The sequence below is a fragment of the Roseovarius sp. D22-M7 genome, from assembly GCF_037083785.1.
Classification (GTDB): Bacteria; Pseudomonadota; Alphaproteobacteria; order Rhodobacterales; family Rhodobacteraceae; genus Roseovarius.
On sequence record NZ_JBAPKY010000027.1, the window covers coordinates 1 to 50,024 of the forward strand.

Here is a 50,024-nt window from a genome sequence, read left to right on the forward strand (position 1 = left end):
CGCTGAAGACCCCGACGAACCAGTAAAGCGCACGGCTCTCCCGACGCGCCTCGCGCAGTTCCTCGTAGCCACGCTCGAGCCGCTGTCGTTTCATGGAGTTATTCATTCATGCATCCGAACACCTGTGAATCAGGTGTGCTTGAAAAAACCGAAGACCCGTGACGGGTATCACGGGCCTTGGGAGTTTGTGAAGCGATCGCTTATCCGCGGCGGCGCAGCAGAACCAATCCGCCGAGACCGGCCAGCAGCAACGGCAGCGCCGCGGGAAGCGGAACCGGGGCAGAGATAGTGGCGGCGACATCGTAGGCCGTCCCGTCGGTCAGGTTCGACAGCGGATCATTGCCGGGGAATGGGTCGATGAAGACGATCTCGACAAGCGCCTCGGGGCCGAAGGCGGAGGCGGCGCTGCCGCTCAGCTCGCCGAAGAGCAGTTGCAGGATGTCCGCGTCGAACCCGGCCCGAACGAGCGTGCCGTCGAGGAAGGCGCCGTTGTCGTCGCTCGAAAGGAGCGTACCCGCGATGTCGGTCCGGTCCGTGACGGTGAAATCCACAAGGATGTTCAGGAACAGATTACCTGCTTGCGGTGTGCCGGTGGAGACGCCCTCGGCAAAGAAGATCGACAGATCGCCCACGCCACCGAATTCGAGGTAATCCGCGGTCGCGAAGGGGACATCGATCACCGGGCTGTTCGCGGGCGCGAAGTCGATGGGGGCGGCTGCGGCCCGGTCCGTCGCGACAAGCGCGAAGAGACCGAGGGCGAGAGCGGAGAGAAGCGTTTTCATGATGGTCGGTCCTGTTACAGGGTCACGCGAAGGCGAGCGTGTCGAAGGTTTCGAAGGTGAGGTTCTCGGCGGTGACGCCGTCGCCGCGGACATAGACGGCATCCTGCGCCCCGCTGGGGTCGTCGAAATAGACCACCACCGACGAGGATGTGCCCCGGATATCCGCGACCGTGGTGCCCTCGGCGAGGCCGATCACGTCGATGCCGACCTCGTAATCGGTGATGATGTCACGCTCGCGCACGCCGTTCTGGGTCTCTGCGCCGAAGACGAAAACATCCGCCCCGAGGCCGCCCGTCTGGGTGTCGTACCGGCCTTCGCCGCTGATGATGATCTCATCCGCGTCGGTGCCTGTCAGGCGGTCCCGGCCGCTCGTGCCCTCGACGCGGACCATCTCGGGTTCGTCGATCACGGTGTCCTCGCGGAAATCGAGGTTCTGGATCCGCGTGTCCTGATCGCGCCCGACATCCATCTCGTCGTAGGCGCTGGCCGCGTCGCCGAAATTCGCCGCGACGTATTCGGCGAGGGCATCCTGTTCGGTGCCATCCTCGGCGAAGGTCGCCGTGCCTTCGCGGCCATCGTCCGGTATCCCGTCACCGTCGAGATCGGCTAGATCCACGCGGTCGGCGTCCGCCCCCATCGGGAATGGGTAGCCGTCGCCGCCATCCGCGAGGAAGTTGAGCGTGACCACACGGACCTCGGCGTCGGGTGTCACGATCTCGCCGTCCTGCATCAGCACGGCGATGTCGTTGCCCGCGTCGTCGGTTATCGCCGCGTTGACGATGCGGCTGCCCGCGGGCTGATCGTCATCGAAGCTGAACTGCACCCCGGCCACTTGCGGAAAACCACCCGCAACACCGGGCAGGCCTTCCAAACCGTGTTCGAGGACCTCGATCAGGTTCTGATGCGTCAGAGTCAGCAGGCTGAGCGTGTTGTTGAAGGCCAGCGTGGTCTGGATGTCGTTCTGGCTGATACCGCCCTCGGGTTTGACCACATTGCCGTCGGCATCAAGGATCTCACCGTTGGGTTGGCGCACGAAGTCCGATCCGCCCGCGGGAACCACGGTTTCCCCTATCGAGGCGCGGATACCGCCGCCGTTCTTGATCGAGACCATGACATCGCCATCAGCCGCCTGTGCCGCGGCAAGGTTCGCATCCGCCGTGAGATTGCCGAGGTTCGTCTCCTGCGTGCGCACGCCGTCGGGATCGGTGGGGCTGTCGGTGCCCGACCGATTGCCGTTCAGGAACACGTTCGATACGCCGAAGACGTTGCCTTCGCTGGCGAGGATCTCGCCCTGGATCGCGTCGGTGATCGCCTGAACCTCCGGGTCGATCAGCGCCTCGCCGCTTACGTTGGCAAGCCCGGTCGCATCGGTGGCGTAGGCCCCCGAGACAGCGGCGTCGTAGCTTTCGGCGATGATGTTGCCATCCGCGTCGAAGTCCAGCACCAGCCGGCCGACGTACTTGTAGCTACCATCGGTATTGACCAGCGCGGTCTGCGTGCCGCCCGCATTCTCGAAAAACTGCGGGTAGCTGCCCTGATTGCTGTCACCGGGGCGGATATCGTCCGTTTCATCGAAGAGGCGCGTGTTGGACCCGCCGCCGACGATGATGTCGACGTTCTCGAGCCGGGTGGCGAGGCCCTGCTCGATGGTGATGTCCTGCATATGCGCCAGCAGGACCATCTTGTTCAGCCCGGGGGTGGCCGAGAGCAGCGCGTCGACCTCCGCCTGGATCTCGGCGGCCAGCGCGTCGAGCTCGGCCGCGGTCGGGGTCCCGCCGGACCAAAGCGGGCTGATGCCCACGTCGCCGGTCGACGAGATGCTGGCGAGGTTCGGCGTCACCGCGCCGATCACGCCCAGCTTCTCGCCGTTCACGTCGAGAACCGTGGACGAGGTCACGGCATTCGCCTGCGGGGCCTGACCGCCCGCGACTTCCAGCGGCGCGAGGTTCGCATCGGTGGAAAACTCGAGATTGGCGGACAGGTAGGGAAATGCCGCGCCGGCGAAATCCAGTCCGTCCAGCGCCGTGCCCGACAGCGCGCTGAAATCGCCCGGTGCGGAGCCGTCGATCAGGGCGGCCAGTTCAGCGGTGCCCTTGTCGAACTCGTGGTTGCCCAGCGCGACCGCCTGAAAGCCCATCTCGTTGACGAGCTGGATATCGGCGATGCCGCCCGATCCGAACACCGCCTCGGCCGCGTCGTAGAACACGCCGGGGATGATCGCGTCGCCTGCGGACAGGCGCACTGTGTTGTCGGCCAGCCCGTCATTGCCGAGATCCTGCGCCTCGAGCGCGTTCAGGACGCCCGAGGCGCGGGCGAAATCGCCGATGTTGCCGGTCGAGGCTTCCTGGTCGGTGATGTGAAGAAGTTCGAGTGTGAACACGTCAGGCTCCGGGGTTGTGGTTTCAAGGTCGAGGCCCACGATGATGGGGTCATGGTCCGATGAGCGAAACGGCGTGTCGCCGTCGAAGTAACCGGGATCGCGTCCGAAATCGAGATTGTAGTCGAGCGCGTCGGCCTCGTCGGCGTTGATGTTCCAGGCGGTGGCCCCGGTGACCTGCCCAAGGAGCGACGCATTGGCCATCGCATAGTCCAGCGTGCCGGTCTGCCCGTCGAAGACGAAGCTCGACCCGTTCGGCTCGAATGCCTCGACCAGATCGGTATAGCCCGCGGCTTCGAGGAAGGTGATGGGGTCCTCCTCGGCATAGGCGTTGAGATCGCCGAGGACCATGAAGTCACCGTCGCCGGACCCTGTGGGATCGGTGGCAAGCCAGTCGTTCAGCGCCTGTGCGGCTTCAAGCCGGATCTGGTTGTTGTTGCCCGCGCCGTCGCCTGCTGCCGTATTCCCGGGCTCGTCAAAGATAGAACCCTTCGACTTGAAGTGGTTCACAGCGATGGTGAAGGCCTCGCCTGTTGCGGTTTCCTCGAAGGTGACGGCAAGCGGCGCGCGGTTGGTCGAGGGCCCGTCGAAGATCGTCTCGCCAGCAAGGCTGGGCGGCAGGTTCGCATCGTCGAGGATCGCGACATTGGTGCCCGCTTTCACGCTCACCGAGCCCGTCTTGTAGATCGCGCCCTGCGAAATCGCGTCGCTGACATCGACGAACTGGCGGCCCGGATCGACCCAGTCATAGGTGCCCGCGCCGGCCACGTCGTTGAGCGAGCCGACAAGGCTCTGGATCGCGTTGCCCGAGGTGCCCGACAAGAAATCGTTCTCGAGTTCGACAAGCCCGACGATGTCGGCATCGATCTCCAGCAGGGCCGTCACCAGCTTGTCGGTCTGACGCTCGAATTCGACCGGGCTGTCGGCGCCGCGCGGCCCCGATCCGTTGGCGGTGGTGCCCCCGGTATCGAGCGTCGTGAAGTAATTCAGCACGTTGAACGCCGCGACCTTCAGGGTGCCGCCGACATCCGCAGGCTCGGTGGGGCGCGGGTTGGTGTCGTCGAAAGTGTTCTCGCCATCCTCGGTCGAGCGCACCCGCCACGTAGCCCCAGAGGCGCCATTGCCGGCCCACTGGTAATTGAGCACGCCGGTCAGGTTGTCGACCGTGTCGCCCATCGAGACGGCGTTTACATCACTGAAGGGCGCAAAGCCGTCCAGGTTGTCGATCGCGGCGTTCTGCTGGTTCAGCCCATCATCATAGGTGATCTGACGCGCGCCCACGTCCAGAAGGTGCTGCGCGAACCCCGCGACATCCGGGGCGTTGGACTGCGTGAACTGCTCAGGGCGGTCGCCCTGCACCAGCTTGATCTCGTTGAAGCGATCGAGCTGGAACATCTCGTTGACGGTCAGCGTCTCCTCGAAAGAGACCAGCATGCCCTCGAAGGATTCAAGGTCCGGCTGCACGTCGCCATCCTGGTCGAGTGTGGTGGCGGAGGCCGGCAGGCTGATGCTTGCCGCGGTCGGCAACGTCGCGTTCTGAGACACGACCGTGACCTCGGTGACATCGCCGATCTGCGTCTCGCCAAAGAATTCCGTCACCGTGCCGGTCACCCGCACCACGTCGCCGATATTCACGTCCACTACCGGGGTGTCGCCATCGAAGACAAAGACGCCTTCCGAGGTCGCGGCATCGCCATCGGCGTCGGCATCCTCTTCCTGCAGGTAGAAGCCACGCAGGTCGCGCGTGGTATCCGCGTCGCCATCCTGAAAATCCCCGACGACCACCGCCTCGACGGTCACGACCTGTCCGTTGAGCGGGCTTATGTCGCCCGCGCCCTGCACCGCGCTGATCAGGGCGGGGGCCGGCGTCGGGTCCGTGCCGCCACCGCCGCCGGTTAAGGACGGGTTCACCGATCCGAACGTGTCGCCGGCCAGCGGGTCGATGTCGAAGTCCGCCGGCGCGAAGGTATTGCCATTCGCATCGCTAACTTCTCCGTTGTCGGGGTCGTTCACGGCGTAGAGATCCCCTGTGGTGCCGTCGCGGAAGACGAGTTTCGGCTCGTCGCCGGTATAGGCGATGTCGGTTCCGCCAAGCGCTGCGCCGCTCACCGGATCGGTCGCGGCATCCGCCACGCCGATGGCATCGTGGATCACGCCGAGGCTGGCGGGCGCCGCCGGATCGATCGTGTCGCCAACGGTGGCGGTCGCGGTGTCGTCGGTCAGCACCAGCGTGAAGGATGGGTTCTCGATATCGGGAATCGTGGCGAGCAGCAGACCGTCGGCATCGAACGTACCGCTGACCGCCTCCCGTGTATCGATCACGTTTCCGACGGGCGGGATGGTCGACGCAAAATCCGATTCAAGCGAGAACAGAAAGCCGCTGAACGCCGCGCCGGGCATGCCCTTCAGTTCGAGCTGCTGTGTTGCTGGATCGCTGCCGAAGGGGTTCGGGCGTATCTCGTTGATCCGCACGGTGCCGGCAAGCGACGCGGTGGTCGAGGTCGTAGAGTCGAGCATTGAAATCTCCCTGTCGCAGCGCCCGAGCGGCGCGAAAAACTATCCGAGTAGTTAATTTTTTGTGTGACGCTCAGATGTTCGTGTCATGACAGTTCGATGAAATGCAGGATCTGGCAGATCCGATGCGCGTGCCGCGACAAACGAGGGGCTACCTCTTCAAGATATTGATCTTCACCGCGCAGATGACGATTTCCTGCCCCAAATCAGTTCGGCAATCGACGGCTCGCCCTTCTCCGGCATGCCCCTGAGAGGGATGGCGCAGAATATCAGTGAAAGCCCGATGCAACGACGAGATCGCGCCTTGGCTGAAGGGCCGCCTCGATCGGGTCGACCAACCCTAGCCGACGCGCATGGCATCGATCCCAACCCCGACCGTAAGCACATACAATAGCCACGCCAACCCTGCGGCCGCGATGAGGCCGGTACAAGCATTCCAGTGACCTCATGTGCCACAACTCAGGCGACTGCGCTCATCAGCGACGGCGTGATGTACCCGCCCTTGCAGGCTCTTCCTCGTTGGCGCCGGCCAAAAAGTTCTCGAAGATCGCCTCCACATTAATCGAGACAGAGGTCAAGATATCCGAAATCTTGACGGGTCATGGTATCCTCATTTCACGCCTGCGGTCAGGAAGGCCTGAACGAATTGACGCTGAAAGATCAGAAACCCGATCAGCAGCGGCGCGATCACCATGACAGTGGCCGCCGAGATCACTGAGATGTCCACGCCGCTCTCGGGGGCCGCAAAGAGAGACAGGCCCACGGTCAGCGGTCGGGTCGAGGGCGAATTGGTCACGATCAGCGGCCAGAGAAAATTGTTCCAGTGCGTCGCCACCGAGACGAGCGCATAGGCAAGGTAGGTGGGCCGCGCCGCCGGCACGTAGACCCGCCAGAGCACGCCCAGCGTGCCGCACCCCTCGACGCGCGCGGCCTCGTCCAGCTCCTTGGGCACCGATTTGAACGCCTGGCGCATCAGGAAAATACCGAAGGCCGAGGCCATGTAGGGCGCACCGATGCCCAGCAGGCTGTCGAGAAGACCCAGTGAGGCGGCAACGCGGTAATTCTCCACGATCAGCACCTCGGGCAGGATGAAAAGCTGCAACAGCACCACCATGAAGAGCGCGTCGCGCCCCCGGAACTCGGTCTGGGCAAAGGCGAACCCGGCCAGCGTGCACAGCAGGAACTGCCCCGCGAGGATCAGGGTGACCAGCAGGAAGGTGTTGAGGAAATAGCCCAGCCAGGGCGCACCGGCCCAGGCGGTGCGGAAGTTCTCCAGCGTCCACGGCGCCCCAAGGCGGAAATTCACGGCGTCGCTCACGTCGTGGAACGCCGCCCAGAAGGCGAAAATCAGCGGCGAGATCCACAGGATCGCCAGAAGGATCGCGGCGGCGGGCTCCAGATAGCGGATCATCGGTAATGGGTCCTTCGGTCCAGCAACAGGAACTGCAACGCGGCGACCGCACCCAGCAGGGCCAGCACCAGAACCGTCATCGCCGCCGCAGTGGGCCGGTCGAAATAGGCGAATGCGTTTTCCCAGATGTAGTAGAGGATCAGCTTGGAGCTGTCCGACGGCCCGCCCTTGGTCAGGATGAAGAGATGGTCGATCAGCTTGACCGAATTGATCATCGCGTTGACGAGAATGAACAGGGTCGTGGGCATCAGCAGCGGCAGCACGATGCGTCGGGTGTAAGTCCAGCGGCTCGCCCCCTCGATCTCGGCGGCTTCCTTGAGGTCGGGCGGGATGGTCTGCAAAGCGGCGAGATAGAAGATCATGAAGAACCCCGCCTCCTTCCAGATCGTCACGACGCAGATCGCCCAAAGGGCGGTCTCGGGCTGGCCCAGCCAATTGACCGGGGGCGCGCCGAAGAGGGCACCGATCTGGTTGAGGATGCCGAAACTGGGCGTGTAGAAAAAAAGCCACAGATTGGCGGCCGCAATCATCGGCAGGACTGTCGGGGTAAAATAGGCAGTGCGGATAAAACTGCGCGCCGGGATCCTCGCATTGGCCCAGAGCGCCATGATCAACGCCAGCACCATGGAGACGGGGATCGTGACGAGGGCATACAAGAGATTGTTGCCGGCCACCTGCCAGAAGGTCGGATCGTCGAAGAGGTAGCGGTAGTTCTCCAGCCCGACGAATTCCGCCGGGTTGCGCCGCGTGCCGCGCGACCAGAGCGAGGTCACCAGCGTCGCGATCGACGGGTAGAAGGCAAACGCCGTCAACATGACAAGCGCGGGTAACAGCAGCAGCCAGCCGTGGATGGCCCGGCGGCGGCGCTCGACGGTGGCGGCGTCGGTCATGGGAGTCTCCGATGCGGGGTCGGTCACACGAACCGGCCCCGCAGATGATGGCCTGCGCGCTTACCTGTAGGCGCGCAGTTGACGCTCGGCGGCGGCTTGGGCCTCGGCCAGCGCCGCCTCGGGCGTCTTGTCGCCGGTGAGCGCCGACTGGATCGCGGCGTTGAGTCCGTCACGCACCCGCGCGGTCTCGAAGGTCGAGAATTCGGCCACCGCGTGTTCGAGCTGATCGCGCGCGACCAGCGCCGGCGGGAAGTCTGCGGTGTAGTTTTGCAGCGCCTCGGTCTCGTAGGCGGCGGGCGAAACGCCCATGTAGCCCGTCTCGATCGACCATTCGGCGGCCTGCTCGGGCGCGGTCATGAACTTGATCAACTCGAGCGCGGCCTGCTTTTCCGCCTCGGTCGAGTCCTTGAAGAGGTAGAAATTGCCGCCCCCCGTTGGCGACCCGAGCCGCTCGTTCGCGGGCAGCATGGCGACGCCGAAATCGAACTCGGCGTTATTCTTGACCGCCGTCAGGTTGCCGGTCGAATGCCACATCATCGCGGTCTCGCCTTCGAGGAAGGCCTGGCGCAGCGTGCCCCACTCCACGGTGCCCTCGGGCATGATGCCATGCTCGGTCGCGAGCGATCTCCAGAATTCGAGCGCCTCGACGGTGTCGGGGTCGTCGAAATAGGTGGTCAGCCCGTCATTCGACGTGAGCTCTTGTCCGTTCTGGATGGCCAGCGCCTGGAACATCCAGTAGGGATAGCCCGTCGAGGGGATCATCAGGCCGTGATGGTCCTCGGTGGTGAGGTCCTTGCCCATCGACACGAGCTCGTCCCAGGTCTCCGGCGGATCCTGCGGGTCGAGGCCCGCCTCGCGGAACATGTCCTTGTTGTAGTACGCGACGATGGTCGACCGCTGGAACGGCACACCCCAGGTCTGGCCCTCGATCCGGCCATTGGCCATCAGCGCCGGGTAGAAGCTGTCGAGCCAGGCCCGTTCCTCTTCGGTCTCGATCACGTCCTCGAAAGGCACGATCAGGTCCTGCTCGATCAGGTCGTAGGCGTCGATCGAGAACATCACGGCAAGCTGCGCGGGCTCGCCCGATTCAAGCGCCGCCAGCGCCTTGATGCGGGTGTCGTCGTAATTGCCGGCATAGATCGCGTTGACGGTGACGTCGGGGTTCTGCTCCTCGAAACGGGCGACGAGGCCGTCGACCACCTCGGTGAGGGCTCCGCCGACGGCGATGGGATAATACATGGTCAGCTCGGTTTCGGCCGCGGCCGAATTGACGAGGGTGGTGGAGGCCGCCAATATGGCGGTTACAGCAGTCATACGGGTCATCTTGAGAGGTCCTCTTTGACAGATTGCGTTGAAGTGGGGGCCTTTCGGCCATCCTCGGGCGCGGGATTTTGGCGAATGCACGCCTCGGGATTCTGCTGCGGCTCCTTTTCCAGAACCCCGGTGACGGGGTGGAAAAGGAGCCGGTTTTCCTTGGGAACGATGACACCAACCGTCTGGCCGGGTTCGAGATGCGCCGGACCGGACAGGATCGTGGCGAGCCCTCTCGCCGCCGGGTGATTGAGCGCCAGCCGGGTTTCTCCGCCCAGATACTCGATATCGTCGATTTGCGCATCGAGATCGCCTTGTCCTGCTGGAACAATCGAAGTGGCCTCGGGGCGCATGCCCACGGTGAACACGGTCTTGCGTCCAAGCGCTGATCCGTCGATCAGCGCCATCGGCGGCTCGCCTATGAATTGTGCGGCAAAGGTGGTGGCCGGGCGCGCGTAGAGTTCCACTGGCGTGCCGAGCTGTTCGATCCCGCCATCCCGCATCAGCATGATCCTGTCGGAAAGGCTCATCGCCTCGCCCTGATCGTGGGTGACATAGACCACCGTCAGCGCCAGCTTGCGCGCCAGTATCCGGATATCTCGGCGCACGGAATGGCGCAGCTTGGCATCGAGATTCGAAAGCGGCTCGTCCATCAGGCAGAGTGGCCGCTCTGCCACTGCCGCGCGGGCCAACGCCACACGCTGCCGCTGCCCGCCCGACAGCTCTGACGGTTTGCGCCGCTCCAGCCCCTCGAGGCCCGTCATTGCGAGCACCTCTGCCAAACGCCGGTCGCGATCCGCGCGGGGGATGCGCTGCACCTTGAGGCCGAATATCACGTTTTCCGCGACGCTGAGATGCGGAAAGAGCGCATAGGACTGGAAAACCATCGACAGGTTGCGCTGCGCGGGCGCCAGCGCCGTGACATCGCGCCCGTTGATCGCGACACGGCCGGCCTGCGGCTTCTCCAGCCCCGCGATCAGGCGCAACAGGGTGGACTTGCCACAGCCCGACGGGCCGAGGATCGACAGAAAGGCGCCTTGAGGCAGGGTCAGGCTGATATCGCGTACGCCGCCCTGTCCGTCCCATTGACGGGTAAGCCCCTCAAGCTTGAGAAAGCTCATGTGTCCTCTCCCGCGATAATCAGCCGATCGCCAAGCGACTCGAGCGAGGTTGCTAAGGGCGCAGCGGGCCGGGCCTCGGTCACGACATGATCAGCCTCGTCGAGATTGCCGCCGACCGCCGGGGCGCGGCGCCCGAATTTCGAACTGTCCACAACAAGGATGGAGTGCCGCGAATTCTTTTGCGCAGTCTGGCGAATACGCACCTCGGGCGCGTGGAAATCCAGCAAGGACCCGTCGCTGTCGATCCCGGCGGCGCCATAGATGGCAAAATCGGCGCGATAGGCACCGAACAGGTCCTGTGCCATGGAACCCAGAACGTCACGATCGGGCAGGCGCAATTCCCCGCCAGGAATGATGATGCGTGCGCCGGGCGCATCCGACAGCGCCATTGCCGCATTCAGATTGTTGGTGATGACCGTCAGCCCCTCGCGCTCGGACAGAGCGGCGGCGACGACTGCCGGCGTGGTGCCGATGGAAAAGAACAGCGTCGCCCCATCCGGGATCAAACCCGCGACATGTGCAGCGATCCGCTGCTTGGCCGCGACGTTGAGCGACGTCCGTGCCGAGTAGGGCAGGTTTGAACTACCCTCGATGAATTCTGCCCCACCGTGCAGGCGCCGCAGTTTTCCCTGCTTGCACAGCGCGTTGATATCGCGCCGAACGGTATGAGCCGAGACGCGCAGGATCTCTGCCAACTCGTCCACCATGACGCGCCCGCGGGACTGTGCCGTTTCGAGAATCGCCGCTTGTCTGTTCATTGGGGGCTCCTTGATGCTCTCATGAGCATCAATTGTGACAGCCCCATGAAATCAGCGCTCATGAAAGCACTATTCGGTCAGGTCATGATGGACGCCGCGCCGGTCGGACAACGCTGCAGAGGTAGCGGAAGACCACCTGCTGGCACCGGTGGCATCATGCCGTGCTGCAGATCGCCGTCGCGCCTTCTGTCGGTTGGCGACCCTGGTCGTGAGCGAGAGAAGGTGATCGCGATAACGACGATCGCAGACCTGCGCACCCGCTGGCGACGTCAGGCGCCATTCCACCGGCGCAGCAGCCAGTACCACTGCCCCGGATTTTCGAGGACGCGGGCCGACAGGCTGTCGTTGACGGCCCTGGTCATCGTGAGGGCGTCGGAATGGGGGATGGGCGCTTCGAACTCGACGTCGAATTCCGCGCCGTCCGGCCGGCGCGTCCCGTAGGCGGGAACAAGGGGCAGGCCGTACTTGAGCGCCAGGGCCGCGGGCGCCGTGGATGTCAGCGCCGGCAGGCCGAGAAACGGCACGCGCTCGCCTTCGGCATATTTCTCGTCGAGCATGATGGCCAGAAAGCCGCCCCTGCGCAAATGGCGCACCAGCTCCATCGTGCCGGACCGCCCCGTCGCGATGACGGGCCGTCCGCCCTCTTCGATGCCGGCCAGGAAACCGCGCTGGTAGAAACGGTTCTTCTGCTTGCGGTAAACCGCGCCGGTCTCCATCCCGCGCGATTTCAGAACGGCGCGCACCGCGTCCCACTGGCCGAAATGGCCAGACACGACGATCGCGCCCTTTCCCGCGGCGCGGGCCTCTTCAAGCGCGGCGAGTCCGGGGCCGGAGACATGAAAGCGGTCCGGTTTCGACTGGAACTCGGCACTGCGAAGGATCTCGAACAGTGTGCGGCCCATGTTGCGGCCCATCTCGCGCCTTAGGGCGGCGCGCTGGCCGCGCGGCATGTTGGGAAACACCCGAAGGACTTCGCGGTCGAAGCGCCAGCGGGCGGGCGGAAACCAGCGCATCGCAAGTCCCACCATGCCCCCGAAAAGCCGGGCGCGATGATCGAGGCTGCGCAAGCGCGTGGCAGACAGCGCGGACCACAGGGGGATGTATTGGGCGCGATGCCATAACGAGGCGAAGAAGTCAGAGATCATGCGTGCAATATGTGTGCACTGCAGCGCCGGACCAACATCCAATCTCCGACCGGACCTGCCAATTTCCCGAACCGGGCAAGGCACCCCACCCTCAGATGATCAAAGCGACCCCTTGTGCGGAGGGTCTTGATCCGTAGACCATGCCTGTTCGGCAAGAGCATGCGGGCCGGGGTCCACCCTTCGCGGCGACCGCCATGAAGGTCTGCCTTGCGGTACGGCGCTGCGCTGTCGCCTGGCCTACGGCCCTATTCCGCGGCCTTGGCCTCGGTTTCGAGCCAGTCTACGAACGCCATGATGCGCGGATCGGCGCGTTTGCCGGCCGGCCAGACCACGTGGATGCCGTGCGCGCGTTCGAGGGTGAAAGGGTGCAGGCGCAGCAGGCTGCCCGCCACCTCGGCCGCGCCGGTCAGGCGGATATCGGCCAAGCACACCGCATTGCCCGACAGCGCCGCGTCAAAAGCCAGCGCCCGGCTGTCATATTCGACGCGGGCCTGCGATGCATCCGTTGGCACGCCGAGCGCCGCGAACCATGCTGTCCACTCGCCCCGCCATTGCCGGGTGGTCGCCAGCGGCAGGTTAAGGATCGCGGCGGGATCCATCGGCAGCGATGCGTCCGCGACGATCTGCGGCGCGCAGACCGGGCCGACGCGATCGGGGTGGATCAGCCGGCTGTCCAGCCCCGGCCAGTCGCCCGCGCCGAACCGCACCGCCCCGTCCAGTCCTTCGCGCACCAGATCCTCCAGCGCGAAGGACAGCCGCGGTCGCACAGTCAGACCGGGATGCGCGGCATGAAAACGCTCTAGCCGCGGCAGCAGAAACCGGTTGCCGTAGAACGGCCCCACCGAGATTGCCAACTCGCCGGTCATCGCGGACCCTGCAACATCCAGCATCGCGGCCTCGATCCGGTCGAGCGCCTCGGTCAGCACCGGCAGCGCGCGCGCCGCTTCGGGGCCGAGATCGACCGCCCGCGTGCGACGGATGAAAAGCTGGACCCCCAGCCTCTCTTCGAGCGCCTTGATCTGGTGGCTGACGGCGGATTGGGTAACGCCGAGTTCCTCGGCCGCCGCCTTGAAGCTGCGATGCCGTGCGGCTGCCTCGAAGGCGCGGATCTGGTTGAGCACGGGTAGTCGGCGCACCATGAGGCATACCTGAAATTTCCTAATGCATGCTGTGAGAAAGCATCGTTTGTTGTCAATACCGCAGGGCGCGTATGGTGCTCCGCAAGGGCGTCCTTGATCCCAAACCGACAGACAGGAGGATGTCATGACGCGCAGACGCGATCATCACACAGACCCGGGCGACGACCCGTTGCTTTACAGCCGCTACCCCGCGCTGCGGGCGCTGCATCCGGTGCACAAACGTGCCCCAACGCGCCGCCCGGCCCCGAACGAACGGCGCCCGCACCACAACGGCCAGAGGAGGGTCTGAGCATGATCATCGACGAACCACAACACGCGCTTTATTACACCGATGCGCTGCTGGAGAACCTGCAATTGCGATGGGGCGAAGGGTTCCTCTCGCCCGGCGGCGCGCCGGAACTGCGCCGCATGCTGTCCGGTCTCGATGTCGCCGGGCGCTCGGTGCTCGACCTTGGCTGCGGGATTGGCGGCTACGATGTCCTGCTGGTCGAGGACCACGGTGCCGCCCACGTGACCGGCGTGGATATCGACGCGGCCTCGCTGGCGCAGGCCCGGCGAACGGCGCAGGAGCGCGGGCTGCAGGACAGGTTGAGTTTCCGCGAGGTCGCGCCGGGGCCGCTGCCTTTTCCCGATGGCGGCTTCGACATGGTGTTCAGCAAGGACGCCATCGTCGATCTGCCGGACAAGGGCGCGGCGTTTGCCGAGCTTTACCGCGTGGCCGCGCCCGGCGCGCCGATCGCGATCAGCGACTGGTTTCGCAGCGAAGCGCCATATACGCCCGAGATGCGCGATTGGGCCACTGAGGGCGACGAGACCTACGAGATGGACACGCTGGCCAGCGCTGCCGAGCATCTCCGGGCGGCGGGGTTCACCGATCTGGATCTCGACGACCGCAACGACTGGTTCCGCGATTACGCCCGCGACGAATACGAGCGCCTCAAGGGGCCGCTTTTCGACACCTACGTCGCCCGTTTCGGCGCCGAGCAGGCGCAGAAATCCGTCGAGAACGCGCGGATCCGCGCCCTGCTCGCCGAGCAGGGACAGCTGCGCCCCGGTCACATCCGGGCCCGCAAGCCGGAGGCCGCGTAGCGCGCCCCCGGCTCACCCACATCCGGCCGCGCGTCCACCCGGGCGGCCGGGGAGTGTCTTCCTCGCTGCGAAGATCGGTTCGCCGCGATGTCTGAGAAGCGCTGATACGAGCGGCCCGTCAAGTCCCTCAACGCGTCTCGACCGCGAGGTCGATCCGGCAAGCGAGCCGGCGACAACCATCTGGATTTTGTGGTATCGTGGTGAAGAGCATCACCCGATCGAAATGAGATGAAGGAGCAAGACCAATGCCCGATATTTTTCAATCGATTGATGATCTCGACGCCACGTCCCTTCAGCGTGTCATCGACAGGCTGGAGTTCCGGGGCACCTACGCCCCGTTCGTGGCCATGCGGGAGGCTTATCTGGACCGCCTCGATTTACCGCCCGGCGCGACAGTTTGCGAGCTTGGCTGCGGAACCGGCGTCGTGTCCCGGGCGATCGCCTCGCGAGCCGGGTTCGACGGCCGCGTCCACGCAACGGATCTGAGCGAGGCCCTCGTTTCCGAAGCGCGCCGGCGGGCCCGCCTGGACGGCATCGACAACGTGGAGTTCCATGCCGAGCCATCAGGTCATTCGGGCAAGGCCGATAACAGTTGCGACCTCGTTGTCCTTCACACGCTGATCAGCCATGTCGCGGACCCGGCCTCGGTGCTTGCAGAGGCCATGAGGATCGCAAGGCAAAGCGCACGGATCGTGATCTTCGACGGCGATTACGCGTCGCTGACCTGTCATGCCGGCAGACCCGCGCGGGACGCCGCGGTCGTCGAAACGCTACTCGAAGCGATCGTCGCCAACCCGCATATCATGCGCGAGATCCCCGGAATGCTCGTCGATATGGGGGTGTCGCTCGAATGGGCGCAGGCCGACGTCCTGATGGAGGCTGGAGAGGCCGAATTCTTTGCGAGCCTCGTCGAGTCCTATACCCCGATGGCTGTCAGGGCGGGTCTGCTCGAGGCATCCGAGGCCGAGGACTGGCTTCACCATCAGCGCGCGGTCTCTGAAAGCGGCCGCTTTTACGGATCCTGCAATTTCGTGAGCTACATCGCACGCGCATGACCGCGGGCGTGGATCTTGAAAACCTGTCTTCTGATGGCGAACGCTGTCTGCCAGATGGGCGAAACGGTCAGGTCACCGACAGGGTCTCCCATCTGCTTCGATCCAGCACACCCCTTCATGCCGACATCGCCTTGCAAAACCATCATGGGCATCGCGTAATCATCGGTCGTTCAAGGGCGGCAAAGCGGGCGGCGCAGCCGCCTGAGCCATCCGGGACAGCGATAATCTCAGCCATACCCGCCTTGCCTGCGCATCAGCAGTATCTCACCGCATTCAGCGCTACGGAAAAGGTAAAGCGTAGTCTACCTCGCGGTTGCCGCCGTCGCGTAAGTAGAATTACGGGCATGTGTTTCGTGCCGGCATCAGCCGGCTAGAGCGGATCGCAGAGCTGGTCGCGGATCCAGTCTGCGACCTGCCGGCCCTGATCATCGCGGGATGCTGCGTCCTGCTGGCACAAATTTTCGGGAAGACCGAAAGGATCTAAGCGCTGACGAACGCCCTGAAGGAGCTGGCAACCGGGACCGATACGGCGCGCCGCCTGCAGACCATGCCGGGAGTCGGGCCTCTGGCGACCTTCGCGGCCGAGGCATTTGCACCCGATATGTCGCAGTTCAGATGTGGCCGGGAGTTGTTCGCGGGGGAAACACTCCCCCGGAACGTTTTCTCGCCCCGCGCACCCTGGCTGGGGCTCGTACCACGGCAGCACTCTTCCGGCCGCGCGGAGCGTGTCGGTCGAATGTCGAATGCCGGTCAGCCAGACATCCGGCGGCTTTTGATCATCGGGGCGATGACACGGAACACGGGCCGTGCGCGCCACATGAGTCCACCCGACAGCTGGCTTGGCCGGATGCTGGCGCGCAAGCCGAGGATGCGGGTCGCGATCGGGCCGGGCCACGCGATGACGCGGCAGATCCGGGCCCTCTTGACGAGGAAAGCGGATTACTGGGAGCCGATGCCGGTAGGCGATATCTGAATGGCCAAAACGTGACCAGACAGAAAACCGGTCTCGGTCACGTGCCAGTAGGGTCAGAAACTTCTTGCATCGCGGGCGGCGAGCAAAGAAGCTGCCCGCATTTGATGCTTCACGTTACGGAAAGGCTGTGCGATGGCAGGCAGGCCCCACTGGATTTCACGACGCACGGCGATTGCCGGTCTTGGCGGGGCCTCGCTCGCGGGGGCACTTGGTGTGAACGCCAGCAGCAACCACGACAATGCCCCGCCCGAGACCCGGCGCATCCGGCTGATCCGTGACCGACAGTTCCCCGTCCTGTGCTACGCGCCGCAATACGTCGCGCAACAATTCCTCGAAATGGAGGGATTCGAAGATATCGAGTATGTATCGCTTGGCGAGACGGGATCCTATGCCGAGGCACTGATCGCCGGCAAGGCCGATATGAGCGCCGCCCTCGCTGTCGACTGGATCCGGCCGATCGCCGAGCGCCAGCCGATCACGGTGCTCAGCGGCCTGCATGCCGGCTGCGTCGAGATATTCGCCAACAGGAAGGTGCGCAGCATCCGTGATCTCGAGGGAAGGCGGATCGCGATCCACGGGCTCGGCAGCCCGGAGCGATACCTGCTCGCGAGCATCCTCGCCTATATCGGACTCGACCCGGAGCGGCATGTCGAATGGGTCTTTGCCCATCCCAACGACTGGGCGGGGCTCCTCATCGACAACAGGATCGATGCAATGGCGACCTTTCCACCGCTCAACTACATGATGCATGACGAAGGCATCGGGCACGTGATCCTGAACACGACGACAGACGACCCCTGGCGCCATTACTTCTGCTGCATGGTGGCGGCAAACCGGACCTTCGCGGTCGAGAATCCGGTGGCAAGCAAGCGCGCGCTGCGGGCAATCCTGAAGGCCAACCGCCTCTGCTCGGAACAGCCGCAGGTCGCGGCCGAATGGCTGGTCGAGGCGGGGCAATCGCCAACGGTGGACTACGCGCTGCGCACGCTGAACGATCTGCCCTATGACACCTGGGACATCTTCGACCCCGAGGACACGATGCGCTTTTATGCGCTGCGCATGCGCGCGGCGGGGCTGGTGGATGCCACACCGCGCCAGATCATCGCGCGCGGGACGAACTGGGGACCGGTCACCCAGCTCAAGGAGGAACTCAAGACATGACGCGCCGCCCGCTGGCCCAGATCGTGCTTGGCCTGATCGTAGCGGCGGGGCCGGTCGCTCTGCTCGTCCTTCCGGTGCGGTCCGGTCTGCCGAGGCTCGGAGCAGCGCCCGGATTCGCGCTGACCAACGAGGAGGGCGGCGAGACCCGGCTCGCCGATCTTCGCGGCAAGGTCGTCGTCGTCAACTTCATGTTCACGCACTGCCCCAGCCTCTGCTCGGTGTTGACGGCGGAGCTGGCGCTTCTCCAGGAAGCCTTGGCCAAAGAGCACGGCGACGATGTGCACTTCGTCTCGATCACCGTCGATCCCGCCCGTGACAGCCCCGAGGTGCTGCGAGAATTCGCGAAGGCGATACATTACGATCCCGAAAGCTGGGATTTCCTGACCGGAGACGCGGAAACGATCCGCCGGATCGCCATGGCGTACGGTGTTGCCTACACCAACGGCGCCGAGACCCCGATCCGCCACAACCTACTGACCACGGTCATCGACCGCCAGGGCCGGATCCGGGTACAGTACATGGGCGAGACGTTCGATCCCGACGGGCTGTTCGCCGATATCCGCGACCTGACCGGCGGGGCGTTGCCGTTCCTGTGATGCGCGCTCTGTCCAGGCTCTTCGCGCGCGCCTCGGCGCCGATCTGGACAAAGCTTTCGGTCACGATCCTCGGGCTTGTCGCATTGTTTCTTGTGCTGGGGGCGGTCGGGCTCGGCGTGCTGGCCGGCGCCGATCAGCGCACGCAATCGCTGATCGGCCTGCAACGCAGTGTCACCGCCTACCAGTCGCTGAAAGCAAACACGACCGAGTTGCGCGCTACCGTCGCCAACGCCTTTCTCGAACGCAGCGAGCGCCAGCTCGACGCCGCCCAACGCAGCATCGCGCGCATCGCCTATGACGTCGAGCGGGCCGAGTTCGTCGGGTCCGGCGATGCCGAAAAGATCGCGCGGATCAAGGACGCCTATTCCGAGCTGGTCGAGATCGGCTACGACGTGCTGGACCACATCCGCGCCGGCGATCTCGCAGCCGCCCGCCAGACCCAGACCCGCAGCGCCGCGCGCCTGGCCAGCCAGATCGAGCGGCTGAGCCTCTCGCTCATCAACAATGCCGAGGCCATGATGGTCGAGAAGGGCGCCGCCGGGCGCGAGGCCTATCGCCTGTCGCAGACCATCCTGCTCTCGACGGCGCTTGTCTCCACCGGACTGGCCTTGTTGATCGGCTATTCGCTGTCGCGCTCCATCGTCAATCCGATCAAGCACATCAATCGACGCCTGCGTGCGATCGCGACGGGGGACTTCAGCGAACGGATCGAGGTGGAAAACCGGGACGAGCTGGGCACGCTGACCGAGAACCTCAACCGGATGAGCGCCGAGCTCGAGACTCTCTACGACCAGCTCGCCCGCGCCAGCCAGCACAAGACCGAGTTCCTCGCCACGATGAGCCACGAGATCCGCACGCCGCTCAACGCCGTCATCGGCATGACTCAGCTGATGCTCGACACCCGCATGACCCGCGAGCAACGCGATCTGGCGCTGACAACACGCGATTCGGGGCGGTCGTTGCTAATGATCATAGATGACATCCTCGATTTTTCGAAGATCGAGGCGGGCGAGCTCGAGCTGGAGGTTGCGCCGTTCGACCTGCGCGACTGCGTCGAGGGCGCTCTCGACATGATCGCCCATGGCGCGGCGGAGAAGGATCTCGACCTCGCCTATCGCATCGAGGAGGGAGTGCCCGAGGCGGTGACGGGAGACATCACGCGACTGCGCCAGATCCTCATCAACCTGCTCAACAATGCGTTCAAGTTTACCGAGGCCGGCGAAGTCAGCATCGTCGTCGACTGCGAGGCGGGGGCCCTGCCGGGCACCGATGCCGCCTTTCGCTTCGAGGTGCGCGACACCGGGATCGGCATCCCCGAAGACCGGCTCGACCGGCTCTTCGTATCGTTCCGGCAGGTCGACGCCTCGACCAAGCGGAAATACGGCGGCACGGGACTCGGCCTCGCCATTTGCAAGCGTCTCAGCGAGTTGATGGGCGGCGGCGTGCGCGTCGAGAGCGAGGTGGGCGCCGGCACGACCTTCCATGTCGAGGTGCGCCTCGGCGTGCGGTCGATGACATCGCGCGCTGCCTCGGGTCGGCTCGACCTGGCCGGACGGCGGATCCTCGTACTCTGCGACGGCACCTCGATGAATTGTGGAGAACTCAAACGTTATGCCGCCGGCTGGGGGATGCGCCTGAGCGTCGCGCCATCGCCCGAGGCCGTGGCCGAGGCGCTGACCTCGGGGCCCCGTCCGGACCTGCTGGCAATCGACGCCGACCACTACGCGCTGGACAGCGCCTCGGTTCAGGGGGTCTTGGCGGCGGCAGGGGGCGTGCCCTGCATCGGCATGGTGCGCCGGGGCCGCTCGAACCGCGCGACCGAAGGCTTTGCCGTCCTTGTCGAGAAGCCGGTCAAGCCCTCGTTGCTGCACGACGCCCTCGCAGACGCCCTGCTCGGCTCCGCGCCGGAAGACGAGGCCTCGATCGCCGGCCTGCAGGTCTTCGATTCCGAACTTGCAGAGCGCCATCCGCTGCGGATCCTGCTGGCCGACGACCACCCGACGAATCAGCGTCTCGCAACGTTGATGCTTTCACGCCTCGGCTACACCGTGGCGACGGTCGAGAATGGCCGCGAGGTTCTGGCCGCGCTCGACAAGGCGCGTTATGACTTGGTGTTGATGGATGTCCACATGCCTGAAATGGATGGGTGCGAGGCGACGCGCGCGGTGCGCGAACGCTATCCCGGCGACTGGCCGCGGGTCGTGATGCTGACGGCGAATGTCCTTCAGAGCGACTGGGAGGACTGTCAGGCTGCTGGCGCCGTGGACATCGTGCGCAAACCCATCGACGTCGCCGAGCTGACACGGGTTCTGGTCGACTGCCAAACCGCGCTGGTCGCGTCTGGAGGTGCGCCGCCCGCCGTCGCGGAGGCGGTCGATCGCGAAAGCGACGCGCCGGAACTCGACCGGGCCGCCATTGACAAGATGATCGCACTGGTCGGCGGCGATCCTGCTTTGTTCAGCGAGCTGCTCGAGAGCTTCCGGAGCGAGGCGCCGCGCCTCTTCACCGATCTGGCCGAAGGGGCGAACGGCGACGCTGGACGCCTGCGCATCGCCGCCCACACCATCAAGGGCAGCGCCGCCGAGTTCGGTGCCATCCGGTTGGCCGACCAATGCAAGACGCTGGAGCGGATGGGTGCCGAGGGCTGCACGACCGGGGCCCCTGCCATCGCCGAAGCCGCGATCGCCGAATGGGCGCGTGTCGAGCGGGCGCTCCTCGCGCTCGACCTGAACGCGGAGCGCACGGGATGACCGACAAGCCGGGCCGGATCCTGATCGTCGACGACCATGCCCCGAACCGGCTGAAGCTGTCCATGGCCGTCCGCGCCCTCGGCAACACCTCCGAGGTGGCCGAGGACGGTATCCGGGCCCTCGAGATGATGCGGGCCGAGCCTTTCGATCTCGTCCTCCTCGACATCGTCATGCCGGGAATGAGCGGGCACGAGGTCCTCGCCGAGATGCAGCAGGACGCGGCACTGCGCAGCTTGCCCGTCATCGTCATCTCGGCCAGCGATGAGGTGAGCACCGCCATCGAATGTATCGAGAAGGGCGCCGAGGATTATCTGCGCAAGCCTTTCGACCCGGTGCTTCTGCGAGCGCGCATCGGCGCCTCGCTTACCAAGAAACGGCTGAACGACGCGGTGCTCAATCAGATGGACTTCATCCGGAGCATTCTCGGCAAGTTCGTGCCGGATACCGTGGTCACCCAGATCATGGAAAGCGAGGGCCAGCTCGAGCCCCGGCGCACCGAGGCGACCGTGCTGCTGACCGACATCGAGGGGTTCACCCGCATCGTCGAGGCGCACCCGCCCGAGGCGGTGGTCGAGATGCTCAACGTCTATTTCCGCGCGATCATCGAACCGATCACCGAGCATGGCGGCATCGTCAACAATTTCGACGGCGACTCGCTGATGGCGATCTTCAACGTCCCGGTCGCGGATCCCGACCACGCCGACAACGCGGTGCAGGCCGCGTTGAAGATTCACGCGGCGACCGAGACGCAGGACTTCTGCGGATGCCGCATGCGCACGCGCATCGGCATCGACACGGGCGAGGTCGTGGCCGGAAATGTCGGCGACGGCTCGCGCCTCACCTACACCGTCGTCGGCAGAGCGGTGAACACTGCAGGCCGCCTCGAGCAACTGAACAAGGACCTTGGCAGCCTCGTCATCGTCTCCGAAGCGACGGCAAGCCGTCTGCGGCGCGACTGCCCGCTCGAATCCAGCGGCACCGTCACATTGCGCGGACAGGGCGAGCCGATCGCGATCCGAACGTTGAGATCAATGGAGGATTGGGAATGACAAGGCACTTTCTCGCAGCGCTCGCTCTGGTGACGCTGACGGGGCCGACGGCTGCCGCCTGCCTTCCCGAACCGGACCCCTCGCGACCGCAATTCGTCGTCGGCTATGGCAGCCTGATGGAGGAAGACTCGAAGCGCCGCTCGGCGCCGGATGCGGGCCCCAACCACCCCGTCACTGTCACCGGCTTTCGCCGGGCCTGGAACACGCGTGGGCGCAGCACCGGTCATGCGCCGACATATCTTGGTGTCGAGATGCCCTCGGGCGACGGTCCGGTGCCAGAGATGCTCGCCGTCGTCTACAAGGCATCCGGCGATCTGGCAGGCACGGACGATCGCGAGGCCTTCTATTGCCGCCACCCTGTGCCGCCCGCGCAGATCGAGATGCTCGACGGCTGGTCGCTTCCGCGTGACGCGCAGGTCTGGATCTATGTCAACACCCCTGAGGCCATCCATCCGCCGAGCGCGCACTGGCCGATCGTGCAGTCCTATGTGGACATCTTCCTGTCGGGATGCCTTGACCTTCAGTCGCGGCTGACACCGGATCACGCGGCGCGGATGAACGTCGCCGAGCGCTGCATCGACACCACCCATGGCTGGTCCGAGCACTGGGTCAATGATCGGATCATGCCGCGCCGCGCTTTCATCCATCAACCGAACGCGAGCGAGATCGACCGCCTTCTGGCCGAATTGCTGCCCTCGATCTTCCGACGGATCGAGATCGAGTGACCGGGCCCGGCGCTCAGCGCCGACCCGCCTGAACAGGCATCTCATAGCTCGTGGGCCCCTGCGGATACTCGGTCTCGGCCAGCCAGGCAGCCGGATAGCCGATGGCCGCCGCGCTCTTGCGCTTGTTCGGACCGGAATTGACATAGCCGTCGGCGTATTTGGCGATCAGCCTGTTACCGAGCGCCCGCCACGCGTCGAGGATCTGCGCGGCGCTCTCGGCCTGGGCGGCGGCGAGTCGCTCGCGCCGGTCGCCGCCGCCTGCGTGCCCCTCCTCGACGGCCGCGACCATGTCGAAGGCGCGCTTTTCGAGGCTTCTCTGCAGCGGAAGGATATCGACCTCGGTCATCCGGCGCCAGTTGAGCCGCGCCCAGTTGCCGACGAAGTCGAAGAGCCACCACGCGACCTCCGGGTCGTAGTCGCGCGGATTTCCGGTCTGCACGCTCTCCGGAAGCGTCGCCGTGCTCGGCCAGAACGGCATGAAGACGCTGGTATAGCTGACATCGGGCGCGAGCCACATCACGCCCTCGGCCCCCTCCGGCGCGCCGGGACGCGTCTCGAGCACGAAACTGTAGCCCTGGTAGAAAACCGAGATCGCCCGCTCCCACGCGCCGGGCATGGCATGCCTGCCGCCAGGGGCGTTCTGATCGCCGTCATACGGGCCAACGAAGCGGTGCGGGTCGCCGTAAGGACCCGCTGCGATGCCGCGGGTCATGTCGAACTGCGTGCCCTCGTAATGGTCTCGGTAGAGGTCGAAGATCTCCATCCGGGTCAGCTTGCGGTTGGGCGGCACCGAGAACGGATAGGCCCGGGTATATGTCCCCTCGACCCAAGGACTCAGCCCCAGATCCGGGTTCACCCGGTCGAGCACGCGCCAGATGCGCCGCAACGAGTAATAGGGGTGGTTGTATTCCCCCTCGCTGATCGCTGGCAGCCAGTCGAGAACGGGCGCCTGCGCCGGATCCCAATACCCGACCGCCTTCAGATCCGCGTGCAGATGGTCGGAATGCATCTGGTCGGGGTCGTCGCCGGGCACGTCGCGAATGCGGAAGGTGTTGGCGGCGACGAAGACCTCGCCATCCGGCACGCGCTGCGCGACCCAGGCGCTGTGATGCGTCTCGCTCGGCAGCGCGCACATCTCGAAGACCCAGGCCTCGTCCGCGTCGGCCACCAGAAGGGTCTCGCCCTCGCCGTAATAGCCCCACTCGTCGATCAGTTCGCCCATCATCGTGATAGCCTCGCCTGCGCGGGTGCAGCGTTCGAGCGCGATGCGGCTCAGCTCGGAGCTGTACATCAGCCTGACATGACGATCCGGCCCGGCCGCCTCGGCGCTCACCGGATCCGGCTGGTAACGCGCCCCGTTGGTGCACTCGCCCATCATCAGGTTGTGCTCGTTGACGATGCCGTAATTGCCGTCGAAATAGGCAAAGGTGTGGGGCACCTGCGGGATCGCGCCGAGGGGCTGCGTCTCGGGCCAGCCGGGCGTGTCGTAATACGGGCCGCGATCCTTCCGAACGAGGCGGGGGTAGTCGTAGGCTTCCGGCAGGATCGGGCGCACGGACCCCTCGGGATGCGTCCCGGCGGGCACGCAGATCACCCGCTGATCCGACAGTTCGTCATCGTCTGAATGCGTGACCACCATCGCCCCGTTCGCGGTGGCGCCCTTGGTGAGAATCATTGTGGTGCACATGTGGCCTCCTCCGGCTCAAGTGGCGATCGCGATCTCGGCATTGACCCGGATCCGGCCCGTGCGCCCCGGGTCGTCGGGCACGAAGGCAGTGAAACGCTCGATCGCCCCGCGTTCGAACAACAGCGCCATGCTGGACCCTCCGTAGGAAAAGCGACCGATCTCCTGGCCCTTCTCGACACGGTCGCCCGCTTCGACACTGTGGCGGATCGAGGAGACTTCGGTGATTCCGACCGGCATCACGCAAACGTGGCCGAGACCGGGGTGATCCGCCTTGATGATGCAGATCCCCCGCGTGTTGATGTTCGTGTAATAGCCTTGGCTGCCCATGCCAGAGATATCGTTGCCCATACTCTCGAGATTCGAGAACATGAGGCCCTCGACCACGCGCAGCTCGACCACCGTGCCCGCAACAGGCGCGTGCCAGCGGTGATAGTCCGCGCCCGAGAGATAGCTCTGCAGCACGTCGCCCCCGGCGAACCGCTCGGTCAGCGGGCTGCCGGCCAGCATGTCGCGCACGGAATAGGGCTGCGCCTTGATCCAGAAGGGTGCGTCGGACGCCACTTCGCGCGCGACGCGGTAAACCGTGCCGTCATTGGCCGAGACGACGACCCGAGGATCCGCGGGTGCCGAAATCGGCCGCTCGGAGGGTTTGATCTCGCGATGGAAGAACGCATTGAAGGACGCGAAGCCCCAATGCGACGCGTCCTTGTCGGGAATCCTGCAGGTATCGAGACGGTTGTAGCGCTGCGCCTGCGGTGACAGCCAGCCATGCGGTCCCTCGTTGAGCACGTCGCGGCTGTCGGGGCTGTCGAGATAGGCGCACCAGGCGCGCAGGATCGCGCGAAGCGCGTCGTTGAACCGGCGATTGCGAAACGCCGCCTCGCCCGCCCGCGTCATCATCATGTAAGTGAAAAGCGTCGACATCGGGAAGAAGTGGCGCTTGGCCGGATCGTCTTCCCAATGCGGAGCCAGACGGATGATGTGGTCGAGCTGGCGCAGCAACTCCCCGGGCGTCTCGACGGTGCGATGCGCCGCGTCCACCTCATCGATCATCTCCGCGACGAGCATCCTGACCACCCCGTCGCGCTCCATCAGCCGCGCGAGCGCCTGCACCGAAGGCTCCAACTCGGCATCGTCGCGGCGCATCGCAGCTGCCTGCAGACCGCGATTGAAGGGGGTCACGCCGTGGCGCCCGGCGGGCAGAAAGCCGGCGCGCACCGGGTAAAGACCGCGGTATCGGGCATCGAGTTCGTCCTGGCGGTCAATCATGCGCGTGCCCCCGCCGTGCGGCGCGCCGCTCAGCCGCCATCGCCGTCGAGATTGGCGATGGCGCAGCGCTCGTTGGCCCGCAGCGTGTCCTCGGGCTGGGCGTTGCGGCCGGTCAACGGCGGCTTGACCAGGATCTCGCGCACCGCGCCGGGCTGAAAGACCAGCGCGAAGGACGAGCCGCCAAAGCTGAACTGGCCGAGAACATCGCCCTTCTTGACCGCGTCGCCCTCCTTCACGAAGCAGTCGAGCGAAGAGACCTCGGTCAGTCCGATCGGGATCACGCAGACCATGCCGAGCGTGGTGTCGCCACTGTCGATATAGATCATCGCGCGCGATGCGACGCCCGCCGCCCAGCCCTGCGAGTAGGGTCCCGACATCGGGTCCGGGCCAACCGCGTCGCTCTCGCTCCAGCAGTAGCCACGGACCTTCTCGACGCCCTTGACGACCCCGTTGATCGGCGCGGAGAATCCGTGCCAATCTGCCCCGCCGTTCACGTAGGTCTGGTAGACCGTGCCACCGACGAAGCGTTCGGTGAACGGGCTCTGGTTGAGCATGTTGCCGAGCGAATAGACCTGCGTCTTGAGCCAGAATGCATCGTCGCGCTGCGCATAGTGCTCGATCGCCCAGGCGACGCCGTCATTCGGCGAGTTGATGACCCGATTGCTGTCGGGGTCGTCCACCGGGCGCCGATCGGCGCGCACCATGCGGTGGAAAAACTCGTTATAGGATTTCCAGCCCCAGTGCGGCGCGTCGCGGTCGGGAATCTCGTAGTCCTCGACCACCTTGTTGTATTCGAGCGCCTTCTCGTTAAGCCAGCCCGTCGGCCCGTCATTGAGGACATAGAGACTGTCCGGGCTGTCGAGAAAGCTGCACCATGCGGCCATGACGTCATTGATCGCATCGTTGAACTGCGGCATGCGCATCAGCTGCTTGCCGGAGGGCGTCATCATCCAGAAATTCATCAGCGCCGAGAGCGGAAACTGCCACGAGATCGAATTGACGTCCCGAAAGATCGGCGCGGTCCAGGTGACGTAGTTGATCGCCTGCAGCATCTGGTCGACGCTGTCGAAATGGCGCCGCGGCCATGGGATCTCCGACAGCCCCTCCCTGGCATACATGCGCACGAAGGGCTCGCGCTCGATGATCTCGGCCAGGATTTTCACTTCCGGGCGCATCGGCTTGGCGTTGCCCCGGTCAAGCTCCCATCGAACGAAGCGCTGAAACTCGCTGATCTGATCGAAGTCACGGTCGAGCTTGGCGAACTGGACGGCGGCACGGTTTCGATGGAACGCGGCGTGCGCGTCCTGCTCGTTCATCGGCCCGGAACGCGTGTCGTGCTGCAGCAAAGCCATGTCAAAATCCCTTTCGTGATCCCTTGTCCGGATACCATACACCACGGTGCCGCTTTGAGAACCCTGCGCAGCCGATCCCAGCCCATAGCGCATCCTGCGCGGCCCGTCCCAAAGTGACCGAATGATATCCGCGCAGCTGCTGGGAACCACGGTCGTCGCGGGCAACGTGGGTCTCGTGCGGTTTCCCGATGTCTTCGTCCGGCTGCACGCGCTGACGAAGGCCGACGGGATGGGCCTTGCCCTGATCTGCCTGGGCGCGGCCTGCGGTACCGACGCCTTGGGAGAGGCCGTGCGTATCGTGCTGATCCGGGTCCTCGTGGCGCTGTCGGGCGCGATCGCCGGGCATCTCATTGCCCGGCACGCGCGGCATGCCTGCGTTCCGATGCAGGAGGGGCGCCGGTGACCGATCCGCTCCTCGTCTTCGACCCTTTGCTCGCGGTGGCCATCGTCGGCATCGCGGGCCTCACGCTGCTTGCGCGCGATCCCTTTGCGATGATCGTCGCGTTCGCCGTCTTCGGGATCTTCGTCGCCATCGGTTTCGTGCGTCTCATGGCACCCGACGTGGCGCGTGCCGAGGCGGTCATCGGAACCGGGGTGACCGGCGGGGCCATGGCGCAACGCGGCGTCGTGCATCCGGTCACCGCGGTCCTGCTCAATTTCCGGTCCAGTGACACGCTGATAGAGGTCGTGGTCCTGCTCGCGTCGGTGATCATCGTTTGGCAGATCGATCGCGGGCTGCCGGATGGCTCGGCCCCCATCCCCGGCGAGATCTGCCAGCGCTTTGCGCGCGTCATCCTGCCTGTGGGCGACGTCACGCGCGGATACCTTCTGTGGATCGGGGCCACGGGCCCCAGTGGTGCCGTGCTGTCGGGGGCCATGATCAAGGCTGGGCTTTACCGGATCATCGTGGCCGTGCCGCTTGGCCGCGCGGCCTATGCCGATCCGGGTGTGGTGATGATGTCCGCAGGGCTGGTGACGATCTTCACCGCCCTTCTGCTCGCGGCGCGGGAACCGAGCCCCAAGGCCGTGCTCGGGTTTTCGAGCGTCAGCCAGATGGGCATCATGGCACTGGGGATCGGGGTCTCGCTGTCGGTCCCGGAGGCATGGGCCGTCATCCTGCCGGTACTTGTCTTTCTTGCGGCGCATCACGCGCTCGCCAAGGGCGCGTTGTTCCTCGGCACGGGCGCCTTCGCGGCACAGGATGGCCGCATCGGGGCCGTGGTGATGACCGCCGCCCTCTTGCTGCCCGTCCTGATCCTGTCGGGCCTTCCGACCTTTTCGGGGGCCTTGGGCAAGGAGGCGCTCAAATCCGCGCTATACGAAGGGCCCGCAGGCTGGGTGTCCTGGCTGACGCTGGCACTCTCGCTTTCGGGCGTGGTCACGACGCTGATCATGGCTCGGTTTCTCGTGCAGGTGTGGCGCGCTCGTCCAGCAGCCCTGGCCTGGGTCACGGTCGACGCAGTGGTCCTGCCGTTCGTTGCGCTGATACTCGGATCCGTGGCGTTGCCGTTGCTCTGGCCCGCCCTGGCCGGAAGCGACGCGCTACCGATTACCGAGGCGGCCCCGGGGCAGTGTCTGGCCGATCCTCGCGGGGTCCTTGATCGCGTTGGCCGCTGCTATCGATGCCCACCCGCGTCGCGTCGGCTGGGCCGCGTTCCTGGCTGCGCTCGGGGCACCGATGGCCCGGGCCGCGGCACGGATGAACGAGACACTGGCGCGGCGGCGCCGGGCCATGGCGCGACGCGGGCGTGCGGTCCCGGCGGCGGTTGACGCCTGGAACGGCGCCGGCCGGCTTGGCCAGCCAGGTATCGTGGCGCTGCTCATGATCGAAATCCTGGAGCGCCGGTTCAGCCAGACCCCTGACTTCGAGACCGCTGTCGAGGCGCCATTGCACGCATCGGATCACGCGACCCCCTGATCCCCCATCATTCAACACTCAAAAAAGAGGAACCATGACATGCGCCACGATCCCATCACCCCGCCCCTTACACAAGACGCTCAAGCGACCGGCCCCGAGGGTGTCACAACGGACCAGACGCCCCTGACGCTTCTGCGCTACAGAGTCACGCATTTCTGCTTGGTCAAGGAAAGCGGGTGGCTGGACCTCGGCAAGGTCACCGCGCTGGTGAGCGTGAACGAGTCCGGCAAGACGAACCTGCTGCTGCCTCTGTGGAAGCTGAACCCCGTCGCGGATGGCGGCCTCGACCCGGTCTCGGACTATCCTTAGTCGTTGTGCGCCGAGATCGGGACCGCGCCCGGCACCTACCGCTTCATCCTTGCCGAGTTCGACACCGGTCCGCTCGCCGATGACATCTCGGCGCTTGCCGGCATCCCCGCGCCGGCCGCACGCCGTGTCGCCTTCGGCCGGCTCTATGATGGCAGCTACACGGTAGAGTCCCTTACCATGACCGCCAATGGCAAGGCGCCGCCGGTCGCGTGAACGCAGGCATTCAGGCCGCACGCACCCGGCTTGACGCCAAAGATGCGCCGGACGGCCGGGTCGAGCTGCGCAGGACCGCCCTCGGGACCGTCGAGATCATGCTGACAGGGATCGAAAGCGCCCCGACGGTGGCCGGCACCACCATGATGCGGCCTTGCTGTCGCGGCTGCCCGGCTGCGTCTATTGTTCCAGCAAGGGGAACCTCGACTCGGAGATCTACCTGCCACATCTCGTCGAGGACATGGCGCGCGATGATCTTGGTGCAAAGCAATTCGCCAAGGTTCACACTGCGCATGCTCTTCGGGTTCGTCGGGCTGCAGCCGACCGAGATCCTCGAACTGGGGCGCGACAACCGTGAGGACGCCGAGCGTCGCCTCGCGCGGGAAAAGGTCCAACGCGGCGGGGTCGAACGCATTGGTCACCGTGGAACCGTGTCGAGCACGGACTTGACCCGCAGCTGATGGCGGGTATCGCCGAGGCCGAGCGCACGCGGTCGATACGTCTGCAATCGGCTGTCATGCGCCTCGGCGATCGATTCGGGCTCTAGTGGCGCCTGGGCGACTGTCGTTTCCGCTTCGAGGTCGATGGCAACCATTTCCGGATCTGGGTTTCGGATTCCGAGCGTCCTCAAAAGGTGTGGAACTCGAGGAGCGATCCACGTGCCTGCAATGGTTTCTCAGCTTTTTCCTGGTGTTCCTGCACGAAAGTCCCGGTCTTCACAGCAACGCCGTACTCGTGCCGGACGTCGTCGAGCAAATCCACCTGTCGCTCATCAAGACGCTGATTGTCACCGCAGGCGAGTTCACACCGGCGCACGCCATTCTCTTCGCAACCGCCGCCAACAGGGACGTCGCGCGCCTCCTGCAGCATCATGTCGGGGCGAGGCCCCATCCATCCGGTCACGGGATCAGAGCGGACGTTTCAACCAGCGCGAAATGACACCCACAATCCCCTCGCGGAACATCAGCACACCGAGCACGAAGATCACGCCCTGGATGATCGTGACCCACGCCCCGAACGTGGCGAGGTAGTTCTGCATCGTCACGATCAGGCCCGCGCCGACCAGCGGCCCGAAGACCGTGCCCATGCCGCCCAGAAGCGTCATCAGCACCACCTCGCCGGACATCGACCAGTGCACATCCGTCAGCGTGGCCAACTGGAAGACCTGGCTTTTCGTGGCGCCGGCCACGCCGGCCATCGTCGCCGACAGCGTGAAGACGATCAGCTTGTAGCGGTTCACGTCGTAGCCGAGGGACGTCGCGCGCTGCTCGTTCTCCCGGATTGCCTTCAGAACCTCGCCGAAGGGCGAATGCACGATCCGGTAAAGCGCGAGGATGCCGCCGAAGGTCACCAGCAGCACGAAGAAGTAAAGCGCCATGTTGTCCTCCAGCGAGACCAGCCCGAAGAGGTTGCCGCGCGGCACGCTTTGTATCCCGTCCTCGCCGCCGGTGAAATCTGCCTGCAGGGCGATGAAATAGACCATCTGCGCGAAGGCCAGCGTCACCATGGCGAAATAGATGCCCTGCCTGCGGATCGCCAGCGACCCGATGATGAAGCCCAGAAAGGCCGCGGCCGCGGCCCCGCACAGGATCGACAGCTCTGGGGTCAGCCCCCAGACCTTGGAGGCATGCGCGGCGATATAGCTGGCACCGCCGAAATAGGCGGCATGGCCGAACGACAGCAGCCCGCCGAAGCCCAGCAAAAGGTTGAATGCGGCCGCGAACAACGCGAAACACATGACTTTCATCGCGAAGACCGGATACACGAAGAACGGCAGCGTGATCAGGAACACCAGCAGCACCGCGAAGATGACCTTGTGCAGCATCGGCATGCCGGCGCCAGGTGCGGCACGCGAGGTTGTATTGTCTGCCATAGCCATCAGGCGGGCCTCCCGAACAGTCCTTCAGGTTTCAACATCAGCACGATTGCCATGATGACGAAGATCACGACGTTCGATCCCTCGGGGTAGAACACCCGTGTCAGGCCCTCGACGATGCCCAGCATGTAACCCGTCAGGATCGCCCCCATGATCGAGCCCATGCCGCCGATCACCACCACCGCGAAAACGGTGATGATCAACTGTTCGCCCATCACCGGGTTGACCGAGTAGATCGGCGCGGCCAGCACGCCGGCGAACCCGGCCAGTGCCACGCCGAAGCCATAGGTCAGGGTGATCATCAGGGGGACGTTCACGCCGAAGGCACCGACCAGCACCGGGTTTTCCGTACCGGCGCGCAGATAGGCGCCCAGCCGGGTCTTTTCGATCAGGAACCATGTGCCGAAACACACGAGGACAGAGGCGACCACGATCCAGGCGCGGTAGTTCGGCAGGAACATGAAGCCCAGGTTGGTCCCGCCGCCCAGGGCTTCGGGGATCTGGTACGGCAGGCCGGACACGCCATAATAGTTCCGAAACAGCCCCTGGATGACCAGCGCCAGACCGAACGTCAGAAGCAGCCCGTAGAGGTGGTCGAGGTGGTAAAGCCGCGACAGCATGGTGCGCTCCAGAACCATGCCGAAGGCGCCGACGATCAGCGGCGACAGGATCAGCGCGGGCCAGTAGCCGATGCCGAGATAGTTGAGGAACATCCAGGCCACGAAGGCCGCCGCCATGTAAAGCGCCCCATGGGCGAAATTGATGATATTCAGCAATCCGAAGATCACGGCCAGACCCAGCGACAGAACCGCGTAGAAAGACCCGTTTATCAGGCCCAGCAGAAGCTGGCCCAGCAGAACCTGCGGCGGTATTCCCAGAAGCTCGAACATGACGGCTACCCTTGGATTGTTCGTCGGTCAGCGTACGTGGCGCCCCGACAAGGGCGGGACGCCACGTGTTTCAGAACTTACTGCTTGGAGAAGTCACACTCTTCCAGCATCGGCAGAAAGGCATCCTCGCCGCTGATGGTCGCGACCTGATTGTAGAGGTCCCATTCGCCTTCCGACTGGTCCGGCGACTTGACCTCAAAGAGATACATGTCGTGGACCGCGCGCCCGTCGCCGCGGATCTCGACCTTGCCGAAGAACGGATCGTCGATGTCCATTTCGCGCATCTGGGCGACCACGGCCGCGCCGTCCTCGGCACTGCCCAGCGCCTCGACCGCCGCGAGATAGGCAAGTGTCGAGGAATAGGCGCCGGCATGGACCATCGTCGGCTTCGAGCCCATCTCGGCCTCGTAGCGTTCGGTCCATTCACGGGTGGCGTCGTTCTGATCCCAGTAGAACGCCTCGGTCAGGTTCAGGCCCTGCGCCGTCTCGGCCCCCAGCGAATGCACGTCGGTGACGAACATCAGCAGCGCGGCCAGCGACTGCCCGGCCTGGGTGATGCCGAATTCCGAGGCCTGCTTGATGGCGTTGACAGTATCGCTGCCGGCATTGGCCAGCCCGATCACGTCAGCGCCGGACCCTTGCGCCTGCAGCAGGTAGGACGAGAAATCCTGTGCCGGGAAGGGGTGACGTACGCTGCCCACGACCTCGCCGCCATTCTCGCGGACAACGTCCATGGTGTTTTCCTCCAGCGAGTGGCCGAACGCGTAGTCGGCGGTCAGGAAGAACCACTTCTCTCCGCCGGCATTGGTCACGGCGCCGCCGGTGCCATTGGCCAGCGCTGCGGTGTCGTAGGTCCAGTGCACGGTCGTCGGCTGGCACTGCTCGCGCGTCAGGCTGGTCGATCCGGCCCCGGAAATCAGAAATACGCCGTTATTGTCGGCGGTGATGTCGGCCACGGCCAGCGCCACCGACGAGGTCGGCACGTCGACGATCGCATCGACACCTTCCACATCGTACCACTCGCGCGCGATGTTGCTGCCGACGTCGGGCTTGTTCTGGTGGTCGGCCGACAGCACCTCGACGTCCATGCCCTTCTCGGCAGCACCGAAATCCTCGACCGCCATGCGCGTGGCCACCGCAGAGCCCTCGCCCGACAGGTCCGCATAGGTCCCCGACCGGTCGTTGAGAACGCCCAGCTTGACGTCGATATCCTGCGCCACGGCGGGCGCACCGGTCATCGCGGCGAAAGCCGAGAGACTGATGGCAAGCTTCCTGATCATGTCTTTTCCTCCTGTTTGCGGCGCGGATGCGCCGTTGAACCGGGTGCCTTATGGTTCAGACACCCAGGTAGTCGTGAAGTTTCTGGGTATTCTCTTCAAGCTCTGCATTGGGGATCATGTCCACCACGCGGCCCTGATCGACGATGTAGTGCCGGTCGGCGACCGACGCGGCGAAGTGGAAGTTCTGCTCGACCAGCACAATCGTGAATCCCTCGTCCTTCAGCGCCTCGATGGTATGGCCGATCTGCTGGACGATGACCGGGGCGAGGCCTTCGGTCGGCTCGTCTAGCAGCAGGGTCTTGGCACCGGTGCGCAGGATCCGCGCGATGGCCAGCATCTGCTGCTCGCCACCAGACAGCTTGGAGCCCTGGCTGCTCTTGCGCCGCTCGTAAAGGTTGGGGAAGAGATCGTAGATGCGTTCGATGCTCAGGCCGCCCTCGGTGATGCGCGGCGGCAGCATCAGGTTCTCCTCGACGCTGAGCGACGCGAAGATCCCGCGCTCCTCGGGGCAGAAGGCGATGCCCTGCCGGGCGATCTGGCGCGGCTGCAACCCGATCAGCTCGGCGCCGGAGAACGTGATCGACCCGGTGCGCTTTTTCAGGATGCCCATGATCGCCAGCAGGGTCGTGGTCTTGCCCGCCCCGTTGCGGCCCAGCAGGGTGACGACCTCACCCTTGCGGACCTCGAAATCGATACCGTGCAGCACGTGGCTTTCGCCATACCAGCCCTGCAGGCCGGAAACCTTCAGCAGCACATTGGACGGGTCACTCATGGCTCGCTCCGATATATGCCTCGATCACCTCGGGGGCCTTGGAAATCTCCTCGTAGGTGCCTTCGGCCAGGATTTCGCCACGCGCCAGAACCGTGATGCGGTCCGACAGATCGGCCACCACCGACAGATTGTGTTCCACCATCAGCACGGTGCGATTCTTCGCGATCCGGCGGATCAGCTGCGAGATGAGCGTGACATCCTCCCGCCCCATGCCCGCCATCGGCTCGTCGAGCAACAGCATGTCCGGCGCAAGCGCGAGCGTGGTCGCAATCTCCAGCGCGCGCTTGCGACCGTAAGGCAGCGCCGCGGCCCGTTCGTTGGTGAACTCCGCCAGACCGACCTCGTCGAGATGCGCGCATGCCTGATCGTTGAGCTTCGCGAGGATGCGGTCGGATCGCCAGAAATCGTAGCTTTCGCCGCGGGTGCGCTGCAACGCGACGCGCACGTTCTGCAAGACCGTCAGATCGGGAAAGATCGCCGAGATCTGGAACGACCGCACCATGCCAAGTCTGGCGATGTCGGTCGGCTTCATCCGGGTGATGTCGCACCCTTCATACGTGATGGTCCCGCGCGTCGGTTGCAGAAACTTCGTCAGAAGGTTGAAACAGGTCGTCTTGCCGGCCCCGTTCGGCCCGATCAGGGCATGGATAGAACCCTTCTCGATCGACAGATCGACGTTGTTCACGGCGACGAACCCGTCGAACTCCTTGGTCAGTCCCGTCGCTTGCAGCGCGATTGCCATCCCTACTCCGCGTTTTCTTGCCTCTGCCCCGATCAATGATGCCAGGGGCCGGGTCACTTTCGGGACACGCTAACCTCTAATCTCAGGATGTAAACATCGTTCATGAGCACGAACGAGATAAGGCCGCACGAACATGCATCCGACTGCGCGGCCCGATCGCGGGCCCCCCACGTCCAAGGGAGAGACCCGGTTGTCAGAGAGCCCTTTCTTGGGAAAAGCCGCGCGTGATGCGCACTGCCGGCGTTCACTGACCCAAGGTCAGCGCACGTGAGATACCCGCAATGCCGGCTAAACCGTCTCAGGAATGTTCGAGTTCGTTTTCCTTCAGACGCGCATTGACCGTTTCGACAATACTGCTCAGTTCGGATACGGACACTCCGACCTGTTGGGCAACCAGCGTCACCAGCATGTCCACCCGTTCCACGCGCTGCGCCCCGTCATTGATGGCGCGGGCCGCAGAGGACGGCTTCAGCAGGCCGTTGGCGGCGTTGGCGTATTTCTGGAACGGAACGCGGTCCTCGGGATCGGCCCCCAGGCGGCTGACGACCTCGTTCACCAGCTCGTAGATGTGTTGCGACAGGTCGATATCGCCATGCACTGCTTCCTTGATCGGGCGGGCCCCGTCGGGCAGCACGCAGCGGTAGTTGCCGGTCAAAAGCATGCTCCACTTGGCGAAGGGCACGAAGAGAGAGTCGAACACCCGCAGCTTCACCGGCACGTCCATTCCATCGACCCGCACGGCGTCGATCGCGGATTCGAGGTCGCGGAGGATCTTGTTGTGTTCCAGCTTCTCGAACGGTGCCGACTTGAAGTTCGTCGGCAACCCGACGTGCAGCGTGTTCGCCCCGCCTTCGGGCGAACGGTAGGCCTGCGGATCGGGGCTGCACAGGGTGACGGCCCCCGGGGTGAACCCTTTCCACGCGTCCGGGCAGGTATAGCCGGGTTCGAGCTTGCCGGCGTCCAGCTTTTCGATCCGGCGCATGTAAGGCAAGGGCGGCATGTTCATGATCGACAGGCAGGGCTTGCCGCTCGCCGCGATCCGGCCTAGCAGGTCGACGATGGACTCGTTGCAGTATTGCGGTTCGGACATGGCGAGGGCCACCATGTCGTAATCGTCGGGGTTGACCTGCTCGGGCGTATTCGCATCGAGCCTCCCGGGCAGATCGCCAGAGCGGAACGACCGGTGCTCGGCCTCGTCGCGCAACTTGATGCGCACATCCGTGCCCTCGCTGTTGATCAGGTCAGCGGTGGCCTGCCGGCAGACCAGCGTCACATCCTGACCTGCCATCAGCAGCTTTGTTCCGAGAAGCGAGCCGTAGGACGCGCCGAGTATGACGATCTTGTATGCCATGATCTTCCTTTTGCATTCGTCAGGAGTTGTCCGCAGTTCATCAAGAAATACCAAATGAGTGAAACAACCGCTATAAAAATATCGTTGATGTGTATATTGTTAAATTCACAAACGGAAAATTTGTAATGTTGTAAGGAAAGATCATTGGCAAAGACACTGATCGGCCCGCGGCTGCGTGAACTCAGACGGGAACGAAACCAGACACAGGCCGAGATGGCGCGGACACTGGGCGTCAGCCCGTCCTACATAAACCTGCTCGAGAACAACCAGCGAAGCCTTTCCGTCCAATTGCTCATGTCCCTGGCGGATGCCTATGCCGTGGATTGGCGCGATCTGACCCGGGATGAAACCGCGCGTCGGGTGGCGGATCTGCGGCACGCGACGCGCGATCCGGTGCTCAAGTCCGGCCGGCCCGACATACAGGAATTGCGGGGCGCGGTGGATCATGCGCCGCGGCTCGTCGATCTCTTCCTCGAACTGCACGAGGTCTATCGCACCGCGCTCGAGAAGATCCTGAACCTGGCCGGGGACAATGGCGCCGACGAATTGCTGCGCAGCTCTCCCGAGACGGTGATTCACAATTTCTTTCGCGACCACGGCAACCATTTTCCCGAACTGGAGAAGGCCGCCGAGGGCGCCCGCGACGGTACTTTCACCTCGCCGGAAGACCGGTATTTCGTTCTGCGCCAATTGCTCGAGGACAGGCATGGCATCACCGTGCGGATCCGGCGGCTCGGGGATCTGAACGATGCGCTGCGCTACTATGACGAGACCAACGGCGTCGTTCACCTGTCACAGGCGCTCGACACCGCGAACCGCGCCTTCCAGCTTGCACATGTGCTCTGCCTGGTGGCCTATCCCGAGGCCATCTCGGATATCGTCCTCCGCAGCGGGCTGAAGTCGCAGCACGCGCTCGCCCGGCTGCGCGTGGAGCTGGCCAATTATTTCGCGGCTGCGTTCCTCATGCCGTATGACGCCTTCCTGCAAGAGGCCGAGGCCGCCGCCTATGACATCGACCGGATCGCGACGGAATTCAGCACCTCGTTCGAACAGGTCTGTCAACGGCTGACCACGTTGCAGCGCGAGGGCGCGCGGGGCGTGCCGTTCTTCTTCCTGCGGATCGACAAGGCCGGCAACGTGACAAAGCGATTCAACTCGACCCCGTTTCACTTGGCCGAATATGGCGGGTCGTGCCCGGTCTGGAACATCCACGCAGCCTTTTACCAGCCGGGTGTCATGATGCCGCAATTCGTCGAACTGCCCGATGGCGCGCGGTATTTCACGATCAGCCGGACGGTCCACCGCCCGGTCTTCAGCGAGGAAACGCAGGATCGGCGCGTGACCCTCGCCCTTGGCTGCGAGGCGAAATATGCGCATCGGCTGCGCTATGCCTCAAGTTACAAGTTCGACGATCCCAAGCTTTACGCGCCGATCGGTCTGAATTGCAATCTCTGTCCCCGGCAAGCCTGTTCGCAACGCGCGCATCAGCCACTGTTGATGGAATTGCCGATCGACGAGAACCGGCGCGGCAGCACCCGGTATGAAAGCTGAAGGGGGCCGGTCGGCCCCCTCCCCCGTGTCGTATCCGCCACCCTCGCGCGGGGTCAGCCCTGTTCGGTCGCCCGCTTGCGCCGATCCAGCATGTACTTGAAGACCGGCAACAGGATCAGGAAGATTGCGACGACCATGATCGGTGCCGCGATTGGCCGGTTGAAGAAGATCATCGGATCCCCCGACGACATCAGCAGTGACTGGCGCATCGTCGGTTCCGCGATCGGGCCGAGCACGATGGCCAGAACCGCCGGGGCGACCGGATAATCGAACTTGCGCAGGAAGAACGCCCCGAAGCCGAAGACCAGCAGGAGCCAGATATCGAACATGTCCTTCATCGCGGCAAAACCTCCGACGATCGACAGAACGAAGATCAGCGGCGCGAGCACCGTGAACGGCATACGCAGCATCCAGATGAAGAGCGGGATGAAGGCGATGTTCACGAACACCGCTGCGACGTTCGAGACATAGAAAGACCCGATGAGACCCCAGACGAATTCCGGCTCGTCGACAAACAGCCGCGGACCGGGCACCAGCCCCCAGATCACCATGCCCCCCAACAGCACCGCGGTGGTCGGCGATCCGGGAATACCCAAGGTAAGCATCGGAAGCATCGACCCCGTGGAGGCAGAGTTGTTGCCCGCCTCTGGCGCGGCAACGCCACCAACATCGCCCTTGCCGAACTTTTCGGGGTTCTTCGCCAACATTTTGGCGATGCCGTAACTCATCAGCGATGCCGGGGTCGCGCCCGCCGCAGGCAACAATCCCACGAAGAACCCGAGGAACGACCCGATTGCCGTGCCTTTCCACCCCTCCCTGACGGTCGTCCCCGAGTCCTCGATAATGCCTTTTACGGAATAATCCGCCTTGCTCTGGGTAATCCCGCCACGCATGCTGTCGATGGTCCACAGCATCTCGCCGATACCGTAAACCCCGATCGCCAGCACGAGAAAACTGATACCGCCAAGGAAACCGTTCATGTCAAACAGGACAAGGCGGGCCGCACCGGAAACCTGATCAAAGCCGACCGTCGCCAGCACAAGCCCGAAACAGATCGAAAAGATCGTCTTTGCGATGTCATCACCGCCCAACCCGACAAAGGTCGCGAAGGCCAGAAGCATGAGCGCGAAGATCTCCGGCGGACCGAAGCTGAGTGCGACTCTGGCCAAGGCTGGCGCAAAGCCGGTGAACAGCAGGACAGCCACCGTACCTCCGGTGAAAGAGCCGATCGCGGCCGCCACCAACGCAAGACGGGCCTTGCCCTGAAGCGCCAGTGGTCGCCCGTCAAACGTCGTGGCCACCGCTGTCGAGGCCCCCGGAATGCCCAGCGTGATCGACGAAATGGCTCCGCCGTACATCGCGCCATAGTAGATTGCCGCGAGAAAGATGATCGCCGATCCGGGGGGCACGAGAAAGGTGACCGGCAAGAGAATGGCCACGCCGTTAACCGAACCGAGGCCGGGCATCGCACCTATGAACAGTCCCACCGAGACGCCGGCTATGATAAGCATCAGATTGAGGGGTTGCACCGCGGTGACGATACCGTCACCGAGTAGAGAGAGAATTTCCATGGCTTATTCGCCTTTTGTCAGCTAAGCTTGCTCCAGCTCAGTAGATGATGTTGTAGAGGATGTCGTAGACCGGATCTGTAAAGCTCATCCCGGTCGGCATCGTTATCTGCATCAGCCCTTCGAAGAAGAAGAAAAGCATGAGCGGAAACACCAGCACGAGCGGCGCTGTCACCCACCAGCTATGCCCCCCGAGCACCTTGGTATAGTAGAGCATGAAAAGCGCCACCGCGCCGTACATCGACACGATATCGACCAGCACGACGAACCCGATGATGCCGCCACCAACAAGAAACAGCGTCTTACGCCCGAAGGCGTCGAGCACGGGTTCATCGGACTGCGAGGCCGGCGAAGTCCCCCTGAACCAGTTAAGCGCAACGAACCCCGTTGATACGAGCATCCCGACGGACAGCCAGAATGGCCAGAAGCCGCCTTGCGGACCGCTGCCCCGCGTGTATCCAAAGCCGTTTAACGACGCCTCGTACATGAAGTACAAGGATAGGAGGGCCAGCAGGCCCGCCGTGATGATTTCGCCAAGCCGCATTGCCAGCCCTCCCTTGTTTCAGATCACTGCGTGGATTACTCGAAGCTTGCGAGCAGCTCTTCGTGACGCTTGATCTGCGTCTGCCAGTACTCGCGCTGCTCTTCCGGCGTCAGCCAGAGCGGCGACATCGCCTCACGCTCCATGTAGGTCTGCCAGTCCTCGGTCTCGAAAATCTCCTTGAAGAGGTCCTGGTAGTACTTTGCAGCCTCGTCCGACATGCCCGGCGCACCGACTACGGCCCGCTGGTTGTTATAGCTGAAATCCTCGCCCTTTTCCTTGAGCGTCGGAACATCGGGGTATTCCTCCATCTGCTCGTCAGAGAAGACAAGCAGCGGCTTCACATCCCCGGACTGGTAGAAGCCTCGCGCCTCGGCGGGATTGTTCACGGTGGCCTGGATCTGTTCGCCGGCAAGGGCCGACGCAACCTCACCCCCGCCGCTGAATGGGATGTACTTCAGATCGATATCGTAGGCGTTCTGCAGGTAGGCGAACACGATGCTGTCTTCCTGACCGGAACCGGTGCCGCCGACGATGTATTCACCGTCTGCTGCCTTCACGGTCTCGATCCATTCTTCGAAGTCATCGACCTCGCTTTTCGTGTTGACCCACAGTGCGAAGGGATCGACGGCCATCAAGGCGATCGGCGTGAACGTCGAGATGTCGATGCCGAGCTCGGGCTGACGGATCGGCGTGGCGAAGAACGAGTTCAACGTAACGAGGATCGTATGATTGGGATCGTTCGTCTCGTTGAGCCAGATCAAGGCCTCGGCACCCGAGCCACCACCACGGTTATTGGGAATGAGCGGGCGGTTCATCATGTCCTTCTGTTGGACCACATTCTGGATGAAACGGGCGATCTGGTCGGCGCCACCACCCGTACCGGCCATGATCACGAAATCGACCGGTTTGCGTGGTTCCCATTCCGCCATCGCCGCCGGGGCCGTGATCCCCAAGGCCGCGATACCAAGTGTAACAGTTTTCACAATATTCATGTCTTCCTCCCGTTAACGACCGCTATCCGGTCAGGTTCAGTAAAGGTTCCGACGGGACCCCGGCCCTCCTCGGCCGTTCGTCCCTTGCAACGGAACCTGTCGTGAGTTTGATTTTATCCTCCCTGTCGTGTCCACAAATTACTTTCGTCCTGCACGCTGTCTCAGTGCACCATCACGACCGGAATCGCGGCTTCCGCCACGATGGTCGCCGAATTGCCACCGAGCAGGGTCTCCCGCTCGTAGCTTTCATGATAGGCGCCGGTAATCAGCATGTTTGCGCCGACCTCGGTGCATTTCGTGAGAAGCGCACGCCCGACATTGCCTCTGCGTTCGAAGGTGTTGATCTGCGAGGAGATGCCGCGCTGTGCCAGGTAATGGCAGAACTCTTCGGGCGTCGCGGTATGCTCGACGCGCCCGGCCGTCAGGACGGTCACCTGGTCCGCGCCCTCGATCAGCGGCATGGCAAGCGCCACCGCGCGGGACGCCTCGAGCGAGCCGTTCCAGCCGATCGCGACATGGCTGCCGAGATCGGGGGCCACGTGGTCGGCCTTCGGACAGACCATGACCGGGCGGCCCGACGCGAAAAGCGCCGATTTCAACGTGTTGTAGCCCAGGTTCTCCTCCCCGTTCGGCTTGGCCACGCAAATCAGGTCCGCGAGGCGGCCGTAATGGCGCACCGCCTCGACCTGCTTGCCCTCGTATTCCCGCCACGCCGCGGTCGGTTTGCCGGCCGCGCGTGGCTCGACGCTGATGCCGTGCTGGGCGGCATCGGCAACGAACTTGTCGCGCAGATAGGCCTCTTCGTAATCATCGCGCTTGGCCGTCGCTTCCGCCAACTGCTTGCGCAGGAAGCTGGGGATCACGACGCCGTAAGGCATCATGTCCTCGACCTTGGGATGGCAGTGGACAACCCGCACATGCGCGTTGAAACGTTTGGCAAGCGTGGCGGCATGGGCAAAGAGCACCGGCCCCTGCCCATCTCCGCGCACGGGCATCATGATCGTATGAAGCGCGCTCTGTTCCATGGTCAGAACAACCCGTCGATCACGCCATCGGCGTTGATGCAAATGGATTCCGCCGAGGGCACCTTGGGCAGGCCCGGCATCGTCATGATCTCGCCGCAGATCACCACGACGAACCCGGCCCCGGCGCTCAGGCGAACCTCGCGCACCGGCAGGCTGTGGCCGTCGGGCGCACCGCGGCGGTTGGGATCGGTGGTGAAACTGTATTGCGTCTTGGCCATGCAGACCGGAAGATGCCCGTACCCTTGGGCCTCCCATTCCTTGAGCTGGGCGCGGATCTTTTCATCTGCCACGACCTCGTCGGCGCGGTAGATGCGCTTGGCGATGGTCTCGATCTTGTCGAAAAGCGGCATCTCGTCGGGATAGAGGGGCTTGTAGTCGGCAGCCCCGCTTTCGGCGATCTCCACCACCTTGTGCGCCAGCTCCTCGGTACCCTTGGATCCCTTGGCCCAGTGCATGCACAGGATCGCCTCCGAGCCCTGGCTTGCGACGTAGTCCTTGACGGCCTGCACTTCGGCCTCGGTATCGGTCACGAAGTGATTGATCGCCACGACCACCGGCACACCGAACTCCTTGAGGTTCTCGATATGACGGCCAAGATTGGCGCAGCCCGCCTTGACGGCCTCGACGCTTTCGGTCCCGAGATCGGCCTTGGCGACGCCGCCATTCATCTTCATCGCGCGAACCGTGGCGACGACCACCACCGCCTTGGGCTTCAGACCCGCCTTGCGGCACTTGATGTTCATGAACTTCTCGGCGCCCAGATCGGCGCCGAACCCGGCCTCGGTCACCACGTAATCCGCCAGTTTGAGCGCGGTCGTCGTCGCGGCGACCGAGTTGCAGCCATGCGCGATATTGGCGAATGGGCCGCCATGCACGAAGGCGGGGTTGTTTTCCAGTGTCTGCACGAGATTCGGCTGCATCGCCTGCTGCAACAGCACGGTCATCGCGCCGTCGGCCTTGATGTCGCGGCAGTAGACCGGGGTCTTGTCGCGGCGGTAGGCCACGATGATGTCGCCCAGCTTCTTTTCCAGATCGGCCAGATCGGTCGCAAGGCACAGAATCGCCATGACCTCGGAGGCGACCGTGATGTCGAACCCGCTTTCCCGGGGGAACCCGTTGGCGACGCCGCCGAGGTTGCACACGATCTGGCGCAGGGCGCGATCGTTCATGTCCATCACGCGGCGATAGACGACGCGGCGGATGTCGATCTCCTGCTCGTTGCCCCAGTAGATATGGTTGTCGAGCATCGCCGCCAGAAGGTTGTGCGCGCTGGTGATGGCGTGGAAATCGCCGGTGAAATGCAGGTTCATGTCCTCCATCGGGACCACCTGCGCATAGCCGCCGCCGGCGGCACCCCCCTTCATGCCGAAACACGGACCCAGCGATGCCTCGCGGATGCAGACCGCGGCTTTCTTGCCGATCGCGTTCAGGCCATCGCCAAGGCCCACCGTCGTCGTGGTCTTGCCTTCGCCGGCCGGTGTCGGGTTGATCGCGGTCACGAGGATCAGGTTGCCATCCGGGCGGCCCTCGAGGGACTTGATGAAATCTTCGGACACCTTGGCCTTGTCATGGCCGAAGGGCAGAAGGTGATCGCTCGGGATATCGAGCTTGGCGCCGATTTCCTGAATGGGTTTCTTTTTTGCGGCGCGGGCGATTTCGATGTCGGACATGGTGTATTTCCAGACTGTAAGGTTGCGTTCAGGTCCCGAGGGTGGCCCCCGGTGCGAGGTCGACGGAGGCCGCCCACTCGGCGGCGGGGATCTTGCCGCCGCCGGCCGGGCGGACCCGCTTGATCAGGATCCGGCCACCGACGCATTGCACCGCGATGCCGGCCTCGGACACCTCGCGCACGCGGCCGGAGACACCGTCGCCGGGCACGCGGGCGCAGTCGAAGATATCCACCTGTGCCCCGTCCAGCGTGGTCCAGGCCCCGGGGGCGGGATTGGTGCCGCGAATAAGGTCGTAGACCTGTTTGACCGGGCGATGCCATTCGATGCGCGAGTGGTTGCGATTGCACCGGCGCTCGTACGTGGCCGCGCTCTCGTCCGGGACGATCCGCGGCGGGTTGCCGTCGCGGTAGAGATCGCAGACCGTCAGCACGCTATCCACCGCCTTGGGGTAGATCTTCTTGAAATAGAGGTCGATCACCGTGTCATCGGGGCCGATCTCGCAGTCCCACTGCATCAGGCTGTCGCCCTCATCCAGCCCGTCGGACGGGTAGAACCATGAAAAGCCCGATTTGGTCGCGCCCATGATGATCGGCCAGTTGACCGCGGACGGTCCGCGATGCAACGGCAACAACGAAGGGTGGAAACAGATGGACCCGTGGGTCGGCGTATCGCGGGCAGCTTCGGGCACGAAGACGTTCACGAAGGCCATGATCATCAGATCAGCCTGATGCCCCGCCAGGATCTCGAGCGAGGCGGCATCGTCGAAATTGGCGGGCTGGTGCACGGGCAGACCCTGCTCCAGCGCGAATTCCTTGATCAGATCGACCGGCTTGCCGTCCCGATCCGGCTCGCAGTAGACCGCGACAACCTCGTCTGTCCCGGTATCGAGCAGCTTGGCCAGCGCATCCTTGCCGAAGGCCTGCTGCCCCATCACGATAAGTCGCATTCTGTCCCCTCCCTGGGACGGTGGGCCGGTCACTGCCGGCCCTTGCCGTCATGCCTCGATTATTCGGCGGCCTGCTTCGCGCTGCCGACCGCGCCGGATTCCGTGATCCGCGCCAGGTCCTCGCCGTCATAGCCCAGAACATCGCGCAGGATTTCCACGGTATGCTCTCCCAGCAGCGGCGAGCGTGTCACCTCGACCGCGCTGTCCGACATCTTGACCGGGCAACCGACAGTAGTGTAGCGACCGCGTGTCGGGTGCTCGACATCGACGATCGTACCGGTCTTGCGCAGGCCCTCGTCCTCGATGATCTCCTTGGTGGACAGGATCGGCCCGACCGGGATGTTGAGCGGGTTGCAGATATCCATCACCTCGAACTTGGTCTTGGTCTTGGTCCACTCCTCGACCCGGCCGAAGATCTCGTCGAGCTTGTCGAGCCGCTCGGCCGCGTTGGCGTAGCCGGGCGCATCCTTCCACTCGGGCGCACCGATCACGTCGCAGACCTGCTCCCACACCGCCGCCTGCGTGATGAAATAGGTGTAGGCGTTGTTGTCGGTCTCCCACCCCTTGCATTTCAGGATGCGGCCCGGCTGACCCCCGCCCGAGTCGTTGCCGGCGCGCGGCGTCGCCTCGCCGAAGGGGATGCCGTTGCCATATTGCGAATATTCGGTCAGCGGCCCCGCCTGCAGGCGCTGCTGATCGCGCAGCTTGACCCGGCACAGGTTGATCACCCCGTCCTGCATGGCCGCCAGTACCTTCTGGCCCTTGCCCGAATGCTCGCGCTGGTAAAGCGCTGTCACGATGCCAAGCGCGAGGTGCAGGCCCGTGCCGCTATCGCCGATCTGCGCGCCCGTCACCAGCGGCGGCCCGTCGAGAAAGCCGGTGGTCGACGCCGCGCCGCCCGCGCATTGGGCGACATTCTCGTAGACCTTGCAGTTTTCGTAGTTTCCCGGGCCGAAGCCCTTGACCGAGGCCATGATGAGACGCGGATTGATCTCCTGGATCCGGGGCCAGGAAAAGCCCATCCGGTCCAGCGCACCGGGCGCGAAGTTCTCTACCAGCACATCGCAGGTCTCGATCAGGCGCGTCAGCACTTCCTTGCCCGCCTCGGTCTTGGGGTTCAATTCGATCGAGCGCTTGTTGTGGTTGAGCATGGTGAAGTAGAGGCTGTCCGCATCAGGCACGTCGACCAGCTGTTTGCGCGTCGCGTCACCCACGCCGGGGCGTTCAACCTTTATCACGTCCGCCCCGAACCAGGCCAGAAGCTGTGTGCAGGTCGGGCCCGATTGAACGTGGGTGAAGTCAAGGATCTTGACGCCTTCAAGAGCTTTCATGGGGTTCTCCATCTTTGAGCCGCATGGGCGTGGTCCCACGCCCCGATTTCGTTGTTTGCTTCAGTCTTTGCGTGCCTGCGGGTAGAGCCGCTGGGCCACCACCGATGTCGGGTTCAGATTGCCGATATTGCCGCTTTCCTTGCCGGCCGCCGGATCGATGATCGCGTTGATCAAGGTCGGCTTGCCGTTCTCGAGCGCGGCGTAGATCGCGATCCTCAGCTCGTCGGGCGAGCGGGCGATCACACCCACCCCGCCGAAGGCCTCGATCATCTTGTCATAGCGCGAACCCTTGACGAACACGGTGGTCGACGGATCCTCGCCGCCGCCCCAGTTCTCGCCATCGCCCTTGTAGATACCGTCATTGTTGAACACGACGGTGCAGATCGGCAGGTTGTAGCGGCAGACCGTCTCGATCTCCATGCCGCAGAAGCCGAAGGCGCTGTCGCCCTCGACGGCCAGCACGCGCTTGCCGGTCTCGATGGCCGCCGCGATGGCCGATCCCATGCCGATCCCCATCACGCCCCAGGTGCCCACGTCGATCCGGTGCCGCGGCTTGTGGATGTTGACGATCGACCGGCACAAGTCGAGCGTGTTGGCCCCCTCGTTCACGAGGATCGTGTCGGGATGATCGTTGATCGCCTCCTTGATGACCCCGAGCGCACCATTGTAATCCATCGGATCGTTGTTGTTGCGCAGCCGCGCCGCCATCTTCTCCATGTTCGCCGTGGCCTTGGTGTTCACCTGGTCGAGCCAGTCCGTGGGCGACGCGATCCCGGCCCCGTCCATCGCCGCGATCAGCGCCTCGCAGCAGGACCCGATATCGCCCACGATCGGCGCGGCGATCTCGACGTTCGAGTCCATCTCCTCGGCCTCGATATCCAGCTGGACAAAGCGTTTGCCACCCGGCTCGCCCCATTGCTTGCCCTTGCCGTGGCTCAGAAGCCAGTTGATCCGCGCGCCCATCATGATGACCACGTCCGAGTCCTTGAGCACCAGCGACCGCGCGGCCGCGGCACATTGCGGATGCGTGTCGGGCAACAGGCCCTTGGCCATGGACATCGGCAGGAACGGATAGCCGGACTTTTCCACCAGTTCGCGGATCTGCTCGTCGGATTGATCGTAAGCGGCCCCTTTACCAAGCACTATCAACGGACGCTTCGCGCCCTTCATGACCTCGATGGCGCGATCGATCGCCGACTGTGCGGGGATCTGGCGCTGCGCGGGCTCTATCACCTTGACCAGAGAGCGCGCACCTTCGAGCGCATCCACGACCTGCCCCAGCATCGCGCCCGGGATATCCAGATAAACGCCGCCGGGACGCCCCGACACCGCAGAGCGGATGGCGCGGGCCACGGCAATACCGATATCCTGCGCGTAGGTCAGCCTGTAGGCCGCCTTGCAGAACGGCTTGGCGGCGGCAAGCTGATCCATCTCCTCGTAGTCGCCCTGTGCGAGATCGACGATCTCGCGCTCGGACGAGCCCGAGATCAGGATCATGGGCCAGCAATTGGTGGTGGCATTCGCCAGCGCGGTCAACCCGTTCATGAAGCCGGGGGCCGAGACGGTCATGCAGACACCGGGTTTCTTGGTCAGGAACCCCGCGACCGAAGCGGCATAGCCGGCATGCTGCTCGTGACGGAACGAGATAACCCGCATCCCCTGGGCCTGCGCGTAGCGCCCCAGATCGGTGATGGGGATACCGGGCACGTTGTAGATCGTGTTGATCCCGTTCAGTTTCAGCGCGTCGATCAAAAGATGGAACCCGTCCGTCTCGTTTCCGACGGAGATCGCCTCTTTTTCTGTTTCGCCCGATGCGGCACCGGCTACAGCCATGTCTTCCCTCCCAATACGACGTGCGTGTTCAACGCGTCACGCCGTTTCCGCGTTTGCCTTCCGCGCAAGCTCGAGCCGCGTCCATGTCTTCCGGACATGCTCGTGCAAACGCATCGTGTGCTCCCTTACCTTCACCGCAGCATCATCGGCATCGCGCGATTCAAGCGCCTCGATGATCTCGGCATGATCGACGACCGATCGCTTGATCCGGTCTGCCTCCCCCATCGCCTGTGACCGCACGGCCCGCATGTGAAGGAACAGGCCCTCTGCCATGGATTTCAGCAGCAGGCAGTGCGAAATCTCGAGGATCCGCAGGTGAAACTGGATGTTCTCCTCGGAGTATTCCGAAATACCCGTCGCAGACTTGTTGTGATTGTGTTTCGAGATCATCTTGCGAAGCGACCCGATCTCCACATCCGTCGCGTGCACCGTCGCCATCCGCGCCGCCATGCTTTCCAGTGCGGCCCAGGCGACGATCATCTCGAGAATCTCGTCCTTGGTCTTGCGCAGCAGAAAGACACCCTTGCGGGGAATGACCTCGACCAGACCCTCTGCCTCGAGCCTTGAAATCGCATCGCGCAGGGGCGTTCTCGACACGTTGAGCTGCTCCGCGAGCGATCTTTCATCCAACCTGAGATCCGCATCGGCACTGTAGATATCGACCTCCGTGATTGCCTGTCGCAACCTTTCGTAAACGTGGTCTTTCAGCGTCAAATTCGTCGAAATCGGGCGAAGCTTCATGTTTTTCTCCAGCCTGCCCACGAGCGGCGCAAACCACGTTTTCTGTGGGATACCATAGACCAGCCAAGCGTCTCACGCAATTCACATTCGGTTACAATTTCCGCTGCACCTGCATAATGGCGGTTTTCGGTGGCCGATAACGCTGCTGAAATCGCTGCATATTCGTAGCCTGTCGGACGCATCGACCGAATTCGGGGCACATCCTCTTTTGAACATTCAAGTCTCTGTTAAAACGCGTCTTTTTATCCTTCCAGACGCGATAACGGCGCATCGCCATTCGCTGGATCTGGAAAGTTTTTCTGCGCTGCAACATGAAAAATCACGGCTCGGCAGCCTGTGGCGCCTCCGCGATTCGCACCTTTTTCAAGGGCGCCGGGGCGACCGGCTTGATACAGATCATTTCTCGTGGTATGTGGCATACCAACATGCGTTTCCGTAAGTAATCTCGAAACTGGAGCCACGCCATGCTTATCCGGGCCGAAGAATCCGTGCTCGTGGTCATCGACATGCAGGAGCGCCTTGTCCCTGCCATGCAGGCACCCGCGCGCACCATTCGCAACACGCGCACGCTTCTTGCCAGTGCGCACGAGGTTGGCGTGCCGATGATCATGACAGAACAATACCCCGCCGGTCTCGGGCGCACGGTTCCGGAGTTGACCGGAACACCGGGTGCGATCGTCCTCGAAAAGATGCACTTTTCCTGCATGGAGGATGAAACCTTTGCCGAAACGCTGGGCGGCCTTGGCCGCAGGCAGGTCATCCTCGCCGGGATGGAGGCGCATATCTGCGTGGTCCAGACCTGCGCCAGCATGATCGAACAGGGGTTCGAAGTGTTCGTGGTCTCGGACGCCACCGCCTCTCGCACCCTCGAAAGCGAGCAGGCCTGCATCGCCCGGCTCAGCGTCGGCGGTGCGGGTATCGTCACCACAGAGATGGTCGTCTTCGAATGGCTCGGAAAAGCCGGAACGCCAGCATTCAAGAAGCTTCTGCCACTTATCAAGTAGTTGGAAAAGACCCCGGATGCGCGGGAGTTATCAAGGCGGATCCGGCATCACAAACCAAAGAGGAGGACAGACGTGAACATCCACGAGTATCAGGCGAAAGCGCTGCTCCGGTCTTACGGGGCTCCGGTCTCGGACGGGCGGGTGGTATTGCGCGCCGAGGAGGCGAAGACGGCGGCGGGGGCGCTGGACGGGCCGCTCTGGGTCGTGAAGGCGCAGATTCATGCCGGCGGGCGCGGCAAGGGCAAGTTCAAGGAGGCCGGGGCCGGCGACGCGGGCGGGGTGCGGATCTCGAAATCGGTGGAAGAGGCCGCCGA

General features: G+C 64.1%; 44 protein-coding genes and 1 pseudogene. 17 read left to right on the forward strand and 28 right to left on the reverse strand.

Going from position 1 to position 50,024, the window contains the following annotated elements:
- Window positions 1–200: 200 nt before the first annotated feature.
- From V8324_RS12820 to V8324_RS12860, 9 genes are all read right to left on the reverse strand, one after another.
- Window positions 201–782 carry a VPLPA-CTERM sorting domain-containing protein gene (locus V8324_RS12820; protein WP_336420324.1) on the reverse strand — a complete coding sequence of 194 codons (582 nt, stop codon included), beginning with the start codon at window positions 780–782 and terminating at the stop codon, window positions 201–203.
- 22 nt (window positions 783–804) lie between these two features.
- The gene (locus V8324_RS12825; RefSeq protein WP_336420325.1) at window positions 805–5,676 is read right to left on the reverse strand and encodes an ExeM/NucH family extracellular endonuclease; all 4,872 of its coding nucleotides are present in this window, start codon (window positions 5,674–5,676) and stop codon (window positions 805–807) included.
- 607 nt (window positions 5,677–6,283) lie between these two features.
- Window positions 6,284–7,084: a carbohydrate ABC transporter permease gene (locus V8324_RS12830; RefSeq protein ID WP_336420326.1), complete on the reverse strand. Its 801-nt coding sequence runs from the start codon at window positions 7,082–7,084 to the stop codon at window positions 6,284–6,286.
- Window positions 7,081–7,974: a carbohydrate ABC transporter permease gene (locus tag V8324_RS12835; RefSeq protein ID WP_336420327.1), complete on the reverse strand. Its 894-nt coding sequence runs from the start codon at window positions 7,972–7,974 to the stop codon at window positions 7,081–7,083. The genes V8324_RS12830 and V8324_RS12835 overlap by 4 nt, the downstream gene beginning before the upstream one ends.
- Before the next feature lie 60 nt (window positions 7,975–8,034).
- The gene (locus tag V8324_RS12840; protein ID WP_336420365.1) at window positions 8,035–9,288 is read right to left on the reverse strand and encodes an ABC transporter substrate-binding protein; all 1,254 of its coding nucleotides are present in this window, start codon (window positions 9,286–9,288) and stop codon (window positions 8,035–8,037) included.
- A gap of 5 nt (window positions 9,289–9,293) precedes the next feature.
- Window positions 9,294–10,406: an ABC transporter ATP-binding protein gene (locus V8324_RS12845; protein WP_336420328.1), complete on the reverse strand. Its 1,113-nt coding sequence runs from the start codon at window positions 10,404–10,406 to the stop codon at window positions 9,294–9,296.
- Window positions 10,403–11,164 carry a DeoR/GlpR family DNA-binding transcription regulator gene (locus tag V8324_RS12850; protein ID WP_336420329.1) on the reverse strand — a complete coding sequence of 254 codons (762 nt, stop codon included), beginning with the start codon at window positions 11,162–11,164 and terminating at the stop codon, window positions 10,403–10,405. Before V8324_RS12850 ends, V8324_RS12845 begins: the two co-directional genes overlap by 4 nt.
- Before the next feature lie 269 nt (window positions 11,165–11,433).
- Window positions 11,434–12,309 carry a lysophospholipid acyltransferase family protein gene (locus V8324_RS12855; RefSeq protein WP_336420330.1) on the reverse strand — a complete coding sequence of 292 codons (876 nt, stop codon included), beginning with the start codon at window positions 12,307–12,309 and terminating at the stop codon, window positions 11,434–11,436.
- A gap of 245 nt (window positions 12,310–12,554) precedes the next feature.
- On the reverse strand, window positions 12,555–13,448 hold the full coding sequence (locus V8324_RS12860; RefSeq protein WP_336420331.1) for a LysR substrate-binding domain-containing protein: 894 nt from the start codon (window positions 13,446–13,448) through the stop codon (window positions 12,555–12,557).
- A 291-nt stretch (window positions 13,449–13,739) separates the two neighbouring features.
- On the opposite strand from V8324_RS12860, the gene V8324_RS12865 reads away from it, so the two are divergent.
- From V8324_RS12865 to V8324_RS12905, 9 genes and pseudogenes are all read left to right on the forward strand, one after another.
- Window positions 13,740–14,537 (forward strand): methyltransferase domain-containing protein, encoded by a 798-nt coding sequence (locus tag V8324_RS12865; RefSeq protein WP_336420332.1) that lies wholly within the window; start codon window positions 13,740–13,742, stop codon window positions 14,535–14,537.
- Window positions 14,538–14,782: 245 nt separating this feature from the next.
- Entirely contained in the window at window positions 14,783–15,592 is an 810-nt protein-coding gene (locus V8324_RS12870) for a methyltransferase domain-containing protein (protein ID WP_336420333.1), read from the forward strand.
- A 601-nt stretch (window positions 15,593–16,193) separates the two neighbouring features.
- Window positions 16,194–16,379, forward strand: a pseudogene (locus tag V8324_RS12875) (transposase); the annotation flags it as partial.
- A 30-nt stretch (window positions 16,380–16,409) separates the two neighbouring features.
- The gene (locus tag V8324_RS12880; protein WP_336420367.1) at window positions 16,410–16,565 is read left to right on the forward strand and encodes a hypothetical protein; all 156 of its coding nucleotides are present in this window, start codon (window positions 16,410–16,412) and stop codon (window positions 16,563–16,565) included.
- A 132-nt stretch (window positions 16,566–16,697) separates the two neighbouring features.
- Window positions 16,698–17,726, forward strand: coding sequence for an ABC transporter substrate-binding protein (locus V8324_RS12885; RefSeq protein ID WP_336420334.1), 1,029 nt, complete (start codon window positions 16,698–16,700; stop codon window positions 17,724–17,726).
- Window positions 17,723–18,322 carry an SCO family protein gene (locus V8324_RS12890; protein WP_336420335.1) on the forward strand — a complete coding sequence of 200 codons (600 nt, stop codon included), beginning with the start codon at window positions 17,723–17,725 and terminating at the stop codon, window positions 18,320–18,322. Before V8324_RS12885 ends, V8324_RS12890 begins: the two co-directional genes overlap by 4 nt.
- The gene (locus V8324_RS12895; RefSeq protein ID WP_336420336.1) at window positions 18,322–21,072 is read left to right on the forward strand and encodes an ATP-binding protein; all 2,751 of its coding nucleotides are present in this window, start codon (window positions 18,322–18,324) and stop codon (window positions 21,070–21,072) included. The genes V8324_RS12890 and V8324_RS12895 overlap by 1 nt, the downstream gene beginning before the upstream one ends.
- Entirely contained in the window at window positions 21,069–22,121 is a 1,053-nt protein-coding gene (locus V8324_RS12900) for an adenylate/guanylate cyclase domain-containing protein (protein WP_336420337.1), read from the forward strand. Before V8324_RS12895 ends, V8324_RS12900 begins: the two co-directional genes overlap by 4 nt.
- Window positions 22,118–22,846, forward strand: coding sequence for a hypothetical protein (locus tag V8324_RS12905; protein ID WP_336420338.1), 729 nt, complete (start codon window positions 22,118–22,120; stop codon window positions 22,844–22,846). Before V8324_RS12900 ends, V8324_RS12905 begins: the two co-directional genes overlap by 4 nt.
- 13 nt (window positions 22,847–22,859) lie before the next feature.
- Here the strand turns inward: V8324_RS12905 and V8324_RS12910 are convergent, their stop codons facing one another.
- Genes V8324_RS12910 through V8324_RS12920 form a run of 3 tightly spaced genes read right to left on the reverse strand, consistent with a single transcriptional unit; the run spans window position 22,860 to window position 27,154 of the window.
- A complete protein-coding gene (locus V8324_RS12910; RefSeq protein WP_336420339.1) occupies window positions 22,860–24,533 on the reverse strand; it encodes a dipeptidase in 1,674 nt (557 codons plus the stop codon).
- Window positions 24,534–24,548: 15 nt separating this feature from the next.
- Window positions 24,549–25,802, reverse strand: coding sequence for a phosphatidylserine decarboxylase family protein (locus V8324_RS12915; protein ID WP_336420340.1), 1,254 nt, complete (start codon window positions 25,800–25,802; stop codon window positions 24,549–24,551).
- Between the two features lie 29 nt (window positions 25,803–25,831).
- Entirely contained in the window at window positions 25,832–27,154 is a 1,323-nt protein-coding gene (locus V8324_RS12920; protein WP_336420341.1) for a phophatidylserine decarboxylase associated domain-containing protein, read from the reverse strand.
- Window positions 27,155–27,275: 121 nt separating this feature from the next.
- Between V8324_RS12920 and V8324_RS12925 the strand changes: the two genes are divergently transcribed.
- From V8324_RS12925 to V8324_RS12945, 5 genes are all read left to right on the forward strand, one after another.
- A complete protein-coding gene (locus V8324_RS12925) occupies window positions 27,276–27,557 on the forward strand; it encodes a cation:proton antiporter (protein WP_336420342.1) in 282 nt (93 codons plus the stop codon).
- The gene (locus V8324_RS12930; RefSeq protein ID WP_336420343.1) at window positions 27,554–28,924 is read left to right on the forward strand and encodes a hydrogenase subunit MbhD domain-containing protein; all 1,371 of its coding nucleotides are present in this window, start codon (window positions 27,554–27,556) and stop codon (window positions 28,922–28,924) included. The genes V8324_RS12925 and V8324_RS12930 overlap by 4 nt, the downstream gene beginning before the upstream one ends.
- 187 nt (window positions 28,925–29,111) lie before the next feature.
- A complete protein-coding gene (locus tag V8324_RS12935; protein WP_336420344.1) occupies window positions 29,112–29,381 on the forward strand; it encodes a hypothetical protein in 270 nt (89 codons plus the stop codon).
- A gap of 3 nt (window positions 29,382–29,384) precedes the next feature.
- Window positions 29,385–29,594 (forward strand): hypothetical protein, encoded by a 210-nt coding sequence (locus tag V8324_RS12940; RefSeq protein WP_336420345.1) that lies wholly within the window; start codon window positions 29,385–29,387, stop codon window positions 29,592–29,594.
- Window positions 29,591–30,055, forward strand: coding sequence for a hypothetical protein (locus V8324_RS12945; protein ID WP_336420346.1), 465 nt, complete (start codon window positions 29,591–29,593; stop codon window positions 30,053–30,055). Before V8324_RS12940 ends, V8324_RS12945 begins: the two co-directional genes overlap by 4 nt.
- 166 nt (window positions 30,056–30,221) lie before the next feature.
- Here V8324_RS12945 and V8324_RS12950 read toward each other — a convergent pair whose 3' ends face one another.
- From V8324_RS12950 to V8324_RS12980, 7 genes are all read right to left on the reverse strand, one after another.
- The gene (locus V8324_RS12950) at window positions 30,222–30,467 is read right to left on the reverse strand and encodes a hypothetical protein (protein WP_336420347.1); all 246 of its coding nucleotides are present in this window, start codon (window positions 30,465–30,467) and stop codon (window positions 30,222–30,224) included.
- Between the two features lie 34 nt (window positions 30,468–30,501).
- A complete protein-coding gene (locus tag V8324_RS12955; protein ID WP_336420366.1) occupies window positions 30,502–31,467 on the reverse strand; it encodes a branched-chain amino acid ABC transporter permease in 966 nt (321 codons plus the stop codon).
- Window positions 31,468–31,472: 5 nt separating this feature from the next.
- Window positions 31,473–32,360, reverse strand: a complete 888-nt coding sequence (locus tag V8324_RS12960; RefSeq protein WP_336420348.1) for a branched-chain amino acid ABC transporter permease — start codon at window positions 32,358–32,360, stop codon at window positions 31,473–31,475.
- 77 nt (window positions 32,361–32,437) lie between these two features.
- Window positions 32,438–33,640, reverse strand: coding sequence for an ABC transporter substrate-binding protein (locus V8324_RS12965; RefSeq protein ID WP_336420349.1), 1,203 nt, complete (start codon window positions 33,638–33,640; stop codon window positions 32,438–32,440).
- Window positions 33,641–33,695: 55 nt separating this feature from the next.
- Window positions 33,696–34,412, reverse strand: a complete 717-nt coding sequence (locus tag V8324_RS12970; protein ID WP_336420350.1) for an ABC transporter ATP-binding protein — start codon at window positions 34,410–34,412, stop codon at window positions 33,696–33,698.
- The gene (locus tag V8324_RS12975) at window positions 34,405–35,154 is read right to left on the reverse strand and encodes an ABC transporter ATP-binding protein (protein WP_336420351.1); all 750 of its coding nucleotides are present in this window, start codon (window positions 35,152–35,154) and stop codon (window positions 34,405–34,407) included. The genes V8324_RS12970 and V8324_RS12975 overlap by 8 nt, the downstream gene beginning before the upstream one ends.
- 298 nt (window positions 35,155–35,452) lie before the next feature.
- Window positions 35,453–36,505, reverse strand: coding sequence for a ketopantoate reductase family protein (locus V8324_RS12980; RefSeq protein ID WP_336420352.1), 1,053 nt, complete (start codon window positions 36,503–36,505; stop codon window positions 35,453–35,455).
- Between the two features lie 144 nt (window positions 36,506–36,649).
- On the opposite strand from V8324_RS12980, the gene V8324_RS12985 reads away from it, so the two are divergent.
- Window positions 36,650–38,056: a helix-turn-helix domain-containing protein gene (locus V8324_RS12985; RefSeq protein ID WP_336420353.1), complete on the forward strand. Its 1,407-nt coding sequence runs from the start codon at window positions 36,650–36,652 to the stop codon at window positions 38,054–38,056.
- Between the two features lie 53 nt (window positions 38,057–38,109).
- Here the strand turns inward: V8324_RS12985 and V8324_RS12990 are convergent, their stop codons facing one another.
- From V8324_RS12990 to V8324_RS13030, 9 genes are all read right to left on the reverse strand, one after another.
- Window positions 38,110–39,627 carry a tripartite tricarboxylate transporter permease gene (locus V8324_RS12990; RefSeq protein WP_336420354.1) on the reverse strand — a complete coding sequence of 506 codons (1,518 nt, stop codon included), beginning with the start codon at window positions 39,625–39,627 and terminating at the stop codon, window positions 38,110–38,112.
- A gap of 37 nt (window positions 39,628–39,664) precedes the next feature.
- Window positions 39,665–40,168 carry a tripartite tricarboxylate transporter TctB family protein gene (locus V8324_RS12995; RefSeq protein ID WP_336420355.1) on the reverse strand — a complete coding sequence of 168 codons (504 nt, stop codon included), beginning with the start codon at window positions 40,166–40,168 and terminating at the stop codon, window positions 39,665–39,667.
- 35 nt (window positions 40,169–40,203) lie between these two features.
- Window positions 40,204–41,160: a Bug family tripartite tricarboxylate transporter substrate binding protein gene (locus V8324_RS13000; protein ID WP_336420356.1), complete on the reverse strand. Its 957-nt coding sequence runs from the start codon at window positions 41,158–41,160 to the stop codon at window positions 40,204–40,206.
- 161 nt (window positions 41,161–41,321) lie between these two features.
- Entirely contained in the window at window positions 41,322–42,185 is an 864-nt protein-coding gene (locus V8324_RS13005; protein WP_336420357.1) for a universal stress protein, read from the reverse strand.
- A 2-nt stretch (window positions 42,186–42,187) separates the two neighbouring features.
- The gene (locus V8324_RS13010) at window positions 42,188–43,855 is read right to left on the reverse strand and encodes a formate--tetrahydrofolate ligase (RefSeq protein ID WP_336420358.1); all 1,668 of its coding nucleotides are present in this window, start codon (window positions 43,853–43,855) and stop codon (window positions 42,188–42,190) included.
- Window positions 43,856–43,883: 28 nt separating this feature from the next.
- Window positions 43,884–44,801, reverse strand: a complete 918-nt coding sequence (locus V8324_RS13015) for a methionyl-tRNA formyltransferase (protein ID WP_336420359.1) — start codon at window positions 44,799–44,801, stop codon at window positions 43,884–43,886.
- A 59-nt stretch (window positions 44,802–44,860) separates the two neighbouring features.
- Window positions 44,861–46,132, reverse strand: a complete 1,272-nt coding sequence (frc, locus tag V8324_RS13020) for a formyl-CoA transferase (RefSeq protein WP_336420360.1) — start codon at window positions 46,130–46,132, stop codon at window positions 44,861–44,863.
- Between the two features lie 60 nt (window positions 46,133–46,192).
- Complete coding sequence (gene oxc, locus V8324_RS13025; protein WP_336420361.1) at window positions 46,193–47,965, reverse strand: oxalyl-CoA decarboxylase; 1,773 nt, start codon at window positions 47,963–47,965, stop codon at window positions 46,193–46,195.
- Window positions 47,966–48,001: 36 nt separating this feature from the next.
- Window positions 48,002–48,706 (reverse strand): GntR family transcriptional regulator, encoded by a 705-nt coding sequence (locus tag V8324_RS13030; RefSeq protein WP_336420362.1) that lies wholly within the window; start codon window positions 48,704–48,706, stop codon window positions 48,002–48,004.
- A 464-nt stretch (window positions 48,707–49,170) separates the two neighbouring features.
- On the opposite strand from V8324_RS13030, the gene V8324_RS13035 reads away from it, so the two are divergent.
- On the forward strand, window positions 49,171–49,710 hold the full coding sequence (locus V8324_RS13035; protein WP_336420363.1) for a hydrolase: 540 nt from the start codon (window positions 49,171–49,173) through the stop codon (window positions 49,708–49,710).
- Window positions 49,711–49,782: 72 nt separating this feature from the next.
- The coding region (locus tag V8324_RS13040; RefSeq protein ID WP_336420364.1) for an ATP-grasp domain-containing protein at window positions 49,783–50,024 on the forward strand (242 nt) is incomplete at its 3' end.

What these genes read in the sequence shown, in the direction of transcription:
- V8324_RS12820 (WP_336420324.1), bottom strand. Translation starts at nt 782, where the DNA reads ATGAAAACGCTTCTCTCCGCTCTCGCCCTCGGTCTCTTCGCGCTTGTC.
- V8324_RS12825 (WP_336420325.1), bottom strand. Translation starts at nt 5,676, where the DNA reads ATGCTCGACTCTACGACCTCGACCACCGCGTCGCTTGCCGGCACCGTG.
- V8324_RS12830 (WP_336420326.1), bottom strand. Translation starts at nt 7,084, where the DNA reads ATGATCCGCTATCTGGAGCCCGCCGCCGCGATCCTTCTGGCGATCCTG.
- V8324_RS12835 (WP_336420327.1), bottom strand. Translation starts at nt 7,974, where the DNA reads ATGACCGACGCCGCCACCGTCGAGCGCCGCCGCCGGGCCATCCACGGC.
- V8324_RS12840 (WP_336420365.1), bottom strand. Translation starts at nt 9,288, where the DNA reads ATGACTGCTGTAACCGCCATATTGGCGGCCTCCACCACCCTCGTCAAT.
- V8324_RS12845 (WP_336420328.1), bottom strand. Translation starts at nt 10,406, where the DNA reads ATGAGCTTTCTCAAGCTTGAGGGGCTTACCCGTCAATGGGACGGACAG.
- V8324_RS12850 (WP_336420329.1), bottom strand. Translation starts at nt 11,164, where the DNA reads ATGAACAGACAAGCGGCGATTCTCGAAACGGCACAGTCCCGCGGGCGC.
- V8324_RS12855 (WP_336420330.1), bottom strand. Translation starts at nt 12,309, where the DNA reads ATGATCTCTGACTTCTTCGCCTCGTTATGGCATCGCGCCCAATACATC.
- V8324_RS12860 (WP_336420331.1), bottom strand. Translation starts at nt 13,448, where the DNA reads ATGGTGCGCCGACTACCCGTGCTCAACCAGATCCGCGCCTTCGAGGCA.
- V8324_RS12865 (WP_336420332.1), top strand. Translation starts at nt 13,740, where the DNA reads ATGATCATCGACGAACCACAACACGCGCTTTATTACACCGATGCGCTG.
- V8324_RS12870 (WP_336420333.1), top strand. Translation starts at nt 14,783, where the DNA reads ATGCCCGATATTTTTCAATCGATTGATGATCTCGACGCCACGTCCCTT.
- V8324_RS12880 (WP_336420367.1), top strand. Translation starts at nt 16,410, where the DNA reads ATGAGTCCACCCGACAGCTGGCTTGGCCGGATGCTGGCGCGCAAGCCG.
- V8324_RS12885 (WP_336420334.1), top strand. Translation starts at nt 16,698, where the DNA reads ATGGCAGGCAGGCCCCACTGGATTTCACGACGCACGGCGATTGCCGGT.
- V8324_RS12890 (WP_336420335.1), top strand. Translation starts at nt 17,723, where the DNA reads ATGACGCGCCGCCCGCTGGCCCAGATCGTGCTTGGCCTGATCGTAGCG.
- V8324_RS12895 (WP_336420336.1), top strand. Translation starts at nt 18,322, where the DNA reads ATGCGCGCTCTGTCCAGGCTCTTCGCGCGCGCCTCGGCGCCGATCTGG.
- V8324_RS12900 (WP_336420337.1), top strand. Translation starts at nt 21,069, where the DNA reads ATGACCGACAAGCCGGGCCGGATCCTGATCGTCGACGACCATGCCCCG.
- V8324_RS12905 (WP_336420338.1), top strand. Translation starts at nt 22,118, where the DNA reads ATGACAAGGCACTTTCTCGCAGCGCTCGCTCTGGTGACGCTGACGGGG.
- V8324_RS12910 (WP_336420339.1), bottom strand. Translation starts at nt 24,533, where the DNA reads ATGTGCACCACAATGATTCTCACCAAGGGCGCCACCGCGAACGGGGCG.
- V8324_RS12915 (WP_336420340.1), bottom strand. Translation starts at nt 25,802, where the DNA reads ATGATTGACCGCCAGGACGAACTCGATGCCCGATACCGCGGTCTTTAC.
- V8324_RS12920 (WP_336420341.1), bottom strand. Translation starts at nt 27,154, where the DNA reads ATGGCTTTGCTGCAGCACGACACGCGTTCCGGGCCGATGAACGAGCAG.
- V8324_RS12925 (WP_336420342.1), top strand. Translation starts at nt 27,276, where the DNA reads ATGATATCCGCGCAGCTGCTGGGAACCACGGTCGTCGCGGGCAACGTG.
- V8324_RS12935 (WP_336420344.1), top strand. Translation starts at nt 29,112, where the DNA reads ATGCGCCACGATCCCATCACCCCGCCCCTTACACAAGACGCTCAAGCG.
- V8324_RS12950 (WP_336420347.1), bottom strand. Translation starts at nt 30,467, where the DNA reads ATGATGCTGCAGGAGGCGCGCGACGTCCCTGTTGGCGGCGGTTGCGAA.
- V8324_RS12955 (WP_336420366.1), bottom strand. Translation starts at nt 31,467, where the DNA reads ATGGCAGACAATACAACCTCGCGTGCCGCACCTGGCGCCGGCATGCCG.
- V8324_RS12960 (WP_336420348.1), bottom strand. Translation starts at nt 32,360, where the DNA reads ATGTTCGAGCTTCTGGGAATACCGCCGCAGGTTCTGCTGGGCCAGCTT.
- V8324_RS12965 (WP_336420349.1), bottom strand. Translation starts at nt 33,640, where the DNA reads ATGATCAGGAAGCTTGCCATCAGTCTCTCGGCTTTCGCCGCGATGACC.
- V8324_RS12970 (WP_336420350.1), bottom strand. Translation starts at nt 34,412, where the DNA reads ATGAGTGACCCGTCCAATGTGCTGCTGAAGGTTTCCGGCCTGCAGGGC.
- V8324_RS12975 (WP_336420351.1), bottom strand. Translation starts at nt 35,154, where the DNA reads ATGGCAATCGCGCTGCAAGCGACGGGACTGACCAAGGAGTTCGACGGG.
- V8324_RS12980 (WP_336420352.1), bottom strand. Translation starts at nt 36,505, where the DNA reads ATGGCATACAAGATCGTCATACTCGGCGCGTCCTACGGCTCGCTTCTC.
- V8324_RS12990 (WP_336420354.1), bottom strand. Translation starts at nt 39,627, where the DNA reads ATGGAAATTCTCTCTCTACTCGGTGACGGTATCGTCACCGCGGTGCAA.
- V8324_RS12995 (WP_336420355.1), bottom strand. Translation starts at nt 40,168, where the DNA reads ATGCGGCTTGGCGAAATCATCACGGCGGGCCTGCTGGCCCTCCTATCC.
- V8324_RS13000 (WP_336420356.1), bottom strand. Translation starts at nt 41,160, where the DNA reads ATGAATATTGTGAAAACTGTTACACTTGGTATCGCGGCCTTGGGGATC.
- V8324_RS13005 (WP_336420357.1), bottom strand. Translation starts at nt 42,185, where the DNA reads ATGGAACAGAGCGCGCTTCATACGATCATGATGCCCGTGCGCGGAGAT.
- V8324_RS13010 (WP_336420358.1), bottom strand. Translation starts at nt 43,855, where the DNA reads ATGTCCGACATCGAAATCGCCCGCGCCGCAAAAAAGAAACCCATTCAG.
- V8324_RS13015 (WP_336420359.1), bottom strand. Translation starts at nt 44,801, where the DNA reads ATGCGACTTATCGTGATGGGGCAGCAGGCCTTCGGCAAGGATGCGCTG.
- frc (WP_336420360.1), bottom strand. Translation starts at nt 46,132, where the DNA reads ATGAAAGCTCTTGAAGGCGTCAAGATCCTTGACTTCACCCACGTTCAA.
- oxc (WP_336420361.1), bottom strand. Translation starts at nt 47,965, where the DNA reads ATGGCTGTAGCCGGTGCCGCATCGGGCGAAACAGAAAAAGAGGCGATC.
- V8324_RS13030 (WP_336420362.1), bottom strand. Translation starts at nt 48,706, where the DNA reads ATGAAGCTTCGCCCGATTTCGACGAATTTGACGCTGAAAGACCACGTT.
- V8324_RS13035 (WP_336420363.1), top strand. Translation starts at nt 49,171, where the DNA reads ATGCTTATCCGGGCCGAAGAATCCGTGCTCGTGGTCATCGACATGCAG.